This window comes from Streptomyces sp. NPDC107550 (assembly GCF_055639095.1).
Window position 1 is genome coordinate 1 of record NZ_JBVKBC010000021.1, and the last position, 57,671, is coordinate 57,671.

Annotated in this window: 45 protein-coding genes (1 of these 45 running past the window's edge); 27 read left to right on the plus strand and 18 right to left on the minus strand. The window is 72.5% G+C overall.

What is annotated here, in order from left to right:
• Nucleotides 1-478: 478 nt before the first annotated feature.
• Nucleotides 479-688: a hypothetical protein gene (locus tag ACZ7LY_RS24290; protein ID WP_471626794.1), complete on the minus strand. Its 210-nt coding sequence runs from the start codon at nucleotides 686-688 to the stop codon at nucleotides 479-481.
• A gap of 88 nt (nucleotides 689-776) precedes the next feature.
• On the opposite strand from ACZ7LY_RS24290, the gene ACZ7LY_RS24295 reads away from it, so the two are divergent.
• Nucleotides 777-1,103 carry a GNAT family N-acetyltransferase gene (locus ACZ7LY_RS24295; RefSeq protein WP_471626886.1) on the plus strand — a complete coding sequence of 109 codons (327 nt, stop codon included), beginning with the start codon at nucleotides 777-779 and terminating at the stop codon, nucleotides 1,101-1,103.
• A gap of 205 nt (nucleotides 1,104-1,308) precedes the next feature.
• Here the strand turns inward: ACZ7LY_RS24295 and ACZ7LY_RS24300 are convergent, their stop codons facing one another.
• The 4 genes from ACZ7LY_RS24300 to ACZ7LY_RS24315 all read right to left on the minus strand — a co-directional run bounded on the left by ACZ7LY_RS24300 (nucleotide 1,309) and on the right by ACZ7LY_RS24315 (nucleotide 7,058).
• A complete protein-coding gene (locus tag ACZ7LY_RS24300) occupies nucleotides 1,309-1,467 on the minus strand; it encodes a hypothetical protein (RefSeq protein ID WP_471626795.1) in 159 nt (52 codons plus the stop codon).
• A 956-nt stretch (nucleotides 1,468-2,423) separates the two neighbouring features.
• Nucleotides 2,424-3,794: an APC family permease gene (locus ACZ7LY_RS24305; RefSeq protein WP_471626796.1), complete on the minus strand. Its 1,371-nt coding sequence runs from the start codon at nucleotides 3,792-3,794 to the stop codon at nucleotides 2,424-2,426.
• A 283-nt stretch (nucleotides 3,795-4,077) separates the two neighbouring features.
• A complete protein-coding gene (locus tag ACZ7LY_RS24310; RefSeq protein ID WP_471626797.1) occupies nucleotides 4,078-4,626 on the minus strand; it encodes a cysteine hydrolase family protein in 549 nt (182 codons plus the stop codon).
• Between the two features lie 215 nt (nucleotides 4,627-4,841).
• Complete coding sequence (locus tag ACZ7LY_RS24315; RefSeq protein ID WP_471626798.1) at nucleotides 4,842-7,058, minus strand: DUF7507 domain-containing protein; 2,217 nt, start codon at nucleotides 7,056-7,058, stop codon at nucleotides 4,842-4,844.
• Between the two features lie 302 nt (nucleotides 7,059-7,360).
• Here ACZ7LY_RS24315 and ACZ7LY_RS24320 point away from each other — a divergent pair, with 302 nt between their 5' ends.
• The 5 genes from ACZ7LY_RS24320 to ACZ7LY_RS24340 all read left to right on the plus strand — a co-directional run bounded on the left by ACZ7LY_RS24320 (nucleotide 7,361) and on the right by ACZ7LY_RS24340 (nucleotide 11,708).
• A complete protein-coding gene (locus tag ACZ7LY_RS24320) occupies nucleotides 7,361-8,290 on the plus strand; it encodes a MurR/RpiR family transcriptional regulator (RefSeq protein ID WP_471626799.1) in 930 nt (309 codons plus the stop codon).
• Between the two features lie 47 nt (nucleotides 8,291-8,337).
• Complete coding sequence (gene murQ / locus ACZ7LY_RS24325) at nucleotides 8,338-9,294, plus strand: N-acetylmuramic acid 6-phosphate etherase (protein WP_471626800.1); 957 nt, start codon at nucleotides 8,338-8,340, stop codon at nucleotides 9,292-9,294.
• A gap of 40 nt (nucleotides 9,295-9,334) precedes the next feature.
• A complete protein-coding gene (locus ACZ7LY_RS24330) occupies nucleotides 9,335-10,909 on the plus strand; it encodes a PTS transporter subunit EIIC (protein WP_471626801.1) in 1,575 nt (524 codons plus the stop codon).
• 113 nt (nucleotides 10,910-11,022) lie between these two features.
• The gene (locus tag ACZ7LY_RS24335) at nucleotides 11,023-11,364 is read left to right on the plus strand and encodes a YidH family protein (RefSeq protein ID WP_471626802.1); all 342 of its coding nucleotides are present in this window, start codon (nucleotides 11,023-11,025) and stop codon (nucleotides 11,362-11,364) included.
• The gene (locus tag ACZ7LY_RS24340) at nucleotides 11,361-11,708 is read left to right on the plus strand and encodes a DUF202 domain-containing protein (RefSeq protein WP_471626803.1); all 348 of its coding nucleotides are present in this window, start codon (nucleotides 11,361-11,363) and stop codon (nucleotides 11,706-11,708) included. The genes ACZ7LY_RS24335 and ACZ7LY_RS24340 overlap by 4 nt, the downstream gene beginning before the upstream one ends.
• Here the strand turns inward: ACZ7LY_RS24340 and ACZ7LY_RS24345 are convergent.
• The 3 genes from ACZ7LY_RS24345 to ACZ7LY_RS24355 form a co-directional block, all read right to left on the minus strand.
• A complete protein-coding gene (locus ACZ7LY_RS24345) occupies nucleotides 11,698-12,825 on the minus strand; it encodes a DmpA family aminopeptidase (protein ID WP_471626804.1) in 1,128 nt (375 codons plus the stop codon). The genes ACZ7LY_RS24340 and ACZ7LY_RS24345 overlap by 11 nt on opposite strands.
• A 66-nt stretch (nucleotides 12,826-12,891) precedes the next feature.
• Nucleotides 12,892-13,752, minus strand: a complete 861-nt coding sequence (locus ACZ7LY_RS24350) for an aldo/keto reductase (protein WP_471626805.1) — start codon at nucleotides 13,750-13,752, stop codon at nucleotides 12,892-12,894.
• Nucleotides 13,753-14,149: 397 nt separating this feature from the next.
• On the minus strand, nucleotides 14,150-15,376 hold the full coding sequence (locus ACZ7LY_RS24355; protein WP_471626806.1) for an epoxide hydrolase family protein: 1,227 nt from the start codon (nucleotides 15,374-15,376) through the stop codon (nucleotides 14,150-14,152).
• Nucleotides 15,377-15,478: 102 nt separating this feature from the next.
• On the opposite strand from ACZ7LY_RS24355, the gene ACZ7LY_RS24360 reads away from it, so the two are divergent.
• From ACZ7LY_RS24360 to ACZ7LY_RS24370, 3 genes are all read left to right on the plus strand, one after another.
• A complete protein-coding gene (locus ACZ7LY_RS24360) occupies nucleotides 15,479-16,048 on the plus strand; it encodes a CGNR zinc finger domain-containing protein (RefSeq protein ID WP_471626807.1) in 570 nt (189 codons plus the stop codon).
• A 53-nt stretch (nucleotides 16,049-16,101) separates the two neighbouring features.
• Nucleotides 16,102-16,836, plus strand: coding sequence for a methyltransferase domain-containing protein (locus ACZ7LY_RS24365; RefSeq protein ID WP_471626808.1), 735 nt, complete (start codon nucleotides 16,102-16,104; stop codon nucleotides 16,834-16,836).
• 262 nt (nucleotides 16,837-17,098) lie between these two features.
• Nucleotides 17,099-17,926, plus strand: a complete 828-nt coding sequence (locus tag ACZ7LY_RS24370) for an alpha/beta fold hydrolase (protein WP_471626887.1) — start codon at nucleotides 17,099-17,101, stop codon at nucleotides 17,924-17,926.
• Between the two features lie 34 nt (nucleotides 17,927-17,960).
• On the opposite strand, the gene ACZ7LY_RS24375 is transcribed toward ACZ7LY_RS24370, so the two are convergent.
• The gene (locus ACZ7LY_RS24375; protein ID WP_471626809.1) at nucleotides 17,961-18,944 is read right to left on the minus strand and encodes a zinc-dependent alcohol dehydrogenase family protein; all 984 of its coding nucleotides are present in this window, start codon (nucleotides 18,942-18,944) and stop codon (nucleotides 17,961-17,963) included.
• A gap of 134 nt (nucleotides 18,945-19,078) precedes the next feature.
• Between ACZ7LY_RS24375 and ACZ7LY_RS24380 the strand changes: the two genes are divergently transcribed.
• From ACZ7LY_RS24380 to ACZ7LY_RS24400, 5 genes are all read left to right on the plus strand, one after another.
• Entirely contained in the window at nucleotides 19,079-19,579 is a 501-nt protein-coding gene (locus tag ACZ7LY_RS24380) for a pyridoxamine 5'-phosphate oxidase family protein (RefSeq protein WP_471626810.1), read from the plus strand.
• A gap of 229 nt (nucleotides 19,580-19,808) precedes the next feature.
• A complete protein-coding gene (locus ACZ7LY_RS24385; RefSeq protein ID WP_471626811.1) occupies nucleotides 19,809-20,723 on the plus strand; it encodes a helix-turn-helix domain-containing protein in 915 nt (304 codons plus the stop codon).
• Complete coding sequence (locus tag ACZ7LY_RS24390; RefSeq protein ID WP_471626812.1) at nucleotides 20,707-21,567, plus strand: hypothetical protein; 861 nt, start codon at nucleotides 20,707-20,709, stop codon at nucleotides 21,565-21,567. The genes ACZ7LY_RS24385 and ACZ7LY_RS24390 overlap by 17 nt, the downstream gene beginning before the upstream one ends.
• Nucleotides 21,546-22,463 (plus strand): NAD-dependent protein deacetylase, encoded by a 918-nt coding sequence (locus tag ACZ7LY_RS24395; protein ID WP_471626813.1) that lies wholly within the window; start codon nucleotides 21,546-21,548, stop codon nucleotides 22,461-22,463. The genes ACZ7LY_RS24390 and ACZ7LY_RS24395 overlap by 22 nt, the downstream gene beginning before the upstream one ends.
• Before the next feature lie 183 nt (nucleotides 22,464-22,646).
• Nucleotides 22,647-24,248 carry a Na+/H+ antiporter gene (locus ACZ7LY_RS24400; RefSeq protein ID WP_471626814.1) on the plus strand — a complete coding sequence of 534 codons (1,602 nt, stop codon included), beginning with the start codon at nucleotides 22,647-22,649 and terminating at the stop codon, nucleotides 24,246-24,248.
• A gap of 45 nt (nucleotides 24,249-24,293) precedes the next feature.
• Here the strand turns inward: ACZ7LY_RS24400 and ACZ7LY_RS24405 are convergent, their stop codons facing one another.
• The 3 genes from ACZ7LY_RS24405 to ACZ7LY_RS24415 all read right to left on the minus strand — a co-directional run bounded on the left by ACZ7LY_RS24405 (nucleotide 24,294) and on the right by ACZ7LY_RS24415 (nucleotide 29,680).
• A complete protein-coding gene (locus ACZ7LY_RS24405) occupies nucleotides 24,294-25,892 on the minus strand; it encodes a mucoidy inhibitor MuiA family protein (protein ID WP_471626815.1) in 1,599 nt (532 codons plus the stop codon).
• A 5-nt stretch (nucleotides 25,893-25,897) separates the two neighbouring features.
• Nucleotides 25,898-28,084: a DUF4139 domain-containing protein gene (locus ACZ7LY_RS24410; RefSeq protein WP_471626816.1), complete on the minus strand. Its 2,187-nt coding sequence runs from the start codon at nucleotides 28,082-28,084 to the stop codon at nucleotides 25,898-25,900.
• 540 nt (nucleotides 28,085-28,624) lie between these two features.
• The gene (locus ACZ7LY_RS24415; RefSeq protein ID WP_471626817.1) at nucleotides 28,625-29,680 is read right to left on the minus strand and encodes a LacI family DNA-binding transcriptional regulator; all 1,056 of its coding nucleotides are present in this window, start codon (nucleotides 29,678-29,680) and stop codon (nucleotides 28,625-28,627) included.
• A 394-nt stretch (nucleotides 29,681-30,074) separates the two neighbouring features.
• Here ACZ7LY_RS24415 and ACZ7LY_RS24420 point away from each other — a divergent pair, with 394 nt between their 5' ends.
• The 7 genes from ACZ7LY_RS24420 (at nucleotide 30,075) to pulA (ending at nucleotide 43,841) form a co-directional block, all read left to right on the plus strand.
• Nucleotides 30,075-31,352: an extracellular solute-binding protein gene (locus ACZ7LY_RS24420; RefSeq protein WP_471626818.1), complete on the plus strand. Its 1,278-nt coding sequence runs from the start codon at nucleotides 30,075-30,077 to the stop codon at nucleotides 31,350-31,352.
• Nucleotides 31,353-31,551: 199 nt separating this feature from the next.
• Nucleotides 31,552-32,559, plus strand: a complete 1,008-nt coding sequence (locus ACZ7LY_RS24425) for a carbohydrate ABC transporter permease (protein WP_471626819.1) — start codon at nucleotides 31,552-31,554, stop codon at nucleotides 32,557-32,559.
• A 21-nt stretch (nucleotides 32,560-32,580) separates the two neighbouring features.
• Nucleotides 32,581-33,498: a sugar ABC transporter permease gene (locus ACZ7LY_RS24430; protein WP_471626820.1), complete on the plus strand. Its 918-nt coding sequence runs from the start codon at nucleotides 32,581-32,583 to the stop codon at nucleotides 33,496-33,498.
• 52 nt (nucleotides 33,499-33,550) lie between these two features.
• Entirely contained in the window at nucleotides 33,551-35,215 is a 1,665-nt protein-coding gene (locus ACZ7LY_RS24435; protein ID WP_471626821.1) for a glycoside hydrolase family 13 protein, read from the plus strand.
• Nucleotides 35,212-36,276, plus strand: coding sequence for a LacI family DNA-binding transcriptional regulator (locus ACZ7LY_RS24440; protein WP_471626822.1), 1,065 nt, complete (start codon nucleotides 35,212-35,214; stop codon nucleotides 36,274-36,276). Before ACZ7LY_RS24435 ends, ACZ7LY_RS24440 begins: the two co-directional genes overlap by 4 nt.
• Before the next feature lie 325 nt (nucleotides 36,277-36,601).
• Nucleotides 36,602-38,302 (plus strand): carbohydrate-binding module family 20 domain-containing protein, encoded by a 1,701-nt coding sequence (locus tag ACZ7LY_RS24445; protein WP_471626823.1) that lies wholly within the window; start codon nucleotides 36,602-36,604, stop codon nucleotides 38,300-38,302.
• Nucleotides 38,303-38,516: 214 nt separating this feature from the next.
• Complete coding sequence (gene pulA / locus ACZ7LY_RS24450; protein ID WP_471626824.1) at nucleotides 38,517-43,841, plus strand: pullulanase-type alpha-1,6-glucosidase; 5,325 nt, start codon at nucleotides 38,517-38,519, stop codon at nucleotides 43,839-43,841.
• A 228-nt stretch (nucleotides 43,842-44,069) separates the two neighbouring features.
• Here the strand turns inward: pulA and ACZ7LY_RS24455 are convergent, their stop codons facing one another.
• Nucleotides 44,070-44,564 (minus strand): FBP domain-containing protein, encoded by a 495-nt coding sequence (locus ACZ7LY_RS24455; RefSeq protein ID WP_471626825.1) that lies wholly within the window; start codon nucleotides 44,562-44,564, stop codon nucleotides 44,070-44,072.
• A 73-nt stretch (nucleotides 44,565-44,637) separates the two neighbouring features.
• On the opposite strand from ACZ7LY_RS24455, the gene ACZ7LY_RS24460 reads away from it, so the two are divergent.
• The 5 genes from ACZ7LY_RS24460 (at nucleotide 44,638) to ACZ7LY_RS24480 (ending at nucleotide 49,596) form a co-directional block, all read left to right on the plus strand.
• A complete protein-coding gene (locus tag ACZ7LY_RS24460; protein WP_471626826.1) occupies nucleotides 44,638-45,231 on the plus strand; it encodes a TetR/AcrR family transcriptional regulator in 594 nt (197 codons plus the stop codon).
• The gene (locus ACZ7LY_RS24465) at nucleotides 45,228-45,404 is read left to right on the plus strand and encodes a hypothetical protein (RefSeq protein WP_471626827.1); all 177 of its coding nucleotides are present in this window, start codon (nucleotides 45,228-45,230) and stop codon (nucleotides 45,402-45,404) included. Before ACZ7LY_RS24460 ends, ACZ7LY_RS24465 begins: the two co-directional genes overlap by 4 nt.
• A 16-nt stretch (nucleotides 45,405-45,420) precedes the next feature.
• Entirely contained in the window at nucleotides 45,421-46,602 is a 1,182-nt protein-coding gene (locus ACZ7LY_RS24470) for a GDSL-type esterase/lipase family protein (RefSeq protein WP_471626828.1), read from the plus strand.
• Nucleotides 46,603-46,718: 116 nt separating this feature from the next.
• Entirely contained in the window at nucleotides 46,719-48,170 is a 1,452-nt protein-coding gene (locus tag ACZ7LY_RS24475) for a glyceraldehyde-3-phosphate dehydrogenase (RefSeq protein ID WP_471626829.1), read from the plus strand.
• Nucleotides 48,171-48,633: 463 nt separating this feature from the next.
• Complete coding sequence (locus tag ACZ7LY_RS24480) at nucleotides 48,634-49,596, plus strand: TauD/TfdA dioxygenase family protein (protein ID WP_471626830.1); 963 nt, start codon at nucleotides 48,634-48,636, stop codon at nucleotides 49,594-49,596.
• A 194-nt stretch (nucleotides 49,597-49,790) separates the two neighbouring features.
• Here the strand turns inward: ACZ7LY_RS24480 and ACZ7LY_RS24485 are convergent, their stop codons facing one another.
• The 4 genes from ACZ7LY_RS24485 to ACZ7LY_RS24500 form a co-directional block, all read right to left on the minus strand.
• On the minus strand, nucleotides 49,791-50,282 hold the full coding sequence (locus ACZ7LY_RS24485) for a thioesterase family protein (RefSeq protein ID WP_471626831.1): 492 nt from the start codon (nucleotides 50,280-50,282) through the stop codon (nucleotides 49,791-49,793).
• A complete protein-coding gene (locus tag ACZ7LY_RS24490; protein ID WP_471626832.1) occupies nucleotides 50,279-51,241 on the minus strand; it encodes a 3-hydroxyacyl-CoA dehydrogenase NAD-binding domain-containing protein in 963 nt (320 codons plus the stop codon). Before ACZ7LY_RS24490 ends, ACZ7LY_RS24485 begins: the two co-directional genes overlap by 4 nt.
• Complete coding sequence (locus ACZ7LY_RS24495) at nucleotides 51,241-52,143, minus strand: beta-keto acid cleavage family enzyme (RefSeq protein WP_471626833.1); 903 nt, start codon at nucleotides 52,141-52,143, stop codon at nucleotides 51,241-51,243. Before ACZ7LY_RS24495 ends, ACZ7LY_RS24490 begins: the two co-directional genes overlap by 1 nt.
• A 154-nt stretch (nucleotides 52,144-52,297) precedes the next feature.
• Nucleotides 52,298-53,239, minus strand: a complete 942-nt coding sequence (locus ACZ7LY_RS24500) for a TetR/AcrR family transcriptional regulator (RefSeq protein WP_471626834.1) — start codon at nucleotides 53,237-53,239, stop codon at nucleotides 52,298-52,300.
• Between the two features lie 570 nt (nucleotides 53,240-53,809).
• Between ACZ7LY_RS24500 and ACZ7LY_RS24505 the strand changes: the two genes are divergently transcribed.
• Nucleotides 53,810-55,762, plus strand: coding sequence for a beta-N-acetylhexosaminidase family protein (locus ACZ7LY_RS24505; RefSeq protein WP_471626835.1), 1,953 nt, complete (start codon nucleotides 53,810-53,812; stop codon nucleotides 55,760-55,762).
• Nucleotides 55,763-55,827: 65 nt separating this feature from the next.
• On the opposite strand, the gene ACZ7LY_RS24510 is transcribed toward ACZ7LY_RS24505, so the two are convergent.
• Nucleotides 55,828-57,671, minus strand: the 3' portion of a protein-coding gene (locus tag ACZ7LY_RS24510) for an NACHT domain-containing protein (protein ID WP_471626836.1). The gene runs 1,129 nt beyond the window's last position; only the last 1,844 of its 2,973 coding nucleotides appear in the window; the start codon falls outside the window, past its right edge; the stop codon is at nucleotides 55,828-55,830.

A 57,671-nucleotide genomic window follows, 5' to 3' on the forward strand; every position in this document is an offset into this window, starting at 1 on the left:
GGAACAACCTCACGGCCTGTCTCTCCGACGGAAACGCAGTCCTGGTCTATCCCGCTGCCAACGAACAAGGTTTCGTCTTCCACACCGCTGGACCTTAGCGTCGCAATCCGATCGAATTCGATGGCCTCACCCTCGTAGCCTTCGAACGAGCCAAAGGTCAAGGAACAGCAAATATCCTTTGAATGCCCAGCTCGTGAAGGTTCTCTCCGCGCGAGCGGAGGTGCCCCGCAGGAACTGGAACAGGCGGGCTGCACGAGCGTGTTCTCTCCGCGCGAGCGGAGGTGCCCCGAGGCCAACCTCTTCCGCCTGGTCCTCGGCGACGTTCTCTCCGTGCGAGCGGAGGTGCCCCACAGATGTTCACCTAACGCATGCGCGTGCGTCAGAGGTCGCCGTGGGAATGAGCGGGCTGCCGCCATCGCGTCCTTGAACCGGCCTTCGGCGATGGCCTCGATCGGCGAGCTGTCGTCGAGTTGCGGGTTCATCCCCAACATCCAGGCGCGGGCGACGGCTGGTTCTCGCAGCTGGAGATGAAGGTGAAGACCTGGCAGGCGGACCGCATCCGGTTCTCGGAGTCGATGCGGGGCGTGTTCTGCTGCCGGGCCCATCGCCCGACCTGCTTCGGGTCCTCAACGCCGGCGATGAGGGCAGCGACCTTCTGACTGAAGGTGTCCTGGAGGAGCTGGGCCATTTCGTCGGGCCTCAGTGTGCGTGATCGTGTAGATGCTTCCTCTGGCCTGGTGTTGCGGAGATGGACGACTGAGGATGCCTTGGCAATGATGACCGCATTCGCGGATCCGCTCATGCGTGGACAGTCCGTCGAGCCGGTTGACTCTGTGCAGGCTGCTGAGCGGTGGATAGCGGCTCGTGGCGACCAATGGGTTGCGGATTCTGCCTATTCCTTCGCCGCCGCCGATGGTGGCCTCGTTCTCGGTCAGGTATGCGTCGGCTCGGTGGATCGGCGTCATGCCGTTGGATGGGTGTCCTACTGGACGACGGCAACGGCACGTGGCCAGGGCATAGCTTCCCGTGCCTGCTGTGCTGTGGCCGCTGGGCTTTCGACGATGCCGAACTCTTCCGGCTGGAGCTTGGGCATCGGTGAATAATCCCGCCTCATGCGGTGTGGCTCGCGCTGCCGGCTTCGCGGTGGAAGGACAGCAACGACAGAAGCTCGAGTACGACGGTGTGCGCTTAGACGTGGAACTTCATGCGCCTCTGGCAACTGATAGGGAACCTGTGTCGTTGTGAAAAGGCGGTGCGGGACGGCCCGCTGCTCGCGAGAGTCAACGGGCCGTCAGATGAGTGGCCGTATCAGCTGACCTTGACGGTGTGGGCGGCGGTCCCGTTGTTGAGGCCGAGGTCGCAGATCCGGTGCCAGCCCTCCCCGGTGGGGTCGAAGGAGATGGCGGCCTCGATCCAGCTCGGCGGGATGACGACGCCTCCGCCTCCCTTGGGGAACCGGGTGTACACCTTCGCGATGACGTACGGGCGGTCTTCGCTCTAGACCCGGACCGTGTCATCCACCCACGCCTGGTCGGGCATGTGCCGGGCCAGGGACGTCGCCGGGGATGCGCGGGCAGTCCGTGCAGAACGGGACGCGCTCCCCGGTGATGGCGGGGGAGCCGAGCGAGGAGATCGGGATGGTGGTGGTGCCGGAGTCCCATCCGCCTCGTCCGTGATGAAGCGCTCCCTTCGTCAAGGGGCAGAATTCGAGGGTGTTGGCTTGGGGACCAGCTCTGGGGACCGGTGCCCTGTACACGGATTTGCTGTCTGGAGTTGACCAGGTAGGAGGCCAGGAAGGCGAGCGAGCCTGCCCGTACATGCGCCCGAAATCGCGCGCACTGCCGAGACGCGGGCGGGTGGTGACCCGTCGTGTGGAGGCGATGATCTATGCCGACTGCGCGGTGCAACAGGTGCCGAGCCTCAGTCGTGTCTCGTCAGCGGTCTCGACATGTCGGTGACCGTAGTCGCGCCGCGGCCGACCGGCACTCTCGGTCTTCTGTGGCAGACCGTGTTCATGGCCGCGACGAACGTGTGTCCCGGACTGGAATCCACCGTCATGCGTGCCTGTTCGTCGCCAGGCGTCGACCACTTTGCGGCTCCTCAATCCGCGTTGCGGCGGGGAGGCCCGCCGCTGAGCTGGGGACCAGATGGGGACCACACGGCGTGCGCACTGGTGCACGACGGGTCGACGCACACACTGTCTACGGCGAGACTTAGCGTGCTATATCCAGAAAATCCCCTCGACCCTCACTCCTGGGGGTCAAGGGGTCGCAGGTTCAAATCCTGTCGTCCCGACTTTACGAAGTCGCAGACGAGGGCCGGTGTCGGAGAGATCCGACACCGGCCCTCGTCCGTTTCTGGGTAAGGGGCATGCCTTCTCGGTGAGCCGGCCCGGGCGGAGTGAGGCGTGTTTCGGCGGCCTGTCAGTCCGCGTCGGTGCCCGCGCCCGTGCCCGTGCCCGGTACGGCCGTGGCCCTGCGGCGTGCGGACGCGGTGGCGACGAGTCCCAGGACGGCTCCCACGGCGAGGAGGGCGAGTCCGCGGATCCAGACCGCGCCGTCGACCTGGGTGGCGAGCAGGACGCAGGAGAGCGCCCCCAGGGCCGGGATCGCGGCTGGGGCGCGGAAATGGTCCTGGTTTCCGGAGCCCTCGCGGCGCCGAAGGACGAGGGCGGCGGTGTTCACGGTGAAGAAGACGACCAGCAGAAGGAGCACCAGCGTGGCGGCCAAGGTCTCGATGTCACCGGTGAGGGCGAGGACCAGGGACAGTGCCGTGGTGGTGGCGATGGCCGCCCACGGGGTGCGGCGCTGAGGCAGTACGCGGGTGAGGAACGCGGGCAGCAGACGTTCGCGGGCCATGCCGAAAGCGAGCCGCGAGCACATGATCCCGGTGAGCAGCGCTCCGTTCGCCACCGCCACCAGGGCGATCGCGGAGAACAGCCACTCGGGCACGGCACCGGCCGCTCGCACCACTTCGAGGAGCGGCCCGTCGGAGCCGGCCAGGACGCTGGTGGGGATGGCGGCGGAGGCGGCCGCGCCCACCGCCGCGTAGATGAGTCCGGCCGTACCGAGGGCGCCGAACTGGGCACGCGGGTACGTACGACGCGGGTCGCGGGTCTCCTCGGCGACATTGACGGATGTCTCGAAACCCACGAAGGAGTAGTAGGCGAGAACCGCGCCACTCAGCGCCGCGGCCACGGGGCCGTGATCGGGCGTGCCGAGCTGGACCAGCCGTGCCGGGTCACCGTCGCCTCGGACGACGAGCCAGACGCCGAGACCGATGATGAGGAGGAGGCCGCTGCTCTCGATGCAGGTGGCGACCACGTTCGCGCGGGTGGACTCGCTGATGCCGCGGGCGTTGAGGAGGGCGAGCGCGGCGAGGAAGAGGACGGCGACGAGGGCGACGGGCAGGTCGACGAAGGCGGTGAGGTAGGTGCCGCCGAAGCCCCGGGCCAGCGCGGCGACGGAGACGATCCCGGCCGCCAGCATGCAGAACCCGGTGAAGAAGCCGACGAACGGCCCGTAGGCGAGAGTGGTGTAGTACGAGGCTCCGCCGGCGCGGGGGTACTTCGTGGCGAGCTCCGCGTAGGAGGCGGCGGTCAGCAGCGCCAGACCGAGAGCCACCACCAGCGGGACCCATACCGCGCCGCCGGACTTGGCGGCCACCTGCCCGATCAGGACGTAGACGCCGGCGCCGAGGACATCGCCGAGGATGAAGAAGTACAGCAGGGGCGTCCCCAGCACACGCTTGAGTGAGGCCGGCTGAGCGTCGGGCGCCGATCGGTCTGTCTTCATGCTCACGTCTGCGCTCAGCCTTTCGTCAGGTGGGAGGCGAGAGGTCGGAGGTGGGAGCGCGACGTCCTGATCGAGACCCGTTACCGCAGTGGCCGACGAGCGGAACATCGCTCGGGCCGTGTGACCGTGATGCCCCGCTCGAAACCCGGCGCCGGTCCGGTGTGCGAGGCTGTGGTCCGCCAAGCGATCCGCCTCCCGGAACGTTTCCCCACCGGTCTGATCTCTGAGCCGGGCTGGTTCGGGGGCGTAGAGCCCGTCAGTATCCGTGAGACCGGGCGCGGGGTCAGGGGGCGGTGTCGAAGGCGATGTCCTGGGCGGCACACAGCACGGCGCCCATGTTGCGTTCCATCATCCGCAGCGCCGCGTCGGAGAGCTCGGCGTCGATGTGTGCGACCGCGTCAGGGGGGACGACGACCTCGAAGTGCCTGATGTGGGCGTCCAGCGCCGAGTACAGCACACACTGTTCCGTGACCTGCCCGCACAGCACGAGGCGCTCGACCTTCAGGTCCCCCAGGAGGTAGGCGAGGGGTGTCTCGTAGAAGGCCGAATGCCGGGCCTTCACGACGAACAGTGACTCCTCGTCCGGGGCGATCGGCTCGACGAGTTCCGAGTGCCGCCCCGCGAGTGCGGCCTCCAGGAGTTCTCCGTGGTGGGAGCGCCACCGCCCGAAGTTGTCGTTCACGTAGATGACGGGGGCCCCGTCGTCCCGCGCGCGCTTGAGCAGGTCGGAGATGCCGGGCAGGGCCTTACGGACGGACGGCACGAGCGTGTCGGCGTCCTCGTGGTCGTACGTGTTGAGCATGTCGATCACGATGAGCGCTGTGTGCGGCATGACCCCAGTCTCTCCTCTCGTCGTGCCCTTCGCCCGGCGGGTGCGTGCGAACTTCCGGTCGTGGACATGATCGACAGCGGTGTCCGACGCCGGCAGGCCGGCCCGATACGGGTACCCAGACCAGCGGCCAGAGTCGCGGTCCTGGACCCGGCCGTGCCCGGACATGGCGGCGCGGCCTCGCCCTGGGGGAGGGGAGGCCGCGCCGGGTGGGTGGGTCAGGGGTGGGTGGGGCAGGGGTGGTGGTGTCGGGCGGCGTAGCCGTATCCGTCGGGCTCGCAGGGGTGGCCCTTGCCGATGATCTTGATCGTGGCCCGCGCGGGGTCGCTCGCCGTCTGGTGGCCCGAGGGGTCGGTGCCGGCGGCGCGCGCCACGTTGGTCACGGTGCACCGCTTCCCGGCCCCGGCCCGCTCGTGGTCGCAGGCGGCGAGGTCGGCGTGGGTGACGGTGTAGGTGCCGTGGCAGGTGGTGCTGTCGCCGGGGGCGAGTGTCGTGGCCTCGCAGGTGACGCGGGCGACACGGTCGTCGGCGACCAGGACGTCGTGCAGCGTCGTGCTACCGGTGTTCGTCACCGTGTACGTGTAGCGGACCCTGTCCCCGACGCCGAACGGGCCGCCCGGCTGCGCCCGCTTGTGCAGGGTGAGATGGGGCGCGCCGACCGGGAGCGTCGCGTCGGTGGGGGGTGAGGTCACGGTCCGGTCGTCGGACCGTCCCGTCGCCGTGGCGGTGTTGGTGACGGAACCGGCCGTGCCGTCGGCCTGGCTGATCGTGTACTCCCCGGTGCACGTGGTGCTGTCGCCGGGGCGGCCCTGCGGGGCGAGCGTCGTCGCTTCACAGGTGACATCCGTGACGTGGTCGTCGTGGACCCCGACATCGGTGAGCGTGGTGCCGCCCGTGTTGCGGACGGTGTACGTGTACGTCACCGTCTGGCCGACCGCGTACGGGCCGGGCGTGGCGACCTTCTTCTCGACGGAGATGCCGGACGGCTTCTCGATCGGCACGGTCTCCGAGGACGGCGGTGACGTCACGGTGTCGTCGCCCGAACGGCCTTGTGCCGTGGCCGTGTTGTCGATGCTGCCGCGTTCGACGTCCTCGGCCGTCACGGTGTACGTGGCGGTGCAGGTGACCGTCTCACCGGGGGGGAGCGTGCTCACGGGGCAGGACACCGGCCCGACCTTCGGGTCGTCGACGGTGAGGTCCGTGAGGTCGGTGCCGCCCGAGTTCGTGACCACGAAGTCGTACGGCACGCGGGAGCCTTCGACGAGGTCGCCGGGGAGCGGCCGGCGGACCTGCTTGACGAGGTCGAGCCGGGGCAGCGGGCGGTCCGTGGCGATGGCGACGTTGCGGATCAGATGGACGTCCGTGAACAGGCCGGTGGAGGCGGCGAACCCGAACTTGTAGGTGTCCGGCACCGGTTGGGGCGCCGGAGTCGTCAGCACCTGCTGGGATCCGCGCCCGTCGTTGAAGTCCACCGACACCGTCAGCACGGGGTTCGGCGCCGGGGTGATCTGGACGTGGACCCGGCGGCGCGACGGTTCGAGCGCGGTCTCCGCCTCGGCGGGTCCGGCGCCCGGCGGCAGCTCCGTCAGCGGGCCCTGGAGCGTGCCGGGCAGCGTCGAGGGCCACGGCGGCGTGGTGCCGGTGTTGGACGTGGTGGCCTTGAGGAAGCAGTAGCCCTGGATGCCGTCGCCGGGACCGCGCAGCGTGACCATGTTCGCGCCGGGCCCGGGGATGCGGAAGCCCGTGCCGGCGGGGGAGCGGTTCGCGCAGCCGTTGCCGCGGTGCTCCCAGTCGCCGAAGTAGTTGCCGAGGACGTCCAGGCCGACCCCGAGATACCCGCGGTCCACGCCGGGCAGGAAAGCGGCCGAGGGGTTGTCGTCGGGGAGTTTCTGCGCGTAGCCGAGGCTGCCGCCGAACGCTCCGGGGTGGTTCAGGTCCGTGTCGCCGTCCACGAGGAAGAACGAGATGCCGTCGGCGGGCGTCGCCGGTGTGGTGCTGCCGTACTGCCACTGGTCGAACGTGACGTCGAGGCCGTGGTCGGCGGGCAGGGCGTGGTTGTAGAGCACGGCGCCCGACTGGTCGTTGGACGCGTCGGTGAGCCGCAGATAGCCGCGCGGGTCCGCGTCCGGGGGCGGGACCGGCCCGACACCGTCCGGGCAGCCACCCAGCGCGAGCCCGCCGGGGCCGGGCGCCGCCGCCCCGGGAGCGCCGGTGAGGCAGGCGGAGCCGACACCGGTGAAGTCGGGCGCGCTCGCCCGGGTGAACGTCTCCTCGACGAGCGGGCTGCCGCCCGCCCGGGGCCCCGCGGTCGGGGAGGCGGCGGGGGTCAGGGCAGCGGCCGCGCCGGAGCCGACGCTCAGCGAGAGCGCCACCGCGACGGCGAACCGCACGGCTCTGCCGTGCCGCGGGGAGGAAGATCTGAGCCTTTGCTTCATGGGCAGCATGGCTAGCAGCAACGCCACCGGCGCTCCCCGCGACAGGCCGGTCAGCGGGCAGGAGCACCCGGTCAGCGGGCGGGCGGGCCCCCGCGCGCTGCGCGAAACGGCCTACAGAGAAGCGACTGATCACACCGGCCCGCCCCGCCCCTCGGACCGGTCGCCGCCAGCCCCCCGGCCGCACCGGTACGCAGGGCCCACCGCCCCGGCGGTCGGCACTCCCGTACGCGCAGGACCTTCACCGCACGTCAGAGGTCCAAAGACCCCCCGTTCAGGTGCTCGGCGGTAGTTAGTTTCGCCGTATGAGGACGAACGCGGCAGAAACTACTACCCAGGTCGGCGGCCACCACCACGCCCTGACCGCCAAGGTCCGCACGCTGCTGCCGGGCATGGCCCAGTCGCAGCAGCAGGTCGCGCAGGCGCTGATCGCCGACGCCGAAGGCTGTTCGCGCCGGACGGTGAGCGAACTCGCCGAGCACACCGGGACCAGCGAGACCACCGTCGTACGCACCGCCCGCCTCCTCGGCTACACGGGCTACCGCGAGCTGCGCACCGCCCTCGTCGAACTCGCCGCACAGCAGCGCGTCGAGGACGCCCAGGGCACCGACACCGTGGGCGGCGTCGCTCTGGACGACCCGCTGGAGCAGGTCGTCGCCAAGCTCGCCCAGGAGGAGCGGCAGGTCCTCGCCGACACCGCCGTCCAGCTCGACATCGAGCAGCTCGACGCCGCCCTGACCGCCCTCGTCGGCGCCCGCCGCATCGACGTGTACGGCGTCGGCACCTCCGGCGGCGTCGCCGAGGACCTCGCCGCGAAGCTGATGCGCATCGGCCTCATCGCCCACGCCCACAGCGACGCCCACCGCGCCCTCGCCAGCGCCGTGCAGCTCACCGACGCCGACGTCGCCCTCGCCATCTCCCACTCCGGGACCACCGCCGACGTCGTCGACCCGCTGCGCAAGGCCGCCGCCAACGGCGCCACCACCATCGCCCTCACCAGCACCCCGCGTTCGCCGGTCGCGCACTACGCCGACCACGTGCTCGCCACCGCCGCCGCCCAGGGCAGCGACCTGCGCTCCGCGTCGATGAGCAGCCGTACGAGTCAACTCCTCGTCGTGGACTGCCTGTTCACCGCCGCCGCGCAGCGCACCTACCACGCCACGGCCCAACGCGGCCTCGCCGCCTCGTTCCAGGCCGTCAGCCCCCGCCACCGCGCCACCGCCCCCCGCCTGTGACCCAGGCCCCCACCCATCAGGCCCACCCACCAGAAGGCAGCGTCGCCATGACCGTCACCGACCAGCAGGCCACCGCCCCCTACGGCGACCTGCGCGCGCAGCTCGACACTCTCGCCACCGAGGCGCACCGCCCCGAACTGGCCGAGATCGACCGGCTCGGCACCGAGGAGATCATCCGCACCATGAACGCGGAGGACGCCAAGGTGCCCGCCGCCCTCGCCGACGCGGCCCCCCAACTCGCTGCCGCCGTCGACGCGGTGGCCGAGCGGATGCGCCGGGGCGGACGCCTCATCCACGTCGGCGCGGGCACCGCCGGCCGCATGGGCGTCCTGGACTCCGCCGAGTGCCCGCCCACCTTCAACACCGCCCCCGGCCAGGTCGTCGGCGTCATCGCGGGCGGACTGGACGCCATGCTGAAGGCCGTCGAGGGCGCCGAGGACGACCCGGACGCCGCCGAGAGCGCCCTGCGCGCACTCGGGCTCACCCCCGACGACACCGTGGTCGGCATCTCCGCCTCCGGCCGCACCCCCTTCGCGCTCGGCGGCGTCCGGTACGCCCGCGAGGTCGGCGCCCTCACCATCGGCCTCGCCTGCAACGCCGGCTCCGAACTCGGCGCCGCCGCCGACCTCCCCGTAGAGGTCGTCGTCGGGCCCGAACTCCTCACCGGATCCACCCGGTTGAAGGCGGGCACCGCCCAGAAGCTCGTCCTCAACACCCTGTCGACCGTGGTCATGATCCGGCTCGGCAAGACCTACGGAAACCTCATGGTCGACGTACGGGCCTCCAACGAGAAGCTGCGCGCCCGCTCCCGCCGCATCGTCTCGCTGGCCACCGGCGCCGACGACGCCACCATCGAGGACGCCCTGGCCGCGAGTGACGGGGAGGTGAAGAACGCGATCCTCGTCATCCTCGGCGGGGTCGACGGCCCCGCAGCCGCCCGCCTCCTCGCCGCGCATGACGGCCACCTCCGCGACGCCCTGCACGCCGCGCTGCTCACCCCTTGACCGGCCTTCCCCCAACGACGTACGGAACGGCAGCACCATCATGGACAAGCACACGCAGACCGCTCACGACCTGCTCTCCCTGGTCGGCGGCGCGGACAACGTCACCTCCGTGGCGAACTGCATCAGCCGGCTGCGCCTCGGCATCGCGGACCCCGCACTGATCCAGGCCAAGCAGATCAAGGACCACCCGGCGGTCATGGGTGTCGTCGAGGACGACACGTACCAGATCGTCCTCGGCCCGGCCGCCGTCGGACAGGTCGCCACCGCCTTCGGCCGGCTCGTCGACGAGGAGCGCGGCTCGGCCCCCGCCGCCGATGCCTCCCCGGACGCGCTCGCCGCCAAGGGCGCCGCGATGAAGGCCGCGCAGAAGCAGAAGAACGCCACCAAGGGCAAGCTGTTCATCCGGAAGATCGCCAACATCTTCGTGCCCCTGATCCCCGCGCTCATCGCGTGCGGTGTCATCGCGGGCGTCGGCGGCATCCTCAACTCCATAGCCCTGTCCAGCGGTTCGGACGCGCTGTCCGGCGTCATCCCCATCACCACCGCGCTCGCCCAGGGCTTCATGTCCCTGATCGCCGTGTTCGTCGGCTACAACGCGGCCAAGGAGTTCGGCGGCACACCCATCCTCGGCGGGGCCGTCGCCGCGATCGTCGTCTACCCCGGCGTCGCCGACATCACCAGCACGTTCTTCGGTGAACTCAAGCCCGCCCAGGGCGGAGTGCTCGGCGCGCTCGGCGCCGCCGTCCTCTGCGCCTACCTCGAACGCTGGGCGCGCCGCTGGGTGCCCGAAGCCCTCCAGGTGCTGCTCGTCCCCACCATCGCCGTGTTCCTGTCCGGCCTCGTCGCGCTCCTGCTCCTGATGCCGCTCGCCGGCACCATCGCGGGCGGTATCGGCGACGGCGCGACCTGGCTCCTCACCCACGCGGGCGTCGGAGCGGGCGTCATCCTCGGCGGCCTGTTCTCCTCCCTCGTCATGCTCGGGCTGCACCAGGCCCTCATCCCCATCCACACCACCCTCATCGAGCAGCAGGGCTACAGCGCCCTCTACCCGATCCTTGCCATGGCCGGCGGCGGCCAGGCCGGTGCCGCCCTCGCCGTCTACTTCCGCGCCCGCCGCAACAAGGCGCTGCGCCGCACCATCAAGTCGGCCCTGCCGACCTGCGCCCTCGGCGTCAGCGAACCCGTCATCTACGGGGTGACGCTGCCCCTCGTACGTCCCTTCATCACCGCCGGGATCGGCGCGGCCGTCGGCGGCGGCATCGTGGGCCTCTTCAGCCAGCTCGGCGTCAGCACCGGCTCCACGGCCATCGGCCCCGCCGGACTCGTCCTCGTCCCCCTCCTCGACGGCAGCAAGGGCATCGGCCCGGCGGCTCTCATCTACACGGGCGCCTGGTTCGTCGCGGCGGGCGTGGCCTGCGCGGTGACGTACTTCTTCGGCTTCTCGAAGTCGATGCTGGCCGACCTCAACAACGTGGAGGAGGACCTGGAGGCGGCGGAAGCGGGCGCCAACCCCCTGCCCGCACCGGCGCAGGACCACCCCACGGCCGCCGACCCGGCCCCGGAAGCCGCCCCCGAGCCCGCACCCGAACCGGCCCGCACACCCCAGACCGCCTGACCCCGACCCCCTGACCGCCCGCCCGCCCGCCCGGCCGGCCGCCCGCCCTCCCGACCGCCGTGCCCCGTGCCCTCACCCGGCGCGGGGCACGGCCCCGTCCCGAAAGCACCGCCATGCCCCGCCCCTCCCTCTACGACGACGGCGAGGAACCGGACCCCCGTTTCACCCTCGCCAACGAACGCACCTTCCTCGCCTGGCAGCGCACCGCCCTCGCCCTGATGGCCGGCGGCGTCGGCATCGAGGCGTTCACCGCGCACACCACGCAGCGCGACATCCTGGCTGTCCTGCTCGTCGTGTGCGGCATCGGCTGCGCCGTCACCGCCCTGCTGCGCTGGTCCGGCGCCGAACGCGCCCTGCGCACCGGCCGCCCCCTGCCCCGCTTCCGCGCCGCCCCCGTCCTCACCGGCGCCCTCACGGTCGTGGGCGCCCTCGTCGTCCTGATGGTCGTACGGTGAACTGCCCGCCCCCGCGCGGACCTTGGGACAAGGGGCTGCAACCCGAGCGCACCGCCCTCGCGTGGCGGCGCACCACGCTGGCCCTGGCCGTCGCCGTCCTCGCGCTCGCCCGCCTGATGACGCACCAGCACCTTCGCCCGGCCGTCCTGCTCCTCGCGGCGGGGCTCCCGGCGGCGCTCGCCCTGACCGCCCTCGCGGCCCGCCGCGCCCGTGACACCGAACGCGCCCTGCGCGCGGGCACGCCCCTGCGGGCCGGGGCCCTGCCGCGGGCGTGCACCGCGTTCGTGTGCGCGCTGGGCGCGACGGCACTGGCGTACATCGTGGCGCGGCTCGTCAGCCCGTAGCGGGCGGGGCGCTCGGGGACGTACCGGCGGCGAGGGTCGTACGGAGGCGGTCGGCGGGCAGGGCGTGCGCGACGAAGCCGCCGCGGCCGGTCATCGTGCGGGCGGCCAGGATCGCGTTCAGGACGGCTTCCTCGGTGGCGTCGACGGCGGCGGCGAACAGCGGGCTGATCCGGCGGTGGGGCAGCATCCGCAGCGGGATCTCCGGGGTGGCCGGGGTGCCGTACGCGCCCGCGAGCCCGCTGTTGCCGGTGGCGAACGCGAGGAAGATGTCGCCGCTCCAGTGCTCGCCCGTCCCGCCGAGCCGCCCCACGCCGAGGCCGGCCCGCTGCGCCAGGCGCCGGCACTGGTCGGGCAGCAGGGGCGCGTCGGTGGCGATCACGGCGATGATACTGCCGGACCCGTCGGGCAGCCGCCCGGGGCCGGGCGCCGTGCCGGGCACGCCCGGCAGCGGGATGTCCGTGGTCAGGGGCCCGATCCGGACGCCGTCGACGGTGAAGCGGTCCCGGGTGCCGTGGTTGGCCTGCACGAGCACGCCGACGGTGTGGGCGCCCTCGCCGTCGTCGACGACGCGGGACGCGGTGCCGATGCCGCCCTTGAACCCGTGGGCGATCATGCCGGTGCCGCCGCCGACGTTCCCCTCCGCGACGGGCCCGCCCTCGGCCGCGTCGAGCGCGTCCCGCAGGTCTTGCGCGGTGACGTGCTGCCCGTTGACGTCGTTGAGCCGGCCGTCCCAGGTCTCCCCGACCACGGGCAGCGCCCAGTACTCCTCGTCGGGGCCGCGCAGCGCCGTCTGGTGGGCGACCAGCGCGTCCCGTACGACGCCGACGCTGTGCGTGTTGGTGAGGGCGATCGGTGTCTCCAGGAGCCCGCCCTCGCGGACCCACTCAAGGCCGGTCAGCTCGCCGTTCCCGTTCAGGGTGTGCGAGCCGGCGAACACCGGGTCCCGCCACAGCGCGGGCCCCGGCCTCGGGACGACGACGGTGACCCCGGTCCGTACGCCGTCGCCCCGGACCAGCGTCTTGTGCCCGACGCGCACCCCGGGCACGTCCGTGATCGCGTCGTACTCCCCGGCGGGGCCCCAGCCGGCCCCGATCCCCACGTCCCTGGCTCGCGTCATGCCGTGATCGTAGGGGACCCATGAGAAGGGAGGGGAGGGGCGGCTGCGTGAGAGGGGAGGCGCGGGTTACTGCTTGCCGCTGTAGACCGGGAAGGCGCTGTGCTCCCCGTAGTCGACGTCCCGCAGTTCGCGCAGCGCGGCCATGTCGGCGTCGGAGATGACGAAGTCGACGGCGGCGTTGGCGCGCATGTGCTCGGGGTTCGCGGTCTTGGGCAGCGAGACCGTGCCCAGTTGCAGGGTGTAGCGGATGCAGAGCTGCGGGACCGACACCCCGTACCGCTCGGCCATCGCCCGGACCTCGGGGTTATCGAGGATCGCGCCGTGGGCGATGGGGGAGTACGCCTCGACGAGGATCCGCTGCCGGGCGCAGTGCTCCAGGAGCGCCGAGGGGGTGTTGCCCGCGTGCACCAGCAACTGGTTCACGTGCGGGGTGACGCGCGCGCCGTGCGCGAGGTTCTCCAGGTCGCGCTCCTGGAAGTTGGAGACGCCGATGGCGCGGATCCTGCCCGCCTCGTGGGCCTCTTCGAGCGCGCGCCACGCCTGCCGGTTGCCCTCGGCGTAGTCGCCGCCGCGGAAGTCGTTCCAGGGCTGCGGGCTGTGGATGAGCATCAGGTCGACGTACTCCAGGCCCATCGTCTCCAGCGACGCGTCGATGGCCTCGACGGCCCGCCCGTGGTCCTTGATCTCCGCCGCGAGCTTCGTCGAGACGAACAGCTCCTCGCGGGGGACGGCGGCGGTGCGTACGCCCTCGCCGACGCCGCGCTCGTTGCCGTACGCCTGCGCGGTGTCGATGTTGCGGTAGCCGGTCTCGACGGCCGCGCGGACCGCCTCGGCCGCCCGGTCGTCGTCGATGAACCACGTGCCGAGGCCCAGCTTCGGGATCTCGACACCGTTGGCCAGCGTGTAGGTCTCGTCGAGGACGGTCATGCGGTCGCTCCGTTCTTCGGCAGCTTGCCGTACACCTCGTCGGTGACGGGCTCCAGCCATTTCGTTGCGGACGTCGTCGCCCGGCGTGAGGAAGGCGATGTGGGAGAACCACGCGTCGGCCTTCGCGCCGTGCCAGTGCTTCGTGCCGGCCTGGACCCGGATCACGCACGGGGACGCGCTCCCTCTCCACCGTCGGCCCTTTCGGGCGGGGCGGCATCCGGAGACCGGGTACCCATCTGCGCCGGTTCGGACCGCGGCCGGTGCCATCGCCTTCCATCGCCGAGGAGACCGCAGCTCACAGCCGTACGGAAGGCGCTGCTGTCACACGTACTCGCAGAACCCCCCACGGCACACCGCCCCAACCGGTCGGACGGGACGGGGGACGCGCGGCGCGGGCTCAGGCGCCGAGGGCCGCCGCCAGTCCTTCGCGCAGGTCACGGACGAAGTACTCCGGCATCTCCAGCGACGGGAAGTGACCGCCCGCCTCGGGCGTGTGCCAGCGGACGATCCGCCGGTAGCGCCGCTCGGCCCACGGGCGCGGGGTCTTCTCGATGTCGCGCGGGTACATGGTGACCGCGGCGGGGACGTCGACGCGCAGCTCGGGGTCGAGCGAGTCATGGCTCTCGTGGTAGATCCGGGCCGCCGACGCGCCCGAGCGCGTGAACCAGTACAGGCTGACGTCGTCGAGCACGCGGTCCCGGGAGATCGTCTCGAACGGGCTGTCGTCCGTGTCGGACCACTCCGCGAACTTGTCGAGGATCCACGCGAGCAGCCCGACCGGCGAGTCGACCAGCGAATAGCCGATCGTCTGCGGGCGCGCGGCCTGCTGTTTCGCGTACGCGGCCCGGTGCAGCCAGAAGTCGCGGGTCTCCTCCGCCCACCGCCGCTCGGTGTCCGTCAGGCCCTCCGTCGTCAGCCCGGGCGGAGCCTGCGCGAACAAGGTGTGCACGGCGAGTACGTGCTGCGGGTAGCGGCCCGCGAGGACCGTCGTGATGTTGCCGCCCCAGTCGCCGCCGTGCGCCGCGAACCTGTCGTGTCCGAGCCGCCGCATCAGCTCCACCCAGGCCGCGGCGATCCGCTCGGTGCCCCAGCCGGTCGCGGCCGGCTTGTCGCTGTACCCGAAGCCCGGCAGCGACGGCACCACCACGTGGAACGCGGGCGCCGCCGCGTCCGCCGGCCCCGCCAGCGCGTCCACCACGTCCACGAACTCCGCGACGCTGCCCGGCCAGCCGTGCGTCAGGAGCAGCGGTGTCGCGTCCGCGCGCGGTGAACGGCGGTGCAGGAAGTGGATGCCGAGCCCGTCGATCGTCGTACGGAACTGCCCGATCTCGTGCAATCGCGCCTCGAACGAGCGCCAGTCGTACGCGGTACGCCAGTACTCCACGAGGTCCACGAGATCGGCGAGCGGGACGCCCTGCGCCCACCTGCGCGCGCCGGGCCCCGCGCCCTGCACGGTCTCCGGCTCGGGCAGCCGCGCCGCGGTCAACCGCGCCCGCAGATCGTCGAGTTCGGCGTCGCTCACCCGGCTGACGAAGGGTTCTACGGCGGTGCCGGCGCGGCCCGACTCGGGGGGTGCGGCGGCGCCTGACTCGAAGGGGGAGGCGGCGGTGCTCGGGCGGGGCATGGGGGCTCCTCGGCGTCGCGGGACCGGCCACCGTCGATGTGAACCGGCTTAGACGGTTCTAGCAAGGGGGCCGGGTACGCCGCAACCGGCTAAGCTGGTTCCATGCGTGGTGAGTTTCCCGAGTTCCGCCTCGGCAGGGTGCTGGCGACGAGCTTCACGGCGACGCTGACCGAGCGGTGCGGCGAGCCCGTCGAGCGGATCCCGGTGCCGGGCCGGCTGGTCGACTGGCTGGCGGTGAGCGGCCTCGCCGTGGACTCCTGCACCCCCGACCAGCTCGCCCTCGCCCGGGAACTGCGTGAGGCGATCCATGCCGCCGCGACCGCGGGCGCGCTGGCCGAGCCGCTGCCCGCGCCGGCGGTCCGGATCATCAACGAACGCAGTGTTCAGGGGCGCGCCGCCGCCGTCCTCACGCCCGAGGGTGCGCGGCGTTGGCGGCTCGGCCCGGACGCGCGCGTCGAGGACGCCCTCGGGGTGATCGCCGGCGACGCGGTCGACATCCTCTCCAGCGAGCGCGACGGGCGGCTGGCGCTGTGCGCGTCCCCGACCTGCCGCGCCGCGTTCTTCGACACGAGTCAGAGCCGCACCCGCAAATGGTGCGAGATGAACACCTGCGGCAACCGCCAGAAGAAGGCGCGCTTCCAGGCCAACCGCCGTCAGAGCGACCCGGTGTGACCGCCGGAAAACCGGTCGACAGCGGTCCGGCGCGCTCGGCACAGTGGATGCCCGTGACGAGCAGTGAACTGTGGGACCACGCGACCGCCGAACGCTACGACGCCGGGGAGACCGAGATGAACTCGGCCGCCGTCCTCGGCCCGACCCTCGACTTCCTCGTCGAACTCGCCGCCGAAGGCCCCGCGTTGGAGCTGGCCATCGGCACCGGCCGGGTCGGCGTCCCCCTCCGCGCGAGGGGCGTGCCGGTCACCGGGATCGAACTGTCGCCCCACATGGCGGCGGTGCTGCGCCGCAAGGTCGACGCCGAGCAGCTCCCCGTGACCATCGGGGACATGGCGACCACGGTCGTCCCGGGCGAGTTCACCCTCGTCTACCTCGTCTACAACACCATCACGAATCTGCTCACGCAGGACGAACAGGTGCAGTGCTTCCGTAACGCCGCCCGCCACCTGGCGCCCGGCGGCCGGTTCGTCATCGAACTCGGCGTGCCGCCACTGCGGTTCCTGCCGCCCGGCCAGGTCGCCGTGCCCTTCGACGTGTCCGAACGGCATCTCGGCTTCGACACGTTCGACCTCGTCGAGCAGATCCTCGTCTCGCACCACTTCACCCGCGACGGCGACCACTACCGCCGCGGCGCCTCCCGGCACCGCTACGCCTGGCCCGCCGAACTCGACCTCATGGCCCGTATCGCCGGCCTCACCCTCGAACGCCGCGTCGCGGACTGGGACGGAAGCCCCTTCACCGAGGACTCCGCGAAGCACATCTCCGTGTGGCGCAAGGGGAGTTGAGGGGAAAGGGGATCGCCCGGGGGTGGGCCTGGGTTCACCCCCGAACAGGGTGGTGGCCCGCTGGTGAGCCCGGTCGCCCGTTCCTAGCGTGGTGCCCATGGCGGATCACACGAACGACGGCCGAGAAGGCACCACCCGGCGCTCGGCGCTGCGCGGCCTGGGACTCGCGGCGGGCGGCGCGGCGCTGGCGGCCGGCCTGGGCACCGGCCCCGCCTCCGCCCGGGCCGCCGCCTCAGGCCCGCGCCGCGGACCGGTGACGTACGTGCTGGTGCATGGCACGCACAGCGCCGGCGCTTTCTGGACGCCGATCGCGCGGGAACTGGCGTTGCGCGGCCACCGCGTCGTCACGGTGGACCAACCGGGGCACGGCGCGGAGGCGTTCGTGCCGGAGTCGTACCAGCGGCAGGACCTCGCGGCGATGGCGGTCGAGCCGTCCCCGCTGAAACACCTCGGCCTCGACGACTACGAAGCGCGGGTCACGGGCATCGTCCGCCGGGCCGCGCGGAACGCGCCGGTGGTGCTGGCCGGGCACAGCCTCGGCGGCGTGTCGGTCAGCCGGGTCGCCGACGCGGTACCGCACCTGCTCCACCACATCTGTTACATGGCGGCGTTCTGCCCCAGCCGTGCGCTGCCCTCGGCGGACGCCTGCACGGCCGCGCCCGAGAACGCGGACGCCGTCAGCCCCGTGGAGCTGACCGTGGGCGACCCGGACCGGCTCGGCGTCCTGCGGCTGAACTTCCGTACGGGGGTCAGGGGTGAGCTGGCGCTGTTGAAGGAGATGATCTGCGCGGACCACCCCGACGCCGACTTCCGGCGCACGCTGGCCGGCATGCAGACCGACGAGCCCGTCGCCGCCTACGCGGCCCGCGCGGTCGGCCGGGCCGGCACCTGGGGGCGCGTGCCCCGCACCTACCTGCGGTTCGGCCGGGACCGTACGATCGCCACCGCGCTCCAGGACAGGATGATCGCGGAGGCCGACGCGGCCACCCCCGGCAACCGCTTCCGCGTACGCGACTTCCCCCGCGCCTCCCACGTGGGCCCCCTGGACCCCACGCCGGTCGCGGACGCCCTGCACGCGCTCGCCCGGTGAGCGGAGTCGGTGGGGGCCGTGTCAGGCGGGGGGCTCACGCCTGGACGTCGATGAGCGGCTTTCCCGTACCGGGCGAACCGTTCCCCGCGTCCCGCAGATGCTCGACCAGGCCACTGAGCGGGACCCGCGCCCCCACGGCCGTACGCAACAGCCCCCGGCGGAGATGGTCGAACACCGGGACGAACAGGGCGGGCAGATGGCCGCCGTCGCCCCGCTGGACGAGATTGCGCAGCCGGAACAGCTCCACGCGCGCACCGCGCCCCGCCCAGCAGTCCGCCGGGAGCGGGGACCCCGACAGCAGCCCGTAGTGGACGAAGACCCCGGCGCCGGACGTGGCCCTGTACACGTCACCGCCCACCTCGCCCCCCACGCAGTCGAAGGTCACGTCGGCGCCACCCGGCCCGACCGCCTCCCGCAGCCGCGCGGGCCAGTCCGGCTCGCAGGTCCGTACGAGGGCGCTCCAGCGGGACGGATCGGCCGGCGCCCGCCCGGGTGTGCCGCGTACGACACCGACCGGCGCGATCCCGCGCGCGTTCAGCAGCTCGGCCAGATGACCGGCGATGGCGGACGTGGCGGCGGTGACGACCACGTTCCGTGCGCCGGGCGGGCACAGCCGCTCGACCATGAGCGTCGCGGTGAGCGGGTTGATGTAGGCGAAGCACGCCACCTCGTCGGGCAGGCCGTCCGGCACCGGCACGCACCAGGACCAGGCGAGCGTCTTGAACCGCTGCCAGTTCCCCGCAGAACCGAGCGGCAGCACCCGCCGCCCCACGGCCGCGCCCGGTACCCCGGTGCCCGCCCGCTCGATCACGCCGACGCCCTCGAAGCCGGGGACCATCGGGAACGTGGTCCGCGAGCCGTACGCGCCCGAGACGGTGACCGCGTCGGAGGGGTTCACCGTGGACGCCAGCATCCGCACGACGACCTGCCCCGCCGAGGGCGCCGCCGGGCCGTCCGCCGCACGCGCCTCAAGCACCTCCGCGAACCGCCCCGGCCGCCCGGCCACGACAGCGAGCACGCGCCGCCCCTCCCTCTGCGTACGACAGTCGTCTCATCGTACGCAGACCGGGGAAAGCCCAGCTCAGCGGCCGACACCGCCCGACTCGCGCAGGAGGGCCGCGCACGGCCGCGCGAGCGTGGAGGATGACCGGCATGGACCCTCAGCAGATCGCCCGTGAACTGGCCGACGCCGATGATCTCCTGCGCAGGGCGACCATGGCCCGGCTCGCCTACAACGGGCCTGACGGGCTGCCCCGCGTCATCCCCATCGGCATCCACTGGACCGGCGAGGAGATCGTCATGGCGACCGCCGCCACCGCCCCCAAGGTCGCGGCGCTGACCGCCCGCCCCGAGATCGCCCTCACCCTCGACGCGGGCGACGACCCCGGCTCCGCGCGGAACCTCTCCGTACGCGGCATCGCCCGGCTGACGATCGTCGACGGCGTCGTCCCGGAGTACCTGGAAGCGGCCCGCAAGAACTACGACGCGGACACCGCCGCCGAGTTCGAACGCAACTGCCGCGCCCTGAACGACCGCATGGCCCGTATCGCGGTCGAGCCGCACTGGGCCCGCTACTACGACTTCGGCGCGGGCCGCGTCCCGCGGTTCCTCGCGGACCTCGCCGAGAAACAGGCGGGACCTGGCCGGCCCTGACCGAGCACCCGGATCGTGCACCGGCCCTGACGCTCCGGTCCCCGGGGCACCCTGCCTCCTGAGCACGGCTCGGCGGGCGCATTGTTCCCCGTTGCGGGAATCCCCCTCGGGGTGGGGCGGGCGCGCTGCAAGCTGGGGCGTGCCCGGGGCGGGAGTGCGGCTCGGGGCGGCCAACCGAGCGTGCGCGCCTGTCGGGAGACGGGGCGGGACCGGGAGAAGAGAACGTTCCATGATCAGTCGACACGCCGGAAGACCCGGCAGACCCGGCAGACCGCTCGGGCCCATCAGGCGGGGAGCCGGGCCCCGGCAGCGGGCGCTCCTCGAGCTGCTGCGCGAGGCGTATCGCAAAAGCGGCAGGACGCTGCACGACCTGGAGCGGGACACCGGCTGGCCCCGCTCCAAGATCAGCGAACTGCTGCGTGCCGCGGGCCGCTACCCGCGCTGGGAGTTCATGCGCTCGCTGATGGAGGCGCTCGGCTGGCCGCCCGCCTCCATCGTCATGCTGCGCGCGCACTGGGCGCTGGCCGCCAAGGAGGCCCACAAGCCCACCCGCTGGATCACCACCTGCGTCCCGCGCGACCCCGGCCCCGGCCCCGAACCCGTGTCGTTCCGCGCCTTCCGTGTCGCGTACGAACCGGTCTACTTCGCCTACGCGGCGACCTTCCTGCGGCGCCCCGCCGACGCGCGCCGCGCGGTCACCGACGTGTTCGACCTGCTGCTGATCATCTGGGAGGAGGCGCTGGCGAGCGACCGCACCAACCGGTTCGCCTGGCGGATCCTGCGCGGCACGGTCCTGGAACGCACCGCCCGCCCCGACGGGCCGCCGAGTCTGACCGAGGCCGCGTTCGCCACCCAGGCCCTGCGCGACCTCCGGCAGAGCGCGGGCGACCCCGGCGCACGCGCGCGGCAGGTCAACGAGACGATCCGCCTCTACGGCGCCATCGCCGCCCTGCCCGAGCTCCAGCGCGACATCATGATCCTGCGCCACCTCCACGGCCTGGACGAACACACCGTCGCCGACACCCTCGGCCTGCACCTGCCCTCGGTGCGCTCCGGCGAACGACACGCCCGCCGCACCCTCGGCCTGCACCTGTCGACGGGCCGGCCCACCGAGGAAGGAGACGGCGATGCGCAACGCCCTTGACCCGCTCGACCAGCTGCTCGCACGGGCCCGGCTGCGCGACGACGACTTCGCGTACCAGGGCCTCGGCTTCGGCCGCCCGGCCGGCGCGCCGGGCACGTACGACCCGGCCGGGCCCCCCGCCGACGACGCCGAGCGGCGCGGCGACGACGCCACCGAGGCCCGGCGCGACCTCGGGGCGCTGTGCGAGGCGGTCGTCCTGCTCGCCGGGTCCGACCACCTGACCGACTTCCTCGGGCACAGCCTCGTCCCCGAGCCGGAGAGCGCCACCACCCTCGGCTGCTGCCTCCACCTCGGCGGCTTCGAGGACGGCGCCCGCTTCTGGTGGCAGTACGCGGCGGGCGCCGAGGACCACCTCGCCTCGTTCTGCCTGTACCTGCACCACCTGAGCGCCGGCGAGCACGACCCCGCCCACTGGTGGCAGCGGCACACCCCGCACGCCCTGCCCACCGACACCGACCTGCGCGCCACCCGCCTCACCGGCATGGCCCCGACCGAACCCGCCGACACCAGCCTCCAGACGACCGTCCGCATCCTGCGCAAACTCCTCCGCGAACACCCCCCGGCCCGCGCCGCGCGCCCTCGCGTCGAACAGGCCGTCGCCCAGGTCGCCGCTGCCGTGGCGTTCGTGGACGACGACGTGGAGCTGCCGCTGCCCGACGCCCGGTTCGCCCCCCGGGTCCGGCTGCTCGGCGAACAGCTCCGCGCCGCCGCCCGCCGCCGTACGAACCCGCCGGCCGCCGCAAGCCCTGCGGAGCCCGCCGAGCCTTTGGCGCCGCTGCCGACACGCCGACCTCCGGACGCCGTCTGCGTACGCTTGCTGCCATGCGCATCAGACCGACGCTGAACTGGGAGCCCCCCGCCGACCTGCCGCCCGCCACGACCGACCCGACGGCCGTCGTCGACGCGGTGCGCGCGGGGGGCGTCGTGGTCCTCAGCGGCGCGGGGCTCTCCACCGAGTCGGGCATCCCGGACTACCGGGGGGAGCACGGCTCGCTGCGCCGGCACACGCCGATGACGTACCAGGAGTTCGTCGACAGCGAGTGGGCGCGGCAGCGGTACTGGGCGCGCAGCCAGATCGGCTGGCGGGCCATGCGCCGCGCCCGGCCGAACGCGGGGCACCGGGCCGTCGCCGCGCTCGCCCGCGCCGGACTCGTCACCGGCACCATCACGCAGAACGTGGACGGACTCCAGCAGGCCGCCGGTACCGAACGCGTGATCGAGCTGCATGGCAGCCTGAACCGTGTCGTATGCCTGCGCTGCGGAGCCCTCAGCGGACGCGCCGCCCTGGACGAACGGCTGCGCGCGGCCAACACCGGGTTCGACGCCGTCGCCGACCGCCACCGCGCCGCCCGCGTCAACCCGGACGGCGACGTGGAACTGCCCGACGAGGCCGTACGCGAGTTCCGCGTGGTGCCCTGCGACGCCTGCGGCACCGGAGTCCTCAAGCCGGACGTGGTCTTCTTCGGCGAGAACGTGCCACCCGCGCGCGTAGCGGCCTGCGGCGACCTCGTCGACACCGCCACGACGCTGCTCGTGCTCGGCTCGTCCCTCACGGTGATGTCCGGGCTGCGGTTCGTGCGCCGCGCCGCCGACGCCGGCACCCCCGTACTGATCGTCAACCAGGGGCCCACCCGGGGCGACCGCTGGGCCACCCGCCGGATCGACCTGCCGCTGGGTCCGGCGCTGACCGCGCTCCTGCCGAAGGTGCTCGGCCAGGCCGCCCCGGCGGACGCGCCCTGACCGTCCGGCGCGTACGGGGCTCCGCCGGGTCCGTCCCGCGTGTACGGGGCTCCGCCGGGTCCGTCCGGCGTGTACGGGGCTCCGCCGGGTCCGTCCGGCCCCCGCCGGGCCGCCGCGCACGCTCCCGGGGGCCGGGCGCCGTACCGTGAGCGGCACACCGTGCGTCTTGGGAGGAAACACGTCGTGCTGGGCCTGGTTCTCGTGGTGCTGCTGGGGTTCGCCGTCCTGCTCGGCAACGCCTGGGGGGAGCGGCTGCGCGTCGCCCCGCCGGTCGTCCTGCTCGCCCTCGGCGTCCTCATGGGCGTCGTCCCGGCGCTGCGCGCCGTGGAACTGCCCTCCGAGGTCGTGCTCCTGCTGTTCCTGCCCGTGCTGCTGTTCTGGGAGAGCCTGAACACCTCCCTGCGCGAGATCCGCCGCCACCTCACGGACGTCACGCTCGCCGCGACCGTCCTCGTCCTCGCCTCCGCGGGCGCCGTCGCCTGCGTCGCCCACACCGCCGGCCTCGACTGGGGCCCCGCCTGGGCGCTCGGCGCGGCCGTCGCCCCCACCGACGCGACCGCCGTCGGTGTCGTCGCCCGCCTGCTGCCGCGCCGCGACATCACCCTGCTGCGCGCCGAGAGCCTCCTCAACGACGGCACCGCCCTCGTCGTCTACGGCATCGCCGTCGGCGTCACCGTCGGCACCGAGCACGTGACCGTCCCGCACGTCACCTGGCTGTTCGTCCTCGGCTACGGCGGCGGCGCCCTCATCGGCGGCATCGTCGGCAGCCTCGTACAGCGGCTGCGGGCGCGGACCTCCGAGGGGGACGCGCTGCGCGGACAGGTGCTGCTGTTGCTGACGCCGTTCAGCGCCTACCTCGCCGCCGAGTACGCCGAGGCGTCCGGTGTCGTCGCCGTCGTCGTGTGCGGGCTCATGCTCAGCCAGAGCGGCCCGCGCACGGTCCGCGCCGAGGTCCGGGTGCAGGCCCAGCACTTCTGGACCGTCGCCACCTACCTCCTCAACGGCTCCCTCTTCGTCCTCATCGGCGTCGAACTCGTCCACTCCGTCCTGGAACTGAGAGGGGGTCAGCTCCCGCACGCCCTCGCCACCGCGGCCGGCGTCGCCGGGACGCTGATCGCCGTACGGTTCGCCTACTACTTCGGCGTCGCCGGACTCTTCCGGGTGCTGCGCCGCGGCACCGCCCGCGCCTCCGGCACGACGTACTCGGCGCGCAGGCTCACCGTCAGCGCCCTGTCCGGGTTCCGCGGCGCCATCTCGCTCGCCGCCGCGCTCGGTGTGCCGAGCACCGTCGCGGGCGGACACCCCTTCCCCGACCGCGAGTTGATCGTCTTCGTCACCGGTTTCGTCATCGTCGTCACGATGGCGCAGGCCGTCGTGCTGCCGCGCGTCGTCGCCTGGGCGCGCATCCCGCACGACGGCGGCGTGGCCCGCGAGGAGTGGCGCGCCGAGTCCGACTCGATCAACGAGGCGCTGGCCGCGCTGCCCGCGCTCGCCGACCGCCTCGACACCGCGCCCGATGTCGCCGAGGCCATCCGCGTCGCGGGCCAGGCCGAGGCCGACGCCCTCGCGCTGCGCTGCCAGGCCACCCCCGTCGACCCGGAGACCCACCCACAGCGCCTCACCGACGACGCCACCGCCCTGCGCCTCGCCCTGCTCGCCGAACGCCGGGCCGTCGTCGTGCGCCTGCGCGACCAGGGCGACATCGACGACACGGTCCTGCGCCGCCTCCAGGGCCGCCTCGACTCCGAAGAACTGCACCTGCTGCGCCACATCCCCGTCGACTGAGCCGACCGGCCGCCCGCGTACGGCACTTGACCGTACGTACGAGCGTCAGAACCCGGTGACCTTGCCGCTCGCCGACACCTCGAACACGAGCGTGACCGTGCGCCGTCCGCCCGGCGGCAGGGCGATGTCCCAGCGGGCGATGCCTCCGTCGTCGACCGCGTCCGGCGCGGGGGAGCAGGCGTCGCGGCGCAGCCGGACCTCCACCTCGGCGACCTCCGACACCGGCAGCCGCTCGCGGACCGTCACCACACGCTCGCCCCGCTCGTCCGGCGCGGAGAACCGCGAGATCCGCAGCGTGACCTCGCGTGTGACGACCGTGCGGTGTGTCAGGCCCGTCGTCTCCCGGCGCTCCTCGGTCTCCCGCAGGACCCGGAACGCGTCCGCGCCGCCGAACGCCAGATCGGCAGGGGCGTCCGGCGCGGTGAACTCCAGGGTGCCGCGCCCGGTGTAGCCGCTGCCCCGGACCAGTTCGACCGGGCCCGCGAGGAGGGCGTGCCCCGAGGTGTTGGTGAACCGTACGGACTCCACGACCTGCGGCGACAGCTCCGGCGCGCACACCAGCTCGGCGACCGCCGCCGAGACCGCCCGGGTCAGCGGCACGCGGTGGGCGCGGCCGTCGCCCGGCACGGACACCGGATCGGGCGCGCGCAGCACCCGGGCCTCGCCGCCGTCGTCCACCCCGGGCAGGCCCGGCACCCGGTCGAGCGGCAGCCGGGCGTGTTCCACCTCGCGGGTCTCCACGGCCACCGTCCGGCGTTCGGCGGCGTCCCGGTCACGCAGCGTCAGCAGGTCCGGCACGAGGCGCGGCGGCAGGGTCGGGCCGCCGGACCGGGCCGTGGACAGGGTCAGCCGGACGCCGGACCAGTCCTCGCCCGTGCGCTGCCACACCAGCGCGTCGGTGTGCAAGGTCAGTTCGCCGTCCCCGAGCGTCGCCCGGTACGCGGGCCGCCACACGGCGCACGGCGTGAGATGGCTCAGCCGCACCTCCGCGGGCCCCGCCCGGCCGGCCCGCACGGTCACCTCCGCGTACGCGGTCAGCTCCGGCGGCGCCTCCTCCGCCTCGGACAACGCCTGGTACGCCAGCGCCAGTTCATCGGAGACATGCGCCAGCCGAGCCTGGGCGTCATGGAGTTCGTCCTCGTGCTGGGCGCGTTCGGCGTCGACGCGGTCCGTCTCCGCCGCCCAGCGCTCCGGTTCGCACCGCCCGTGTCCCGCGCCCTCCGCGATGTCGCGCAGCAGGTCGGCGGCGAGCACGCCCAGCGCGTCCGCGCGGGTCCGCAGCCGCTCCCGCCGGCGCTCCAGCGCCCGCTGCTCCTCCTGGAGCGCGCGGACATGGCGCCGCAACGGCGAGTCGTTATCGGCGTCCTCGCGCGGGGCGCGCGGGGTCCACGTGCGGGTCAGGCGGACGTCCAGCACGGACGCGCCGGGGGAGCCGCCGATCTCGGCGTGCAGACTGCGGTCGACGGCGAGCGCGCTGATCGGCCCGAACCGCAACGTCCGTACCCCGGAGGCCAGTTCGACCGTCGCGGTGCGCTCGATGTGCGCGCGGTTCTCCAGGCAGGTGACGGCCGTGACGGGCAGCGGGACGGCCTCGGCCGGCGCGTCGGCGCGGGTGGCGTCCGGGGCGGGGAAGGGCGTCGTCATGGTGGTCAGTTCCTCCGGTTGCCGCCGTCGAGGGCCTTGGCGGCCGGGACGCGGATCTCGTAGCCGCCGTGGAGCGCCGCCGTGCCGCCCGCGGGCACCTCGACCCGCCACAGCCGGGTGCCGGGGGCGTGCGCTTCGGTGGCGGGGTCACCGGGGTCACCGGGGTCGTCGGCCGGGGGCCGGGTCCAGTCGCCGGACTCCTCGATCCGGATGTCGGCGTCGTGCGTCACCGGGACGCGTTCGCGAACCTCGACGGTGACCGGGCGGCCGAGCCGGTTGGCGAGATCGACGTGGACGCGGTGGTCGAGAACCGTCGTCGTGTTCCGCAACCCGGCCGTGGACTCGGTGAGTTCGGTGCGCCGCACGGCCCTGACCGCCTCGGCGGGCCCGAGCCCGACCCGGCCCCGGCCGCCCGGCGCCAGCGTCGGCAGCGCCGCCGACGGCAGGTGCTCGCCGTCGGCCGTGACGTCCACCGGGCCCGCGAGGAGCGCCTGGTCGGTGGTGTTCGACACCAGCAGCGTCGCGTACACGGTCGGGTCCACCGCCGGGACGCACACGTACTCCGTGGTGAGCGCGACGGGCAGTTCCGTCACGGTGACGGTGTGCCAGGCGCCGTCCGAGGGGACGACGGCGGGCGCGGACGCGTCGTAGCGGTGGTCGAAGGAACCCGCCGACTCGCGCGGACGCACCGCGTGCCCCGGCAGCGGCAGGGCGCCCACGGCCTCTGCGCGGCGCCGGTGCTCGGCGGCCACGAGATCGCCGCCCCGGCCGGGCAGGTCGCCCGCGTACGGGACCGCCGCATCCGGCAGCAGCAGGCCGCGCCGCGCGCCCGGCTCGTCGGGGCCCCCGAGGACGAGCGCCGCGTAGTCGAGGTCGGCGGGGTCCGGGGCGGGCGGCGGCGCGGGCACCGGCTCCTCGCCGGCCGCGTGCCGGGCACGGCCCCCGGCGGCGCCTCTCGCCGCGCGCGGCTGTACGGCGCCGGGTGCGGGCGGTTGCGTACGGGTACTGCCGGGCGGCGGCGGGCCGGAGGGAGCGGCACCGTAGGCGACCGGGGCTGGGGCATGGTTCAGTGGGACGGGCGGGCCCGGGGGCGGTCCGTACCCCGCGACAGGCCCGTGATCCGCGGCTTCCGGCAGGTCCGGCGCCCCCTCCTCCGCCGCCGCGTGGACCGGCGGCGCCGACGCCCCCGGCGCCGGCACGGGCCGCGCCGCCCCGCCGACGGCGCCCCGGAACAGGGCCCCGCCGCCCGGGCGCGGGCCCGCCGCGTCGTACCCGGCGAACAGGTCACCGAGCCCCGCCGGGGGCTCCCGCCAGCCGGACGGCTCCGGAGCGGGCTGCCTCCGGCCGATGTGCAGGGACCGCAACGTCGGTACTCCGGTGGGGCGTTCGAGGTCGGCGGTGGACAGGGCGAGCCGGACGCCGTTCCAGTCCTCGCCCGTGCGCTGCGCCACCGACGCCCGCAGCACCAGCCGTGCCTCGCCCGTGCCCTGATGGAACGTCAGCCGGTACGCGGGCACCCACACCGCGCCCGGCACGCGGTACTCGACCTCCACCTCGACCTCCGCGGCGCCGCCCGCTTCCGTCTCCGCCTCCGTGCCCGTGATGGCGAGGTCCGCCGTCATCGTCGTACGGACCCGGGCGGTGGGGGAGTCGGTGGAGGCGCGGGCCAACCGGTCCTGCGCGACGGTGAGTTCGTGCGCCGCCCGCTCCACGTCGTCCTCCAGTGCGGCCAGCCGCTCGTGCAGGGCGCGCAGGCGGTCGTCGACGAAGCCCGCGAGGCCGAGCCAGGCGTCCACGGGCGTGGGCCGGTGCGGGTCGTCGCGCTTGCGGGGCGGCGGCACGGGCCGCAGCGCGGCGATCTCCTCGACCCGCGCGCGCTGCCGGTCGCGGTGCAGGGATGCCCGTTCGTGCGCGGCGCGCAGCCGTTCCACCTCGCGGAGCAGGGCCGGATCGGTCTCCGGCGCCGCCGGTTCCGCGTCGACGACCGGGCGGGCTGCGGTGACCCGTGCGCCGGACCCGCCGAGCACGCGGGCGCGCAGTGACCCGGGGTCCAGCGCGCGCGGCAGGCCCGTCACGCGGACGCGGCCGTCCGCCGGGACGACGCCCCTGGCGCGCCGGTGGCACACGGCGCCGCGCGCGTACACGACCACCGACGTCAGCTCCGACTCCCACGGCCGTGCCGTCCCCGCCATGGCTCTCCGCCTTCCTCGCCCGCACCCCCGAGGCGCCCTCGGGCCCGGGTACGCACCTTACGCGCAGGTGTGCGGGCATGGACCGGGGCTGGCCTCAGCGCATACTCCCGGCCTCCGGCCCGGGGCCCCGGCAGGCTGGCCTCAGCGTCAACTTCCAGCCCCTCCGGCGATTGAGGAGCGGGGGCTGGGGCAGCGCCCCAGAGTGCCGGGTGCGTCGTGGCCGCTCGCGCAGTTCCCCGCGCCCCTGACGGGGCTGCCAGCACCGGCACTTCTTAGGCGCCCCCCGCCTTGGGCAGTCTGCCGCCTGGGGCGGCAGGGTGGGCAAGGCGGCACCCTAGCGCCGGGTGCGTGATCGTTGTGCCTCGGGTGCAGCCCCGGTGGGGCTTCTCGCGCAGTTCCCCGCGCCCCTGAGGGGGCTGGCCTCAGTGCATACTTCCAGCCTCTCCGGCGATTGAGGAGCGGGGGCTGGGGCGGAGCCCCAGAGTGCCGGGTGCGTCGTGGTTGGGCGCGCAGTTCCTCGCGCCCCTTACGGGGCTGGCCTCAGCGGCGATATTCAGGTCCCCGGGGCTGGCCGCCTCGTAGGTCCGGGCCCGCGCCCGTGGAACCGCGTACCACCAGTTCCGGCATGAAGACGAACTCCGTGTGCGGCGCGGGCGTACCGCCGATCTCCTCCAGGACCGCACGGACCGCGGCCTGGCCCATCGCCTGCACGGGCTGCCGGATCGTGGTGAGCGGCGGATCGGTGAACGCGATGAGCGGCGAGTCGTCGAAGCCGACCACCGACACGTCCTCCGGCACCCGGTGCCCGGCCTGACGCGCGGCGCGGATCGCGCCGAGCGCCATCATGTCGCTGGCGCACACGATCGCCGTACAGCCCTGCGCGAGCAGCGACGCGGCGGCGGCCTGGCCGCCCTCCATCGTGTACAGGGAGTGCTGGATCAGCGCCTCGCTCTGCTCGTCGTCGAGCCCGAAGCGCTCGGCCATGCCGCCCCGGAACCCCTCGATCTTGCGCTGCACGGGCACGAACCGGCGCGGCCCGACCGCGAGTCCGATCCGGGTGTGGCCGAGCGAGGCGAGATGGGCGACGGCGAGCCGGGTCGCGGCCCGGTCGTCGGTGGAGACGAACGGCGCCTTGATGAGCGGCGAGAAGCCGTTGACGAGGACGAACGGGATTCCCTGGCCGCGCAGTTGGTCGTAGCGCTGGGTGTCGGCCGTGGTGTCGGCGTGCAGCCCGGACACGTAGATGATCCCGGAGACGCTGCGCTCGACGAGCATCTCCGTCAGCTCGTCCTCGGTGGAGCCGCCCGGGGTCTGCGTGGCGAGGACCGGCGTGTACCCCTGCCGGGTCAGCGCCTGCCCGATGACCTGCGCGAGCGCGGGGAAGATCGGGTTGTCCAGCTCCGGGGTGATGAGGCCGACCAGGCCCGCGCTGCGCGAACGCAGGCGCGCAGGACGCTCGTAGCCGAGCACGTCGAGCGCGGCCATGACGGATTCGCGGGTGCCGGAGGCGACGCCGGGCTTGCCGTTGAGCACGCGGCTGACTGTGGCCTCACTGACCCCCGCCTGGGCTGCGATGTCGGCGAGCCGCGCGGTCATGGGACTGGACTGTACCTGCCCGCGGGCGGAAAGCGCACCGGCTCCGGGAGGCCGTTCCGCAAGGCTTTTGGAAGACGTTGCAAAGAGCGCCGCCATCGGGATCCGGACGCCTTGCGGTGTTAACAGGCCATCGGAGCCAGCCACTTGCAAGCCTTTCGTACGGCTATGTCCCCTTCTGGCCGCCCCTGTCAACCGATCTTTCGGCAACTCTCCGGACACGGCGATGTAACGATGCATCGCTCTTGCAGAAAAATCGCGCAAGGTCTTTCGCCGCGCTTTCCGCGCTGTTACGTTCACGTCGCCCGGCGGCGGCAACGGTGCAGTCGCCAGTCGGCCAGGGGAGCGGACGGGACCTCTCCCCGCCCACACGGGCTTTCACCCTCTAGGAGATCTCATGCGGCGTGGCATAGCGGCCACAGCGGTGGTGGCGTCCCTCGCACTCGCGGCGACGGCCTGCGGCGGTAGCGACGACGACGGCGGCAAGTCCTCCGGCCCCGTCACCATCACGTGGTGGGACACGTCGAACGCCACCAACGAGGCGCCGACGTACAAGGCCCTGGTCAAGGAGTTCGAGAAGGCCAACTCCGGCATCAAGGTCAAGTACGTCAACGTGCCCTTCGACCAGGCGCAGAACAAGTTCGACACGGCGGCCGGCGCCAGCGGCGCCCCGGACGTGCTGCGCGCCGAGGTCGGCTGGACGCCCGCCTTCGCCAAGAAGAGCTACCTGCTCCCGCTGGACGGCACCGACGCGCTCGCCGAGAAGGACAAGTTCCAGCCCAACCTCATCAAGCAGGCCCAGTACGAGGGCAAGACCTACGGCGTGCCGCTGGTCACCGACACCCTCGCGCTCGTCTACAACAAGGCGCTGCTGAAGAAGGCCGGCATCACCGAGGCGCCCAAGACGTGGGACGACCTGAAGAAGGCCGCCGCCACCGTCAAGGCCAAGACCGGCGTCGACGGCTTCTTCGGCTCCGAGAAGGGCTACTACTTCCAGCCGTTCCTGCTCGGCGAGGGCACCGACACCGTCGACGCCGCCGGCAAGAAGATCACCATCGACTCGCCCGAGGCGAAGAAGGCCGGCAAGACCTGGCTGAGCCTCTTCGACGGCAAGGGCCTGCACAAGGCCGACGTCACCGCCGACTCCTACGCGCACCGCCAGGACGCCTTCGTCAACGGCAAGGTCGCCATGACCGTCGAGGGTCCCTGGGAGGTCACGAACTTCTACAAGGGCTCCGCGTTCAAGGACAAGAACAACCTCGGTGTCGCCACCGTCCCGGCCGGCTCCAGCGGCAAGGCGGGCGCCCCGACCGGCGGCCACAACCTCTCCGTGTACGCGGGCTCCGACAAGGCCCACCAGGAAGCGTCCCTGAAGTTCGTCAAGTGGATGACGTCGGCGAAGACGCAGACCACCATCGCGCTGAAGAACGCGACGCTGCCCACCCGCCAGGACGCGTACACCGCCGACGTCACCAAGGATCCCGGCCTCGCCGGCTACCAGAAGGTGCTCTCCGCGGCGAGCCCGCGCCCCGAGCTGCCCGAGTACTCCTCGCTGTGGGGCCCGCTCGACACCGAGCTGCCCAAGGCCGCGAGCGGCAAGACGAGCCTCGACGCGGTGCTGTCCTCCGTGCGGACCCAGTACGCCAAGCTCCTGCCGGACGGCTTCACCAAGTAACTCCCCGATGTAACGCCCCGATCAGGTGCCGCGGTTGCGCACATCGCCCGCCCCGCGCGCGGAACCGCGGCACCCGCCGTACGGCAGTACGCCGTACGGCACTCGGCCCGTTCCCCACGCGAACCGGGCGGGCGCCCCGCGATCTGCCCGACCGCCCCGGCCCCACCGCACCCCCGCCGCAGACCAGAAGGTGTTCCCCATGACTGTCGCCGTCGAGCGCCCGGCCGCCCCCAGCGGGGGTGACCGCGACCGGCGCCCGGGCCTGCTCGCCCGCCTCAAGAACGGTTACCAGAAGCACTGGTACGCGTACGCGATGATCACGCCGGTCGTCGTCGTGCTCGCCGTCATCGTGCTGTACCCGCTGGTCCGCGGCTTCTACCTGACGCTCACCGACGCCGACAGCCTCAACTCGGCGCGCACCATCGGCGTCAACCACATCGACGCCACCTACAAGTTCATCGGCCTCGACAACTACGCCGACATCCTGTGGGGGCCCACCTCCTACGAGCGGTTCTGGTCGCACTTCATCTGGACCATCGTGTGGACCGCGGCCTGCGTCGCCCTGCACTACGGCATCGGCCTCGGCCTCGCCCTCCTGCTCAACCAGAAGGGGCTGCGCGCCCGCACCGCCTACCGCATGATGCTGATCCTGCCGTGGGCCGTGCCGACCTTCGTCACCGTCTTCGCCTGGCGGTTCATGCTCGCCGACGCCGGCGTCGTCAACACCACCCTCGACGCGCTCGGCCTGCCCAGCCCCTCCTGGCTGGAAGAACCCCTGTTCCAGCAGCTCGCCGCGATCATGGTCAACACCTGGTGCGGGGTCCCCTTCATGATGGTCTCGCTCCTCGGCGGCCTCCAGTCCATCGACGCGACGCTCTACGAGGCCGCCGAGATGGACGGCGCGAACGCCTGGCAGCGCTTCCGCCACGTGACCCTGCCCGGTCTGCGCTCGGTCAGCTCCACCGTCGTCCTGCTCGGTGTCATCTGGACGTTCAACCAGTTCGCCATCATCTTCCTGCTGTTCGGCAACACCGCCCCGGACGCGCAGATCCTCGTCACCTGGGCCTACTACCTCGGCTTCGGCCAACAGCCGCGCGACTACGCCCAGTCCGCCGCCTACGGCGTGCTGCTCCTGTCCATCCTCATCGTGTTCACCTCCGTCTACCGCCGCTGGCTGAACCGCAACGACGTATCAGCCGCCATCTGACGCAGCAGGAGCAGCCACGCCATGAGCACCCAGACCCTCACCACGACCCCGGTCCCCGAGCCCGAGCCCGTGTCCGCAACGGTCGCCGCCGCGGGCAACGCCCCGCGCCGCGGCCGCCGCAGCAGGGGCGCGTCGGTGGCGACCCACGCCGTCCTCATCGTCTCCAGCTTCGTCGCGCTCTTCCCGATCGGCTGGCTCGTCTTCCTCTCGCTCGGCCCGGGCAAGGACGACTACCTCCACCCGTCGAAGATCCTCGACACCGCCACCCTCGGCAACTACGCGTACGTGCTCCAGCACACCAACTTCCTGAAATGGCTGGGCAATACGCTCGTCGTCTCGCTCGGCACCACCGTCATCGGCGTCCTCGTCGCCGCGACCAGCGGCTACGCCGTGTCGCGCATGCGCTTCCCCGGCTACCGCAAGTTCATGTGGGTGTTGCTGGTCACGCAGATGTTCCCCGTCGCGGTCCTCATGGTCCCGATGTACGTGATCCTCTCGGACCTGCGCCTCATCGACACCTACGCCGGCCTGATCATCGTCTACCTGACGACCGCCGTGCCGTACTGCGCGTGGCTGATGAAGGGCTACTTCGACACCATCCCCATGGAGATCGACGAGGCAGGACGCGTCGACGGGCTCTCGCCGTTCGGCACGTTCTTCCGGCTGATCCTGCCGCTGGCCCGGCCGGGACTCGCCGTCGCCGCCTTCTACACCATGATCACGGCGTGGAGCGAGGTCGCCTTCGCCAACACCTTCATGCTCGACGACCAGAAGTACACCCTCGCCGTCGGCCTGCAGAGCTTCGTCAGCGAGCACGACGCGCAGCGCCAGTACATGGCCGCCACGGCCGTGCTGATCGCCGTCCCCATCTCCGCCGTCTTCTACCTCGTCCAGAAGAATCTGGTCACCGGTCTGACGGCGGGCGGCACCAAGGGCTGAACCACCCTTCCTCATCGACCCGTTGTCCGGCCCCTCACGTTTCAAGGACGCCATGAGCCAGCAGCACTCCGCGGAGGTCTCCGCGACGCCCGCCCCCACCCGCGAGGCCACCGACTGGTGGCGCGACGCGGTCATCTACCAGGTCTACCCGCGCAGCTTCGCCGACAGCGACGGCGACGGCACGGGCGACCTGGAGGGCGTGCGCCGCCGCCTGCCGTATCTGAAGGACCTCGGCGTGGACGCGGTGTGGCTGTCGCCGTTCTACGCCTCCCCGCAGGCCGACGGCGGCTACGACGTGGCCGACTACCGTGCCGTCGACCCGATGTACGGCACGCTGCTCGACGCCGACGCGGTCATCCGCGACGCCCACGCGCTCGGCCTGCGCGTCATCGTGGACCTCGTACCGAACCACTCCTCCGACCAGCACGAGTGGTTCAAGCGGGCCGTCGCCGAAGGTCCCGGCTCGCCGCTGCGCGAGCGCTACCACTTCCGTCCCGGCAAGGGCGAGAGCGGCGAACTCCCGCCGAACGACTGGGAGTCCATCTTCGGCGGCCCCGCCTGGACGCGCCTGCCCGACGGCGAGTGGTACCTGCACCTCTTCGCGCCCGAGCAGCCCGACCTGAACTGGGAGCACCCGGCGGTCGGCGACGAGTTCCGCTCGATCCTGCGGTTCTGGCTCGACATGGGCGTCGACGGCTTCCGCATCGACGTCGCCCACGGACTCGTCAAGGCGGCGGGCCTGCCCGACCTCGGCGGCTCCGACCAGCTCAAGCTGCTCGGCAACGACGTCATGCCGTTCTTCGACCAGGACGGCGTGCACGAGATCTACCGCACGTGGCGCACGATCCTCGACGAGTACGACGGCGAGCGGATCTTCGTCGCCGAGGCGTGGACCCCGACCGTCGAGCGCACCGCCAACTACGTGCGCCCCGACGAGCTGCACCAGGCGTTCAACTTCCAGTACCTCGGCGCCCCTTGGGAGGCGTCCGAACTGCGGAAGATCATCGACTCGTCGCTCGACGCGATGCGCCCGGTCGGCGCCCCCGCCACCTGGGTCCTGTCCAACCACGACGTGACCCGGCACGCCACCCGCTACGCCAACCCGCCCGGCCTCGGCACGCAGATCCGCACCGCCGGCGACCGCGCCCTCGGCCTGCGCCGCGCCCGCGCCGCGACCCTGCTCATGCTGGCGCTGCCGGGCTCCGCGTACGTCTACCAGGGCGAGGAACTGGGTCTGCCAGATGTCACCGACCTGCCCGACGAGGTGCGCCAGGACCCCTCCTTCTTCCGCGCGCAGGGCCAGGACGGCTTCCGCGACGGCTGCCGCGTCCCGATCCCGTGGACGCGCACGGGACCCTCGTACGGGTTCGGGGACGGCGGGAGCTGGCTGCCGCAGCCCGCGACCTGGGGCGACCTCAGCGTCGAGGCGCAGACCGGCGTCCCCGGCTCGACGCTGGAGCTGTACCGCACCGCCCTCGCCGCGCGCCGCGCCCACCCCGGACTCGGCGCCGGTGACAGCGTGATCTGGCACGACGACGCGCCTGCGGGCGTGCTGCACTTCGAGCGGCCGGGCTTCGTCTGCACCGTCAACACTACCGGCGCCCCCGTGCGGATCGCCGCGCCGGGCACGGTCCTGCTGGCCAGCTCGCCTCTCGACGCCGTCGCCGACGGCGAGGTCGAACTGCCCGCGGACTGCACGGTCTGGTGGGCCGCGTGACGAACCCCGGGCCGCGGGGCGCCGCCGACAGCGGCGCTCTGCGGCTGCACGACGTCGCGGCCCAGGCGGAGGTCAGCGAGGCCACCGTCAGCCGCGTCCTCAACGGCAGGCCCGGCGTCGCCGCCGCCACCCGGCAGCGCGTCCTCGCCGCGCTCGACGTGCTCGGCTACGAGCGCCCGGTGCGGCTGCGGCGGCGCAGCGCCGGACTGATCGGCCTGGTCATCCCCGAGCTGACCAACCCCATCTTCCCGGCGTTCGCGCAGGTCATCGAGCAGGTCCTCGCGGGGTACGGGTACACGCCCGTGCTGTGCACGCAGATGCCGGGCGGCTCCACCGAGGACGAGCTCGTCGAGCAGTTGGAGGAGCGCGGCGTCAACGGCATCGTGTTCCTGTCCGGGCTGCACGCCGACACCACCGCGGACGCCTCCCGCTACGCGCGCCTCGCGGAGCGCAAGGTGCCGTTCGTCCTCATCAACGGGTTCAACGAGCAGGTCAACGCGCCCTTCGTGTCGCCCGACGACCGCTCGGCCGCCCGGATGGCGGTACGTCATCTCGCCGACCTCGGGCACGACCGCATCGGCCTGGCCATCGGGCCGACCCGGTTCGTGCCCTCGCGGCGCAAGGCCGAGGGGTTCGTCGCCGCCCTGCACGAGCTGCTGGGCCTCGGGCGCGAGGAGGCCGAACGGCTCATCCAGCGCACCCTGTTCACCGTCGAGGGCGGCCACGCGGCCGGCGGCGCCCTCCTCGACCTCGGCTGCACCGGCATCGTCTGCGGCAGCGACCCGATGGCGCTCGGCGTGATCCGGGCCGCGCGCGAACGCGGGCTGCACGTGCCGGGTGACGTCTCCGTGATCGGCTTCGACGACTCGCCGCTCATCCCGTTCACCGACCCGCCGCTGACGACCGTCCGCCAGCCCGTGCAGGCGATGGCGACGGCGGCCGTGGGCGCGCTCCTGGAGGAGATCGGCGGCACTCCCGTGCAGCGCACGGAGTACGTCTTCCAGCCCGAGCTGGTCGTGCGCGGATCCACGGCGCAGCCGGCCCGCGCGCACGTTTCCTGACGGGGCTCAAAAGCGCCTCCGGGCGCGGGAGTCGGGGCTCCGGTCCGGGCGCCGGGCGCGTGGGGCCCGGCCTGACCGGGCCCCCGGCGTCCCGGACCGGAGCGTGGTTGAACGTAACACCGCCGCAACTCTTGCGTAAGACCTTGCAGGGGAGATCTGCCCTGGAAGCCGTCATGTCAACGGCTTGATAACTGGGGGAGTCCAGAGGGTTGACCCTGGGGGTGGCGGCTCATACGGTCACCCCGCAAAGAGTTGCAGCAAGATTCGTAAGATCCCCCACCGGCCTTACGGGCATGGCGCGTTGCCCTTCGACTCAGGAGGAACCATGGCCAGAAAGTCCGTGGCCGCGACCCTCGCCGCACTGGCGGGAGCAGCGGCCGCCCTCACGGTCCCGGCCGTACCGGCCCAGGCCGCGCCGCCCGGCACCAAGGACGTCACCGCCGTCCTGTTCGAGTGGAACTTCGCCTCGGTCGCCAAGGAGTGCACGACCACCCTCGGCCCCGCCGGCTACGGCTACGTCCAGGTCTCCCCGCCCCAGGAGCACATCCAGGGTCCGCAGTGGTGGACCTCGTACCAGCCCGTCAGCTACCGCATCGCAGGCCGCCTCGGCGACCGGACCGCGTTCAAGAACATGGTCGACACCTGCCACGCCGCCGGCGTCAAGGTCGTCGCCGACACCGTCATCAACCACATGTCCGCCGGCTCCGGCACCGGCACCGGCGGTTCCTCGTACACCAAGTACGACTACCCGGGCCTCTATTCGCGCGCCGACATGGACAACTGCACGGCCACGATCAGCAATTACCAGGACCGCACCAACGTCCAGGAGTGCGAACTCGTCGGCCTCGCGGACCTCGACACCGGTGAGGAACACGTCCGCGCCACCATCGCCGGGTACCTGAACGACCTGCTCTCGCTCGGCGTCGACGGCTTCCGCATCGACGCCGCCAAGCACATGGCCGCCGCCGACCTCGCCGTCATCAAGTCCCGGCTGACCAAGCCCGACGCGTACTGGAAGCAGGAGGCGATCTACGGCGCCGGGGAGGCCGTCTCCCCGAGCGAGTACCTGGGCAACGGCGATGTCCAGGAGTTCCGCTACGCCCGCGACCTCAAGCGCGTCTTCACCGGCGAGAAACTGGCCTACCTGAAGAACTTCGGCACGGCCTGGGGCTACATGGACTCCGCCAGGTCCGCCGTCTTCGTCGACAACCACGACACCGAGCGCGGCGGCGACACCCTGAACTACAAGGACGGCGCGACGTACACCCTCGCCAGTGTCTTCATGCTGGCCTGGCCCTACGGCTCGCCCGACGTGCACTCCGGCTACGAGTGGAGCGACAAGGACGCGGGGCCGCCCAACGGGGGCGCCGTGAACGCCTGTTACACCGACGGGTGGAAGTGCCAGCACGCCTGGCGGGAGATCTCCTCCATGGTGGCGTGGCGCAACACCGCGCGCGGCGAGGCCGTCACCGACTGGTGGGACAACGGCGGCAACCAGATCGCGTTCGGCCGGGGCAGCAAGGCGTACGTCGCTCTCAACCATGAGACGAGCGCCCTGACCCGGACCTTCCAGACCTCCCTGCCCGCAGGTACCTACTGCGACGTACAGAGCGGCAAGCCCGTCACCGTCGACGCCGGGGGCCGCTTCACCGCGACGCTCGGCGCCAACACCGCGCTCGCCCTCCAGACCGGCGCCAGGACCTGCGGCACAAGCGGTACCGACCCCGCCCCGGCCACCGGCGCCTCCTTCCGCGTCAACGCCACCACCTCCTGGGGCCAGAACATCTACGTCACCGGCGACAAGGCCGCCCTCGGCTCCTGGAACCCCGAGGGCGCCCTCAAGCTCGACCCGGCCGCCTACCCCGTCTGGAAGCTGGACGTGCCACTGCCCGCCGGGACGACCTTCGCCTACAAGTACGTACGCAAGGACGCGAACGGCGCCGTCACCTGGGAGAGCGGCGCCAACCGCACCGCGACCGTGGGCGCCGCCGGGAGTGTCGCCCTCGACGACACCTGGCGCGACTGACCGGCGCGGATCCGCCCCGGCGAGACCGCTTCCACCCTTGCCGGCGGCACCGCCGAGGCCGTACCGCTGACCCGCGCCGCACTCCCTCCCCCTCCCCGTGACCGGCCGCCCGGCACCCGCCTCCCCGCAGGCGCCGGGCGGCCCGCCCGCACCCCGAGCCCCGCACCCTGACCCGACCCCACATGGACCGGTACAGCCCAGAAAGGCCCCGAAGGTGAACCGAAGAAGAGGCGCGCGCGGCGCGTCACGGACCGCGGCGGCAGCCGCCGCCGTCACGGCGCTGCTCGCCACCGCCCTGCACGCGGCCCCCGCCGCGACCGCGGCGCCCGCCCCGCCGAAGCCGCCCTCCGACGCGCGGCTCGCATCGGAGCCCGCGCGCCACGACGCGACGAAGGAGCAGTTCTACTTCGTCCTGCCCGACCGGTTCGCCGACGGCGACAAGGGCAACGACAGGGGCGGCCTCACCGGCAGCCGCACCGCCACCGGCTACGACCCCACCGACAAGGGTTTCTACCAGGGCGGCGACCTCAAGGGCCTCACCGGCCGCCTCGACTACATCAAGGGCCTCGGCACCACCGCGATCTGGCTCGCCCCGATCTTCAAGAACAAGCCCGTCCAGGGCACGGGCAAGGACGCCTCCGCCGGCTACCACGGCTACTGGATCACCGACTTCACCCAGGTCGACCCGCACTTCGGCACCAACAAGGACCTCAAGGACCTCATCGCCAAGGCGCACGCCAAGGGCATGAAGGTCTTCTTCGACGTCATCACCAACCACACCGCCGACACCGTCGACTACACGGAGAAGACCTACTCCTACCGCCCCAAGGGCGCCTTCCCCTACCTCGACACCCAGGGCCGCCCCTTCGACGACACGAAGAACGCCCCCCGCGTCGACAAGGACTCCTTCCCGTACACGCCGAAGAACACCGGCGAGATGGTCCCGTCCTGGCTCAACGACCCGGCCCTCTACCACAATCGCGGCGACTCGACCTGGGAGGGCGAGTCCACCACCTACGGCGACTTCAACGGCCTCGACGACCTGTGGACCGAACGGCCCGAGGTCGTGCGGGGCATGAAGGACATCTACGAGACGTGGGTCCGCGACTTCGCCGTCGACGGCTTCCGCATCGACACCGTCAAACACGTCGATCTCGACTTCTGGACCCAGTGGGCGACCGCCCTCGACGCGTACGCCGCCAAGCGCGGACGCGAGGACTTCTTCATGTTCGGCGAGGTGTACTCCGCCGACACCGACGTCACCTCCCCGTACGTGACCCGCGGCCGGCTCGACGCCACCCTCGACTTCCCCTTCCAGGACGCGGCCCGCGCCTTCGTCTCCCAGGGTGCCTCCGCCGAGCGCCTGGCGAGCGTCTTCGCCGACGACTACAAGTACGCCACCGACAAGGCCAACGCCTACGAGCAGGTCACCTTTCTCGGCAACCACGACATGGGCCGCATCGGCACCTTCCTCAAGGCCGACAACCCGAAGGCGTCGGACGCCGAGCTGCTGCGCCGCGACCGGCTCGCCAATGAGCTGATGTTCCTCTCGCGCGGCAACCCCGTCGTCTACTACGGCGACGAACAGGGCTTCACGGGCGCGGGCGGCGACAAGGACGCCCGCCAGACCATGTTCGCGTCCAAGGTCGCCGACTACCTCGACGACGACGAGATCGGCACCGACCGCACCCACGCCGCCGACGCCTACGACACCTCCCACCCGCTGTACCGCGCCATCGCCGCGCTCGCCGCCCTGCGCAAGAGCGAACCGGCCCTCACCGACGGCACGCAGAAGGAGCTGTACGCCGACGACTCCGTGTACGCGTTCTCCCGTACGGGCTCCAGCGCGCGCGAATACGTCGTCGCCGTCAACAACTCCACCGACGCCAAGACCGTCAGCCTGCCCGCCGGGTCCGCCAAGTACAGCGCCTTGTACGGCGGTTCGGGCAAGCGCGAGGCGTCGGGCGGGACGCTGAAGGTGACCGTCCCGGCGCTCGGCACCCTCGTGCTGCGCGCCGACACCAAGCTTCCGGCGCCCGCCGCCCGGCCCACGCTGACGCTCACCGCGCCCGCCGCCGGAGCGACCGGCACCGTCACGCTCGCCGCCGACCCCGGTGCGAGCGCGTCGGCCCGCGTCGTGTTCGCCGCGCAGGTCGGCGACGGGCCCTGGCGCACCCTCGGCTCCGTCGACCACGCCCCGTACAAGATCACGCAGTACGTGCCGGAGACGGTCGCCGCCGGAACGGCCCTGCGCTACAAGGCCGTTGTCGTGGACCGCGCCGGACGCACCGCGAGCGCGCTCGCCGCGACGACAGCCGGGAAGGCCCCGGCGCCCGACCGGCCCACCGCCGTCGACCGGCCCTACGCGATCGTCCACTACAAGCGGGGCGACGGCGACTACAGCGGCTGGACGCTCAAGTCCGGTGACGCCACCGGGGAGTTCACCGGGCGTGACGCGTACGGCGCGTTCGCCTGGGTGAAGGTGCCCGACGGCGCGTCCTCGCTCACGTACACCGTCGAGAAGGCCGGCACCGCGGACGGCGGGCCGCGCACCATCGACCTCGGCCGCACCGGCGAGGTCTGGGTCACCGAGGGCGACGACGGCCAGCGGACCACCAGGCCCGACGGCGTCTACCCTGTGCCCGACAAGTCCAAGGCCGTCATCCACGTCCACCGCGCGGACGGCGACTACAGCGGCTGGGGGCTGCACACCTGGACCGGCGCCGCCGACCCGACCGACTGGTCCAAGCCGCTCCAGCCCACCCGCCAGGACGCCTACGGGCTCGTCTTCGAGGTGCCGCTCGCAGCGGGCGCCACCTCCCTCAACTACATCGTCCACAAGGGCGACGAGAAGGACATCCCCACCGACCGCTCCCTCGACCTGACCACGTACGGACACGAGGTGTGGCTCAACTCCGGTGACAGCACCTACCTGTTGCCCTCCGTGGGCGCCGCGCCCGACCTCGATCTCGGCAAGGCGCGCGCCCAGTGGATCGACGCGGGCACCGTCGTCCTGCCGAAGGACACGGCGAGCGGCGCCGCGCTGTCCACACAGCTCGTCTACAACCGCGACGGCGGCATCCGCGTCGAGGACGGCGCCCTGAACACCGAGGGCCGCTGGCTGCGGCTCACGCCGTCCGCGCTGACCGACGCGCAGAAGGCGAGGTTCCCGCACCTGAAGGATTACACGGCGTTCACCGTGGACGGCCGCGACCGCGACCGGGTGCGCGACGCGCTCGCCGGGCAGGTCGTCCTCACGCAGCGCCTCGGCAACGGCGCGCTCGTCACCGGCACCGGCGTCCAGACCCAGGGCGTCCTCGACGACCTGTACGCGGACAAGGCCCAAAAGGCGTCCCTGGGACCGGTGTTCAAGAGCGGCAAGGTCACCCTGTCCCTGTGGGCGCCGACCGCGCACAAGGTGAAGCTCGACCTGGACGGCCGTGCCGTCGCCATGCGCCGCGACCGCGCCACCGGCGTGTGGTCCGTCACCGGGTCCGCCTCCGCCTGGCGCGGCCGGCCCTACCGGTACGACGTCACCGTGTGGGCGCCCAGCGTCGGCAAGGTCGTCACCAACAAGGTCACCGACCCCTACTCGCTCGCCCTCACCGCCGACTCGGAGCGCAGCCTCGTCGTCGACCTGGACGACAAGTCCCTTGCCCCGCACGGCTGGAAGGGGCTGAAGAAGCCGGCGCCCGTCGCCATGAAGGACGCCCAGATCCAGGAACTGCACCTGCGTGACTTCTCCGCCGAGGACCGCACCAGCAAGCACCCCGGCACCTACCTCGCCTTCACCGACAAGGACAGCGCGGGCTCCCGGCATCTGCGGGCGCTCGCCAAGGGCGGTACGTCGTACGTGCATCTGCTGCCCGCGTTCGACATCGCCACGATTCCCGAGAAGAAGTCCGAGCAGGCGAAGCCCGTATGCGACCTCGCCCGCTACCCCGCCGACAGCGACCAGCAGCAGAGCTGCGTCAGCGCGGCGGCGGCGAAGGACGCATACAACTGGGGCTACGACCCGTACCACTACACGGTCCCCGAGGGCTCCTACGCCAGTGACCCGGACGGCACGCGGCGCACCGTGGAGTTCCGCCGGATGGTCAAGTCCCTCAACGAGGACGGCCTGCGCGTCGTCATGGACGTCGTCTACAACCACACCGCCGCCGCGGGCCAGGCCAAGACGTCCGTCCTCGACAAGGTCGTGCCCGGCTACTACCAGCGGCTCCTCGCGGACGGCACGGTCGCCGACTCGACCTGCTGTGCCAACACCGCGCCCGAGAACGCCATGATGGGCAAGCTCGTCGTCGACTCCGTCGTCACCTGGGCCAAGGAGTACAAGGTCGACGGCTTCCGCTTCGACCTCATGGGCCACCACCCGAAGGCCAACATCCTCGCCGTCCGCAAGGCGCTCGACGCCCTGACCGTGGCCAAGGACGGCGTCGACGGGAAGAAGATCATCCTGTACGGGGAGGGCTGGAACTTCGGCGAGGTCGCCGACGACGCCCGTTTCGTACAGGCCACGCAGAAGAACATGGCGGGCACCGGCATCGCCACGTTCTCCGACCGCGCCCGCGACGCCGTGCGCGGCGGCGGCCCCTTCGACGACGACCCGGGCGTCCAGGGCTTCGCCAGCGGCCTGTACACCGACCCCAACTCCTCGAAGGCCAACGGCAGTACGGCCGAGCAGAAGGCCCGTTTGCTGCACTACCAGGACCTCCTCAAGGTCGGCCTGAGCGGCGGGCTCGCCCGGTACGAGTTCACCGACTCGGACGGTAAGAAGGTCAAGGGCTCCGAGGTCGACTACAACGGCGCGCCCGCGGGCTACGCCGACGCCCCCGGCGACGCCCTCGCCTACGCCGACGCGCACGACAACGAGTCCCTGTTCGACGCGCTGACCTACAAACTGCCCGCGTCGACCGGCCCCGCCGCCCGCGCCCGGATGCAGGTCCTCGCGCTGGCGACCGCTGCTCTGTCGCAGGGGCCCGCGCTCTCCCAGGCCGGCAGCGACCTGCTGCGCTCGAAGTCCCTCGACCGCAACTCGTTCGACAGCGGCGACTGGTTCAACGCCATCCACTGGGACTGCCGGGACGGCAACGGCTTCGGCCGGGGGCTGCCTCCCGCCGCCGACAACGCCTCCAAGTGGCCGTACGCGAAGCCGCTGCTCAGCGGGGTGAAGGCGCCGGGCTGCGCCGAGATCGACGGCGCGTCGGCCGCGTATCGGGACCTGCTGAGGATCCGTACGGCGGAGCCCGCGTTCCACCTCGGGACCACCGCGCAGGTGCAGAAGGCGCTGTCGTTCCCGCTGTCGGGCAAGGACGAGACGCCGGGGGTCGTCACCATGCGCCTCGGTGACCTCGTCGTCGTCTTCAACGCGACGCCGAAGGAGCAGAAGCAGAGCGTGCCGACGCTCGCGGGTGCGGGCTACCGGCTCCACCCGACGCAGGCCGCCGGGTCCGACGCGGTCGTCAAGTCGGCTTCGTACGAGAAGAGTTCGGGCACGTTCACCGTTCCGGGCCGCACGGTCGCGGTGTTCACGCGGTGAGCCGCCCGGCGGGGTGACGCGCGCGGCGTCCGGCGCGGGCCGGGGCCGGCAGGCCCGGTCGCCGGGCCGTGGCGGACGCGGGGCTCGGGAGCCGTGGTGCGGCTCCCGGGCCCCTTCGCCGTGTACGGGGCCTGCGGCGCGGGTCCGGCGGGACGCGGGACGACGCGGCGCGGGCCCGCGGGTAAGCGGGCGCGTGCGGCGCGGGAGAGGGGCGCCGGGGGTGCGGGCTCAGCCCGTGACCTTCGACAGGAACGCCCAGAGGTTCGTCACCAGGCGGTCCACCTTCTCCTGTGTCGTCAGCGACTCCTGGAGCCGCGAGCCGGGGCCCGGGCTCTTCTTCTCGCGGACGTACAGCGAACACGCCAGATCGCTGCACATGTACGCGCCCACCGAGTCGCCCTGCTTGCCCGCCTTGCCGGACTTCGGGGCCACGAGCAGGGAGACACCGCCCGTGTGGGGCGTCACGCAGATCGAGCACAGGCTGCGCCGCGTGTGCCAGTTCCCGCCGGCCGAGGAGGCGCGCAGGAGCAGGCCGTACAGGGCACCGTCGATCTCGGCGACGAGATGGGCGCGGCCCGGCGCCTGCGGGTCCCGCCAGCCGAAGAAGTCCAGGTCGTCCCAGGGGCGCTCGGCCAGGTCGTGCGGGACGTGCATGCGCTTCGCCTCGCCCTTCGTGCAGTTCACGAAGGCGCCGCGGATCTCTTTTTCGGTCAGGGGTCTCATGTCGTCGAGGCTAAAGTTGCCTAAAGGGTTTAGGCAACTGCATTATTGTTGTCGGCAGACGGAGAGGGAGACCATGGCGAGAGCGGGGCTGAGCGCCGAGCGCCTGGCGCGGGCGGGCGCGGAACTGGCCGACGAGGTCGGCTTCGAGCAGGCGAGCGTCTCGGCGCTGGCCCGCCGCTTCGACGTGAAGGTCGCCAGCCTGTACTCGCACGTCAAGAGCTCGCACGACCTCAAGACGCGGATCGCGCTGCTCGCCCTGGACGAGCTGGCCGACCGCGCCGCCGAGGCGCTGGCCGGGCGGGCGGGCAAGGACGCCCTGATCGCCTACGCCAACGTGTACCGGGACTACGCCCGCGAGCACCCCGGCCGCTACGCGGCGGCCCAGTACCCCCTCGACCCCGAGGACGCCCTCGCCAGCGGGGGCGTACGGCAGGCGCAGATGACGCGGGCCCTGCTGCGCGGCTACGACCTCGGCGAACCCGACCAGACGCACGCCGTGCGGCTGCTCGGCAGCGTCTTCCACGGGTACGTCAGCCTCGAACTGAGCGGCGGCTTCAGTCACAGCGCCCCGGACTCGTCCGTGTCCTGGGCGTGGTCACTGGACGCGCTCGACGCACTGTTGCGGAACTGGCCGGGGTCGGCATCCGCGTCCACCCTCACGGGGTGATCAAGTCGTCGGTCCACATGTGCACCGGCGTTCACCTCTACGGGCTGCTGATCAAGCTGTCCGCCCACATGTGCACCCGCGTCCACATCCACCGGCTGTTCAAGCCGTCCGTCCATATCTGCGTGCCGGGATCAATCTCGTCCACGTATCGACACGTCCGCTCAACAGGTTGAGGGCAGGGACCACACCATGACCGTCACGCATGACACCCCGCACGACTGGACCACCACCCCGATCACCCCCGACCTGCTGCGCGGCGCCCTCGACATCGAGCAGACCCCGTACGGGCTGCTCCCGCACCGTCTCCCCGCATGGGCCCGCGCGCAGAACACCGACGGGCAGCTCGCCATGGCCGAGTCGCAGCCCTCCGGCGTCCGCCTCGTCCTGCGCACCCGCGCCACCGCCCTGGAACTCGACACCCTGCCCACCAAGCGCGTCTACGCGGGCACCCAGCGCCCCGACGGGCTCTACGACCTCCTCGTCGACGGCGTCCTCGCCGCCCAGGGCACCGTCGCGGGCGGCCACACCCTCACCGTCGACATGGCCACGGGCACCTTCGAACACACCCCGGGCGCCCCCGGCACCCTGCGGTTCACCGGCCTGCCGCCGCACGACAAGGACATCGAGATCTGGCTGCCGCACAACGAGACCACCGAACTCGTCGCCCTGCGCACCGACGCCCCCGTCACGGCCGCCCGCCCCGCCGGCCGCCCGGTCTGGCTGCACCACGGCAGCTCCATCAGCCACGGCTCCGACGCCGCGAGCCCCACCACGACCTGGCCCGCCGTCGCCGCGGCCCGTGGCGGCGCTGACCTCGTGAACCTGGGCTTCGGCGGCGCCGCGCTCCTCGACCCGTTCACCGCGCGCGCCATGCGCGACACCCCGGCCGACTTGATCAGCGTCAAGATCGGGATCAACATCGTCAACTACGACCTGATGCGCATGCGCGCCTTCGGCCCCGCCGTCCACGGCTTCCTCGACACCCTGCGCGAGGGCCACCCCACCGCGCCCCTCCTCGTCGTCTCGCCGATCCTGTGCCCCATCCACGAGGACACCCCCGGCCCCGGCGCCCCCGACCCGGCGTCCTTCGGTACCGGGCAGATCACCTTCATGCCGACCGGCGACCCCGCCGAGACCGCGTACGGCAAGCTCACCCTGCGCACCATCCGCGCCGAGCTGGCCCGCGTCGTGGAACAGCGCGCCGACCCGCACCTGCACCACCTCGATGGCCTCGATCTGTACGGGGAGGCCGACCACGCCGCGCTGCCGCTGCCCGACGCGCTGCACCCCGATGCCGCCACCCACCGCCTCATCGGAGAGCGGTTCGCCGACCGCGTCTTCACAGCCGGCGGGCCCTTCGCGCGGGCCTGAACCGTGCCCCGGGGCGCCCGGCACAGAGGCGTGAGCCGCACGGACCGGGGGCGGCGGCGGACGGGTCCGCCGGGCGGGTTAGCATATGAGCGCCGCCTAGCTCGAAAGAGACGCACGTGACTGTCAACGACGACTCGTTCACCAACTGGAAGCACCGCGAGGAGACCGCGGAGGCAATGATCCCGATCATCGGGAAGCTGCACCGCGAGAAGGACGTGAACGTCCTGCTGCACAGCCGCTCCTTGGTGAACAAGTCGGTGGTCAGCATCCTCAAGACCCACCGATTCGCCCGGCAGATCGCCGGCGAGGAGCTCTCGGTCACCGAGACGATGCCCTTCCTGCGGGCCCTCGCCGACCTCGACCTCGGGCCCTCGCAGATCGACCTCGGCATCCTCGCCGCGACCTACCGCTCCGACGAGCGCGGCCTGAGCGTCGAGGACTTCACCGCCGAGGCCGTCGCCGGCGCCGTCGGCACCGGCGGCGCGGGCGCCGGCTCCGGCCGCGACGTCGTCCTGTACGGCTTCGGCCGCATCGGCCGCCTCGTCGCCCGCCTGCTCATCGAGAAGGCCGGCTCCGGCAACGGACTGCGGCTGCGCGCCATCGTCGTACGCGGCGGCGGCGAGTCGGACCTCGTCAAGCGCGCCTCGCTGCTGCGCCGCGACTCGATCCACGGCCAGTTCCAGGGCACGATCACCGTCGACGAGGCGAACAGCACCATCGTCGCCAACGGCAACGAGATCAAGGTCATCTACGCGAACGACCCCTCCGAGGTCGACTACACCGCGTACGGCATCAAGGACGCCATCCTCATCGACAACACCGGCAAGTGGCGGGACCGCGAGGGACTCTCGCAGCACCTGCGCCCCGGTGTCGACAAGGTCGTCCTGACCGCCCCCGGCAAGGGCGACGTGCCGAACATCGTGCACGGCGTCAACCACGACATGATCAAGCCCGACGAGCAGATCCTGTCGTGCGCCTCCTGCACCACCAACGCGATCGTCCCGCCGCTCAAGGCCATGGCCGACGAGTACGGGGTGCTGCGCGGTCACGTGGAGACCGTCCACTCGTTCACGAACGACCAGAACCTGCTGGACAACTACCACAAGGCCGACCGCCGCGGGCGGTCCGCGCCGCTCAACATGGTCATCACCGAGACCGGCGCCGCCTCCGCCGTCGCCAAGGCGCTGCCCGACCTCAAGGCCCCGATCACCGGCTCGTCGATCCGCGTGCCCGTGCCGGACGTGTCCATCGCGATCCTCAGCCTGCGCCTCGGCCGGGAGACCACCCGCGAGGAGGTCCTCGACCACCTGCGTGACGTGTCGCTGAACTCGCCGCTGCGCCGCCAGATCGACTTCACGGACTCGCCGGACGCGGTCTCCAGCGACTTCCTCGGCTCGCGCCACGCCTCCATCGTGGACGCCGGCGCCACCAAGGTCGACGGCGACAACGCGATCCTCTACCTCTGGTACGACAACGAGTTCGGCTACTCCTGCCAGGTCATCCGCGTCGTCCAGCACGTCTCGGGCGTCGAGTACCCCACGTACCCGACCCCCGTCCAGACCGGCTGACACCGGCCCGCCAGACCCGACCCGGCTGACACCGGCCGGCAGAGGACCTGAGAAGGCCGTCCCCGCACCGCGCGGGGGCGGCCTTCGCCGTGTCATGGGCCCGCCCCGGCGTGCCCGCTCCCCGAGACGGACTTGACCCATTGATCAACTCCGGCGCAGGATGGGGGACATGTTCAAGCATCGCGCCCACGCGTTCGGGTCGGCCACCGTGCCGGACCGATGTGGTTGCGCGCGCAGCGGCTTGTAGCGGACGCCTCACGGCCGCTCGCCGCCTTCTCACGACCCGTCGCCCTTTTGCGCGACGCGACGTGCCACGCACCAGTGAGCACCACCTCTCCCTTCCCTGAACCGCCGACGCGACCGCGTACGCGGCCCATCGCCCGCGCCCGCCGCACCAGCGCACCCAGCACGGCACGCCCGCGTACCCCGCGCACGCCTCGCGTCCCCAGGCCCGGAGGCCCCCTTGTCCCTCACGCACCCGCTGCCGCCGACCGCCGCTCCCGCCCTCGACCCGGGCCCCCTGCGGCCCGCCCGCATCCCCGCCGACGGCCTCTACGAAGGCCGCCGCGTGCTGCGCCGCACGCCCGAGGGCCGGCGGCACCGCCCCTACGAGCGGTTCGAAGTCGTCCCGCAGGCCGCCACCATCGGCGCCGAGATCCGCGGCCTCGACCTGTCCCGCCCGCTCACACCCGCGCTGCGCGAGGAGGTGAACCGCGCGCTGATCGAATGGAAGGTCCTCTTCTTCCGCGGCCAGCACCTCACCAGCGCACAGCAGCGCGCGTTCGCCCTGAACTGGGGCGAGTTGGAGACGAACCCGCTGCTCGAACGCGGCGACAGCGCCGACGTCGTCCGCTTCGACAAGGGCGCGGGCACCACCCCGACCTTCGAGAACGTGTGGCACACCGACGTCACCTTCCGCGAACGCCCCGCGCTCGGCGCCGTATTGCAACTGCGCGAGGTCCCGCCGTTCGGCGGCGACACGATGTGGGCCGACATGGCCGCCGCGTACGACAACCTCCCCGACGACGTGAAGGAACGCATCGAGGGCGCGGTCGCCGAGCACGACTTCCTGCCCGGCTTCCGGCGCTTCTACGGGCCCGAACGCCTCGCCCGCTGGCAGGAGTTGTTCCCGCCCGTCACGCACCCCGTGGTGCGCAGGCACCCGGAGACGGGGCGGCGCATGCTGTTCGTGAACACGTCGTTCACCACGCGCGTCTTCGGTATGGAGCAGGACGAGAGCGACCGGCTGCTGCGGCTGCTGTTCCAGCAGGCGCACGTGCCTGAGTACCAGGTCCGCTTCCGCTGGCAGCCCGGCGACATCGCGTTCTGGGACAACCGCGCCACGCAGCACTACGCCGTGGCCGACTACGGGGACGACCGCCGCGTCGCCGAACGCGTCGCCATCGCCGGCGACCGGCCTTACTGACCCGTCCGCCAGGATATGACCAGGGTGCCGACTCCGGTCCGGGTGTCGACTCCGGCCGGACCCCGACTCCGCCCGGGTGTCGACACCGCCCCGGGTCCCGCACGTCATGCCGGAGCCCCCGCGAACGGCCCCTCGAAGGGGCGCGCGGGGGCTCCGGCACGTGGGGGCGGGGGCGCGTGCCCCCGCCCGCCGCGTCAGCTCACCTGGGCGATGGCCCGGCCCGCCCACTCGGGTGCCGGCTGCGTCAGCTCGGCGAACCGCGCGTGGATGTCCTCGGGGAACGCGACCGCGCGCCCCGCCTGCTGGTCGACGTGGAGGGCGAGCAGCTCCGTGGTCGCCACCGGCGTGGCGTCCGGCGCGATCTCGTCGGCCTCGCCGCCGACCACGTACATCTCGTGCGTGAAGTGCGCCTTCTTCGCCGCCACGCCCAACACGCGCGTACGGATGGCCAGATGGGCGCCCTCGGGAACGTCCTGGAGATAGCGCAGGTGCGACTCCACCGTGTACAGCGAGCAGTTCGTCGCTTCGCGGTAGGCCGAGTGCAGGCCCGTCTCGATCATCAGGGCGTCGGTGGCGTGCCCGAACGCGAGGACGTAGAACGCCTCGCTCATATGGCCGTTGTAGTCGATCCACTCCGGGCGGACCGTGCGGCGCAGCAACGGGACGGCCGTCGTCGGGGTCGTCATCGCGCGTCCCCTCCCGAGCGGCCGAGGCGGCCCGTGGCCCGCAGGACGTCGATGACGCCCCGGTCGCGCTCGGCCACCAGGTCGGCGATGGTGCGGCCGTCGGCGGCGTCGTCGCAGCCCGCGACGACCGCGTCGTACAGCTTCTTGTCCAACTCCGGTGCTTCGAGCCGGGTCCACGGCGACTTCAGCGACGGGCCGAAGTGGTCGAGCATGTGCGCCATGCCGCCCTCGCCGCCCGCGAGCGCGAACGTGAGCATCGGGCCCATGACCGCCCAGCGCAGCCCGGGACCCTCGGTGATCGACGCGTCGATGTCCTCGACGCTCGCCTCGCCGTTGGCGACCATGTGCAAGGCCTCGCGCCACAGGGCTTCCTGGAGGCGGTTGGCGATGAACCCCGGCACCTCGCGGTCCATGGTGATCACCGACTTGCCGGTGACCTCGTAGAACCGCGACGCCCAGGCGACCGCGTCGGCGGACGTGGCCTCGCCGCCGACGACCTCGACGAGCGGGATCAGGTACGGCGGGTTGAACGGGTGCCCGACCACGAGCCGCGACGGGTCGGCGGCCGTGGTCTGCATGTCCGTCATCGGGTAGCCGGACGTGGACGACGCGATGACGACGCCGGCCGGGGTCGCCGCGTCGAGCCGGGCGAGCAGGTCCCGCTTCAGGTCCAGCTTCTCCGGCGCGCTCTCCTGCACGAACTCGGCGTCGGCGACGGCCGATTCGAGCGTGGCGGCGACCGTGAGCCGGTCCTGCGAGGCGCCCTCGGCGAGCCCCATCTCGGTCAGCGCGGGCCAGGCCGCCTCGACCAGCCGGCGCAGCCGCGGCTCCGCGTCGGGCGCCGGGTCCCAGGCCGTGACGTCGTAGCCGCGGGCGAGGAAGTGGGCGACCCAGCCGCCGCCGATGACACCGGCGCCGACGCAGGCGATCCGGCGGACGTTCTCGGGAGTGGTGTGCATCAGGCGCTCCTCTTCTTCAGGCCGAGGATCTCGCGGGCCTCGTCCGGTGTGGCGACGCGCGCGCCGATGGACTCGGTGATGGTGACGGCACGCTCGACGAGCTGCGCGTTGGTCGCCTTGTTGCCCTTGCCGAGGTACAGGTTGTCCTCCAGGCCGACGCGGGCGTGGCCGCCGAGCAGGATGGACTGCGCGACCCACGGCATCTGCATCCGGCCGAGCGCGAAGCTCGCGAACCGGGCGCCCTCGGGCAGCATGTTGACCATCGACTGGAGCACGCCCGGGTCGGCGGGGGCGCCCCACGGGATGCCCATGCACAACTGGAAGACGGTCGGGTCGTCGAGCAGGCCCTCGGCGAGCAACTGCTTGGCGAACCACAGCTGTCCGGTGTCGAAGATCTCCAACTCGGGCCGCACACCCAGCTCCTGGATGCGCTTGGCGCCCGCGCGCAGCATGTCCGGGGTGGAGACGTACAGGTTGGAGCCGTCGCCGAAGTTCAGCGAACCGCAGTCGAGCGTGCAGATGTCGGGGAGCAGTTCCTCGACGTGGGGGAGCCGGTCGAGACCGCCGACGAGGTCGGTGCCGGGCAGCGGGAAGTCCTTGAGCGGCTGGTCGGGGTCGATGACGAGGTCGCCGCCCATGCCGGCCGTCAGGTTGATGACGACGTCGGTGCCGGTCTCCTTGACCCGCTCCACGACCTCCCGGTACAGCTTCGGGTCGCGGGACGGCTCGCCCGTCTCGGGGTCGCGCACGTGGATGTGGACGACGGCGGCGCCGGCCTCGGCGGCCTCCACGGCGTTGCGCGCGATCTGCTCCGGCGTGACGGGCACGTGCGGGCTCTTGCGTACGGTGTCGCCCGCGCCGGTGAGGGCGCAGGTGATGATCACATTCTCGGTGACAGGCATGTGGGGGCCTCCCTATCTGGCGAAACGCCTTGGGGGACGGTCGAGTTGACTGCGGGGACGCGTGCGCGCTTGCTTGTGCGTGCGTGTGTGGGGGGTGCGCGAGCGCGTACCGGTGTCCTGGGGGCCCGTCGGACGGGCGGGCCTCAAGACGGTTTCAGGAGAGCCTTCGAGAAGGCTTCAGGAGGGTCGTGCGGACATGGTTCTCCAGCGCCGCGCGCATCTCGTCGGTGCCGTGGCCGTGGCCGTGGCTGTGGCTGTGGCTGTGGCTGTGGCCGTGACCACGCTCCGGGGAGTCGGCGTCGGCGTCCGGGTCCGTGCCCGCGGCCAGTACCTGGGTGGCCAGGCCGTCGATGAGCGCGGTCAGGGTCAGCGCCGCCGCGTGCGGATCGATGTCCTCGCGGAACACGCCCTGGGCCACACCCCGGCGTACGACGTCGGCGACGGTCTCCCGCCACTGCCGGTAGTACTCGCGGTGCAGACGGCCCACGGCGGTGGACCGGGCGGCCTCGGCCCACAGGTCGAGCCAGACCGCCCACTGGCGGCGCTGCTGCGCGGTGCGCGGTGTCTGCAACTCGATGAGCTGCGTCAGCTCCGCCGCCGCGTCGTCCGCCTCGGCGAGCCGGGCCGCGCGGCGGGCGGTGTCCTCGTCCATGCACCAGCGCACCGCCGCCTCCAGGAGGTCGGCGCGGCCGGGGAAGTGGTAGTGGATCGCCGCGGTGCTGGTGGAGCAGGCGCGGGCGATGTCCGCGACCCGCACCGAGTGGAACCCGTGCTCCGCCACCAGGCGGACCGTCTCACGGACGATCTGCAACGGGCGGCCGCCCTCGACGGGCCCGGGGTCGGGCGCGGTCTCCTCCTGCCGGGGGCTCGCCCCGAGCAGCCAGCCCGCGTCGACCCGGCCCTCGTCGGCGATCCGTGCCAGCTCCGCGGCCGTGAAGCGGCGCGTTCCGCTCAGCGACCGGGACAGCTTCGACGGGTCCATGACGATCCGGCGCGCGAACTCCCGCTGACTGACACCCGCCGCCGCGATGACCTCGCGGACGCGGGTGGCGGTGTCGGCGGGCGGCGCGCTGCCGGTGGCCTCATCGGTCTCCATGGGGCACGACCCTAGACGCGCGTTGAGAAGAACTCAACACCGGTGACCGTAGATCCCGTAATCACCAGGAAATTGTGCCCCTGACTTCCTCATCAGTCAGTCCTGCAACACGGAACGTCACGAGGAGCCGCCGTACGGCACGGCAGGCGCCGGGGCGGGGGGAGCTTGCGTTGTCGTCTGCGGGTGCGTGGGGCTTCTCGCGCAGTTCCCCGCGCCCCTGAAGCATGCACTCCGTGCAGCTTCCCCAGGGGGAGGGTGCGACGTAGCCGCCCCTCCAGGGGCGCGGGGAAACTGCGCGCCCAGCCACGACGAGAGCCGAGGGTGCAGGGTGCAGGGTGCCGCCGTGACCGTGCCCAGAGACCCGCGCCGGCACCCCGATCAGGTGGGCCCCCGTCAACAACCCCCGTGCACCCGCCCCTTCGCGCCTCGCGGACGCGGCCACCCAGCCCCACGCCCTCTTGCGGACGTACCGTACGCCCCATAGCGTGCTCGGCACGACAGCGCTGAAAGCGCTTTCCGTCTGGAGCCAGCCGTCCGCGACCGTCCCCCCGCCACCGGAAAGGCACCCCCATGACGTCCGGAAGAACCCGTCAGGCCGCCACCGCCGCGGCCCTGCTCGCCGCCGCGTCCCTCGGCGCCGTCCCGCACGCGGGCGCCGCCCCCGCGCCCGAGCCCGCCGCCTCCGCGTCCCGCCCCCTGCCGACCGTCTCGCCGACCCCGCAGCACCTCACGCGCGCGGGCGCCGACGTCCCGCTCGCCGGCCGCGCCGAACTCGTCGTCGGCACCGCCACCGACGGCGCGGCCCGCGACCTCGTCACCCGCGTCCTGAAGAACGCCGGCGTCGCGCGCGTGGACGTACGCCCGCAGGCATCGGGCAAGGCGCCGCTGACCGTGCTGCTCGGGCCCGCCGCCCGCGCCGACATCGCCCGCGCCCTCATCGGCACCGAGGTCCCCGGCCACGCCGAGGGGTACGCCCTGCGGGCCGCCGGCCGCACGGTCGCGCTCGGCGGCACCGACTCCGCCGGCCAGTTCTACGCCGCCCAGACCCTGCGGCAGCTCGTCACGCGCGCGGGGATCGCCGGGGCCTCCGTGTCCGACTACCCGTCCATGCGGCTGCGCGGCACCATCGAGGGCTTCTACGGGCCGCCCTGGACGAACGCCGAACGGCTCGACCAGATGGACTTCCTCGGCGAGGTCAAGTCCAACACGTACGTCTACGCGCCCAAGGACGACCCCTATCACCGAGACAAGTGGCGCGATCCGTACCCCGCCGACAAGTTGAAGGAACTCGGCGCGCTCGTCGACCGTGCCACCGCCAACCACGTCCGCTTCACGTTCGCCGTCTCGCCCGGCGGCTCCGTCTGCTACTCCGACCCCGCCGACGTGAAGGCCCTCACCGCCAAGCTCCAGTCCCTGTACGACCTCGGCGTGCGGTCCTTCTCCGTGCCGCTGGACGACATCAGCTACACCAAGTGGAACTGCGCGGGCGACCAGGAGAAGTTCGGCGCGCCCGGCCGCGGCCCCGCCGCCCGCGCCCAGGTCGGTCTGCTCAACGCCGTGCAGCAGGACTTCATCGCCACGCACGACGGCGCCCACCCGCTCCAGATGGTGCCCACCGAGTACGGCGACCTCACCGACACCGCGTACAAGCAGGAGATCCGCGCCGGGCTCGACCCGGCCGTCGAGGTGATGTGGACCGGCACCGACGTCGTGCCGCCGGAGATCACCAACGCGCAGGCGAAGCAGGCCGCGACCCTCTTCGGCCGCAAGGTCTTCGTCTGGGACAACTACCCCGTCAACGACTTCGGCCGCACCGCCGGGCGCCTGCTCCTCGCCCCCTACGACAAGCGCGAGGCCGGCCTGTCCGACAACCTCAGCGGACTCGTCTCCAACCCGATGAACCAGGAGGCGGCCAGCAAGCTCGCCGTCTTCACCATGTCCGACTTCTCGTGGAACGACCGCGGTTACGACCGTGCCGTCTCCGCCCGCCAGTCCGCCCTGCACCTCGCGGGCGGCGACGCGCGCCTCGCCGACGCCGTCCAGGTCTTCGTCGACCTCAACCACATGGCACCCACGTTCGGCGCCACACCCTGGCAGCCTCAATCGCCGGTCCTCCAGGCGAAGTTGGACGCGTTCTGGAAGACGTACGCGACCGATCCGGCCGCCGCGATCCGTACGTTCGCCAAGACCGCCAGCGCCATCGAGGGCGTGCCCGCGAAGCTGCGCGCCGGGCTGCCCGACAAGCTGTTCCTGCACGACGCCGACCGCTGGCTCAGCGCCACCGAGCAGTGGGGTGCCGCCCTGCGCCACGGCCTCGCCACGCTGCGCGCTCTCGACGCCCACGACAAGGTCGCCGCCGCCCGCGCCCGGGCCGCGATGGACCAGGCAGCCGACACCGCCTCCCACATCACCGTCGACCCGGCCGAACACCACCAGCTCGGCCCGGTCAAGATCGCCGACCCCTACCTCCAGGACTTCGTCACGAAGGTCGATTCCCTGCACGACGCGTCGAAGACCGGCTGACCCCGGCACCGCTTCCGCGCGCCGCCGCGCCGCCGCTCCGTGCGGCGCGGCGGCGCGTCGTTCGTTCAGTAGGGGCGGCCGAGCCGGTGCAGGATCTCGTCCCTGAGCCGGCCGCGGACCGTGCCGCCGAGGCGGTCCTTGTCCCGCTCGTGCGCGGTGAGCAGGGCCTGCGCCACCCGGCCGAAGTTGTGCCAGTCGTGCGGCATCGCGGTGACCCCGCGCACCACCCGGTCGTAGAGCGTCACCAACGCGTCGTCGGTCAGCTCCGTCGTGTCCTCCAGCAGCAGCCGCAGCAGATCGTGCGCGAGCGACGTCGCCCGTTCCCCCTCGGCCGGGACGAACGTGGTCAGCGCCGGGCCGAGGTTGCCGAAGACCGGCTCCAGGGCCAGGAGCAGCGTCGAGGACCCGGAGACGGCCGTCTTGTGCCACAGTTCGTCCCAGTACGAGCGCTGCCACACCGGCCCGCCACGCCCGCGCGGAAAGCCGAACAGCCAGTTGGCGTCCACGGGTTGGGGCTCCTGGACCGTGCCGCTCTCGCGCAGGCTCATCGTCAGTGAACGGCGGCCGTCCTCGTCCCAGTCGGCCCGTACGGTAAACGTGAGAGCGAAGTCCGCCCACTGCTCCTCGTCCATCGACGACCGCCACAGCATGCAGTGCCGGTCCCAGGGGCCGACGGCGTCCGGCGCCTCCGAAAACAGTTCCCGCGCGGTCAGGCGCCCCTTGAGGAGCAGGATCATCAGCACCAGGTTGGCCCCGTAGAGGCCGTGGCGTGCCGTGGTGCGCAGCCGGGGCGCGGGCCGGTACGCGGTGTGCTGGTCGGAGGCGCGGGTCTCGTGCGCGCGCAGCACGTCGACGAGCCGCGCGGCGAGCCGCTCCCGCTCCTGCGGCGGCATCCGGAGCGCCAACTCGCGCCCGAAGCGCACCATCTGACGGGACGACAGCGGCGCGTACGACAGCAGCGCGTACGCCAGGTCGTCATGGATCGGCCCGTCGGCGAGCGTGAACGCGGAAGGGCGCGCGGGCAGCAGGTCGGCCAGCAGCCGCAGCGTCAGCCGCATGGTCAGGTACTCGCCGAACGTCGCGTGCAGGAACTCGTACGTGGCGAGGACGCGGCCGTCGCGCAGCGACTGCGCCCGCTGGACGAAGAAGAACCGGCCGAGCGCGACCTCCGCCGCGTCCAGCGGGGTGTGGAACCCGTTCCCCTCGGCGGGGCGCTCGCCGAGGAGCGCGACGAGGTCCTCGTTGAGGTCGGTGGCGGACACCCACTGCCGCTTGCGGTTGAGCTGGGCGAACGCGACCAGTGAGAGGCGTTGCAGTTCCTCCTCGACCCGCTCGGCCAGGACGCGGTCCGGCAGCGCGGACGAGGCGCCCTTGGCGACCTCCCGCCGGGCGAACGACGACAGCAGTTCCTCGTACAGCTCGGTCACCGCGAGCGGTTCGCCGCCCGCGCGTTGCAGCCCGCCCTCGGTCGCGTCGTACAGCGCCAGCATGGTCAGCAGCAGCGGCTGCGCGGCGATGTCGGCGTGCCGCGCGACCACCTCCCAGGTCAGTGGGCGCAGCGTGCCGGTGTTGGCGTCGTTCCACACCGCCAGCCACTGCCGCACCTGCTCGGGGCGGAAGGGCTCCAGGCGGAGGGCGACCGTGCCGAGCGGGTAGCGGGCCCGGTCGGCGACGGCCGTCCGGCTCGTCACGAGGGCGAGGACGGGCCGGCCCTGTTCGGCTTCGCGCTGCTGGAAACGGGCCACGCGGACGAGGAAGTCGCTGTGGTGGACGCTCGTCGTCTGGAGCAGTTCGTCGAAGCCGTCGAGGAGCAGGACAGGCGTGGATCCGCCCGCCGACCGCACCAGTTCGGGCCAGCTCGTGCGCTCTCCCGTGGCCGCGCGCACTGCCTGCTCGATCTGGTCCTGCA

Bases quoted from the DNA above. Each gene is read 5' to 3' on its own strand.
- ACZ7LY_RS24350 (WP_471626805.1), bottom strand. From the start codon at position 13,752: ATGACCGTCCTCGACGAGACCTACACGCTGGCCAACGGTGTCGAGATC.
- ACZ7LY_RS24360 (WP_471626807.1), top strand. From the start codon at position 15,479: ATGCGTGGTGAGTTTCCCGAGTTCCGCCTCGGCAGGGTGCTGGCGACG.
- ACZ7LY_RS24485 (WP_471626831.1), bottom strand. From the start codon at position 50,282: ATGACGACCCCGACGACGGCCGTCCCGTTGCTGCGCCGCACGGTCCGC.
- ACZ7LY_RS24305 (WP_471626796.1), bottom strand. From the start codon at position 3,794: ATGAAGACAGACCGATCGGCGCCCGACGCTCAGCCGGCCTCACTCAAG.
- ACZ7LY_RS24505 (WP_471626835.1), top strand. From the start codon at position 53,810: ATGACGTCCGGAAGAACCCGTCAGGCCGCCACCGCCGCGGCCCTGCTC.
- ACZ7LY_RS24495 (WP_471626833.1), bottom strand. From the start codon at position 52,143: ATGCCTGTCACCGAGAATGTGATCATCACCTGCGCCCTCACCGGCGCG.
- murQ (WP_471626800.1), top strand. From the start codon at position 8,338: ATGACCGTCACCGACCAGCAGGCCACCGCCCCCTACGGCGACCTGCGC.
- ACZ7LY_RS24410 (WP_471626816.1), bottom strand. From the start codon at position 28,084: ATGGCGGGGACGGCACGGCCGTGGGAGTCGGAGCTGACGTCGGTGGTC.
- ACZ7LY_RS24355 (WP_471626806.1), bottom strand. From the start codon at position 15,376: ATGCCCCGCCCGAGCACCGCCGCCTCCCCCTTCGAGTCAGGCGCCGCC.
- ACZ7LY_RS24380 (WP_471626810.1), top strand. From the start codon at position 19,079: ATGGACCCTCAGCAGATCGCCCGTGAACTGGCCGACGCCGATGATCTC.
- ACZ7LY_RS24490 (WP_471626832.1), bottom strand. From the start codon at position 51,241: ATGCACACCACTCCCGAGAACGTCCGCCGGATCGCCTGCGTCGGCGCC.
- ACZ7LY_RS24435 (WP_471626821.1), top strand. From the start codon at position 33,551: ATGAGCCAGCAGCACTCCGCGGAGGTCTCCGCGACGCCCGCCCCCACC.
- ACZ7LY_RS24315 (WP_471626798.1), bottom strand. From the start codon at position 7,058: ATGAAGCAAAGGCTCAGATCTTCCTCCCCGCGGCACGGCAGAGCCGTG.
- ACZ7LY_RS24445 (WP_471626823.1), top strand. From the start codon at position 36,602: ATGGCCAGAAAGTCCGTGGCCGCGACCCTCGCCGCACTGGCGGGAGCA.
- ACZ7LY_RS24415 (WP_471626817.1), bottom strand. From the start codon at position 29,680: ATGACCGCGCGGCTCGCCGACATCGCAGCCCAGGCGGGGGTCAGTGAG.
- ACZ7LY_RS24320 (WP_471626799.1), top strand. From the start codon at position 7,361: ATGAGGACGAACGCGGCAGAAACTACTACCCAGGTCGGCGGCCACCAC.
- ACZ7LY_RS24430 (WP_471626820.1), top strand. From the start codon at position 32,581: ATGAGCACCCAGACCCTCACCACGACCCCGGTCCCCGAGCCCGAGCCC.
- ACZ7LY_RS24425 (WP_471626819.1), top strand. From the start codon at position 31,552: ATGACTGTCGCCGTCGAGCGCCCGGCCGCCCCCAGCGGGGGTGACCGC.
- ACZ7LY_RS24310 (WP_471626797.1), bottom strand. From the start codon at position 4,626: ATGCCGCACACAGCGCTCATCGTGATCGACATGCTCAACACGTACGAC.
- ACZ7LY_RS24290 (WP_471626794.1), bottom strand. From the start codon at position 688: ATGGCCCAGCTCCTCCAGGACACCTTCAGTCAGAAGGTCGCTGCCCTC.
- ACZ7LY_RS24335 (WP_471626802.1), top strand. From the start codon at position 11,023: ATGCCCCGCCCCTCCCTCTACGACGACGGCGAGGAACCGGACCCCCGT.
- ACZ7LY_RS24295 (WP_471626886.1), top strand. From the start codon at position 777: ATGACCGCATTCGCGGATCCGCTCATGCGTGGACAGTCCGTCGAGCCG.
- ACZ7LY_RS24455 (WP_471626825.1), bottom strand. From the start codon at position 44,564: ATGAGACCCCTGACCGAAAAAGAGATCCGCGGCGCCTTCGTGAACTGC.
- ACZ7LY_RS24345 (WP_471626804.1), bottom strand. From the start codon at position 12,825: ATGACGCGAGCCAGGGACGTGGGGATCGGGGCCGGCTGGGGCCCCGCC.
- ACZ7LY_RS24330 (WP_471626801.1), top strand. From the start codon at position 9,335: ATGGACAAGCACACGCAGACCGCTCACGACCTGCTCTCCCTGGTCGGC.
- ACZ7LY_RS24395 (WP_471626813.1), top strand. From the start codon at position 21,546: ATGCGCATCAGACCGACGCTGAACTGGGAGCCCCCCGCCGACCTGCCG.
- ACZ7LY_RS24390 (WP_471626812.1), top strand. From the start codon at position 20,707: ATGCGCAACGCCCTTGACCCGCTCGACCAGCTGCTCGCACGGGCCCGG.
- ACZ7LY_RS24500 (WP_471626834.1), bottom strand. From the start codon at position 53,239: ATGGAGACCGATGAGGCCACCGGCAGCGCGCCGCCCGCCGACACCGCC.
- ACZ7LY_RS24385 (WP_471626811.1), top strand. From the start codon at position 19,809: ATGATCAGTCGACACGCCGGAAGACCCGGCAGACCCGGCAGACCGCTC.
- ACZ7LY_RS24470 (WP_471626828.1), top strand. From the start codon at position 45,421: ATGACCGTCACGCATGACACCCCGCACGACTGGACCACCACCCCGATC.
- ACZ7LY_RS24420 (WP_471626818.1), top strand. From the start codon at position 30,075: ATGCGGCGTGGCATAGCGGCCACAGCGGTGGTGGCGTCCCTCGCACTC.
- ACZ7LY_RS24460 (WP_471626826.1), top strand. From the start codon at position 44,638: ATGGCGAGAGCGGGGCTGAGCGCCGAGCGCCTGGCGCGGGCGGGCGCG.
- ACZ7LY_RS24405 (WP_471626815.1), bottom strand. From the start codon at position 25,892: ATGACGACGCCCTTCCCCGCCCCGGACGCCACCCGCGCCGACGCGCCG.